This is a genomic window from Streptomyces sp. NPDC093984 (assembly GCF_044764595.1).
Lineage (GTDB): Bacteria > Actinomycetota > Actinomycetes > Streptomycetales > Streptomycetaceae > Streptomyces > Streptomyces cynarae.
This window is the reverse complement of record NZ_JBIWIM010000002.1, coordinates 111,797-167,480: the sequence shown is the minus strand read 5'-3', so window position 1 is coordinate 167,480 and position 55,684 is coordinate 111,797. Positions and strand designations below refer to the sequence as shown.

Genomic DNA, 55,684 nt, shown 5'->3' with positions numbered 1-55,684 from the left:
GGCCGGCAGTTCGGTGCCGACCTCGACGGTGTCGTACGCGATCTTGGCGGTCATCCGGGTCACTCCCCCTCTTCCGGCGCCCTGGCCACGAGCTTGGTCCAGGCGGTCACCACGTGCTCGCCGACCTCGTCGTGGACCTCGCCGCGGATGTCCAGGACGTCGTTGCCGGCCAGGCTCTTGATCGACTCGATGGTCGAGGTGACGCTGAGCAGGTCACCGGCGCGGACCGGGCGTGTGTAGACGAACCTCTGGTCGCCGTGCACCACCCTGCTGTAGTCCAGGCCGAGCTGCGGGTCCTCGACGACCTGGCCCGCGGCCTTGAACGTGATCGCGAACACGAACGTCGGCGGGGCGATCACATCGGGGTGACCGAGCGCTTTGGCGGCCTCCGGGTCCGTATAGGCCGGGTTGGCGTCTCCGATCGCCTCCGCGAACTCACGGATCTTCTCCCGGCCGACCTCATAGGGGTCGGTGGGCGGGTAGGACCGCCCCACGAAGGACTGGTCGAGCGCCATGGGCTCGGCACCTCCTGGTGTGTGCTGTGGTTGACCGCGCTGGACGAGCCGCCCGGTCCGTGGACGGTCCGGGCCGGCGGACCGCCCACATCGTCGCATCCGACAGCGAACGTGCGCGGCACGGACCGAAACGACACGAGGCCGCCCCCTGTTGTAGGGGACGGCCTCGCTGGTGAGTCTGGATCAGCGCGTCTCGCGGTGCGCGGTGTGCGCGTTGCAACGCGGGCAGTGCTTCTTCATTTCAAGACGATCCGGGTTGTTGCGCCGGTTCTTCTTGGTGATGTAGTTCCGCTCCTTGCACTCCACGCAGGCCAGCGTGATCTTCGGGCGGACGTCGGTGGCAGCCACGTGAGTGCTCCTTGACGAACAGGTAGACGAAATTAACGCAAGAAAGAGTAGCCGATCGAAGGACCGACCCCGCAATCGGCTACTGTGAGTAGCGGTGACCGGACTTGAACCGGTGACACAGCGATTATGAGCCGCTTGCTCTACCGACTGAGCTACACCGCTGCGATGCGATCGGGCCCCGCCTCGCGGCGGGAACCTCTCCCATCAGAGCCCCAATACGGAATCGAACCGTAGACCTTCTCCTTACCATGGAGACGCTCTGCCGACTGAGCTATTGGGGCGAGCGATGAAGACATTACACGGTCGCCTGCCGTTCGCCCAAATCCGTTTCGAGGCGCCCCGTCCGTCCTGTTCCCCGTGCCCCCACGCACCACACCCCCGGTACGACTATTGCGCTCCTCCCCGGCCCGGCCGGGTCGCAACTCTAGGCTCGACTCACCCTGCGTGATCTTGCCTTGGTGCCGTGAACCACAGGAGCGCGATGCCCGACAGCCGACCGCAGCCGCCCCGTTTCCCGCCCTCGCCGTCGGTACCCGCCGACTCGGCCACCCTGCTGCTGTGCGGGGCCCGGCTCACCGACGGCCGGACGGTGGACGTACGGCTCGGTGGCGGTCGTATCGAGGCCGTCGGCACGCCCGGCAGCCTGGCGACCGGGGCCGTCGGCGCCCGCGTCGACCTGCGCGGCTATCTGCTCCTGCCGGCCCCCGTCGAACCGCACGCCCACTGCGACACGGCCCTGTCCGCCGACGGCACGGGCGACACGCGGGGTTCGGGCGGCGACGGACCGGAGCCGCCCCATCCGGAGGAGGTCCATCCGGAGGAGGTCCAGCGCCGCGCCACCGAGGCCGCGCTGCTGCAACTCGGTCACGGCGCGACGGCCCTGCGCTCCCACGTCCGCATCGGTGACGGACCGGGGCTGGACGCACTGGCCGCCGTGCTGCGGGCGCGGCGCTCGCTGCGCGGGCTCGCCGAGCTGACGGCGGTGGCGATGCCGGGGAGGCTGACCGGGGGCGCCGGTGCGGACGGGCTCGCGATGCTGCGGGACGCGGTGAAGATGGGCGCGACCGTGGTGGGCGGCTGCCCGGACGCGGACCCCGATCCCACCGGGTACGTGGAGGCGGTCCTGCAGATCGCCTCGGAGTTCGGCTGCCCGGTCGACCTGCACACGGACGCCCGCGATCCGGTGCGGCTGTCCCGGCTCGCGGCGATGGCGGGCGGTCTGCGGCCCGGGGTGACCCTCGGACCGTGCGGCGGCCTCGGGCGCCTCCCGGCGGGGACGGCCGCCCGCCTCGCAGACCGGCTCGCCGCCGCCCAGGTCACCGTGGTGTGCCTGCCGCAGGGTGGCTGCGGCGGCGTCGGCCGGCGCGGCACGGCTCCGGTGCGCCTGCTGCGGTCGGCCGGGGTGCGGGTCGCGGCGGGCAGCGGGGCACTGAGGGACCCGGCGAACCCGGTGGGGCGCGGAGACCCGCTGGAGGCGGCCTACCTGCTGGCGTCGCGGTACGGACTGCCCGCCGAGGACGCGTACGACATGGTGAGCGCGGCGGCGCGGGCGGCGCTCGGGCTGCCGGAGGTGCGCGTGGAGGCGGGTTTCCCGGCGGAACTACTCGCGGTGCGCGCCGACGGGCTGGCCGGCGCGCTGTCGCTGGCCTACAGCCGGGTGGTGATCCACCGGGGGCGCCTGGTGGCTCGTACGAGCGCGGTGCGGGAGTACTGCGACTCGGCCGCGGTGGCGCTGGAGCTGCCGCGGCAGGGCCGGGCGGAGCCGTCGTGACGGCCGGGGGGACAACTCGGCCCTGACGTGCGGTCGTTGTGCGTGGCGGGAAGGCGCGCTCCGCTGTGCGTGAAGTCGTGGGAGTCGTGGGGCAAAAGGCCCTGTCGGGGCGTACGGTCGGAAACATGCGCATTGTCATCGCTGGAGGTCATGGTCAGATCGCGCTGCGGCTGGAGCGGCTGCTCGCCGCGCGCGGTGACGAGGTCGCGGGGGTCATCCGCCGGGCGGAACAGGCCGACGATCTGCGGGAGGCGGGCGCCGAGCCGATCGTGTGCGACCTGGAGTCGGCGTCGGCGGAGGAGGTCGCCGCACACCTGCGGGGAGCCGACGCGGCCGTCTTCGCGGCGGGTGCCGGCCCGGGCAGCGGCGCGCACCGCAAGCACACGGTGGACCGGGACGCGGCGATCCTGTTCGCGGACGCGGCGGAACGGGCGGGCGTGCGCCGGTTCGTCGTCGTGTCGTCGATGGGCGCCGACCCCGAACACCCGGGCGACGAGGTCTTCGACGTGTACCTGCGCGCCAAGGGTGAGGCCGACGCCTACGTACGCGCCCACAAGTCCCTGGACTGGACGATCCTGCGCCCCGGCTCCCTGACGGACGACGCCGGCAAGGGCCTGGTCCGTCTGGAGGCGCACACGGGACGCGGCGCGATCCCGCGCGACGACGTCGCGGCGGTCCTGGCGGAACTCGTCGACACCCCGGCGACGGCCGGTCTGACGCTCGAGTTGATCAGCGGATCGACCCCGGTGTCCGTCGCGGTGAAGTCGGTGGCCGGAAACTGAGCGGGCCGGGGATGCCGGAGGGGATTGCGCCGTCGCGGGCGGCGTTGCTGACTCGGATGTACGAGGTGTTCGCCACCGACGAACGGGACGCGTTGGTCCCGCACTGTCTGTCCCCGGACGTCGACTGGCCGAACGTCCTGGACGGCGTACGACTGCACGGCCACGAGGAGGTACGCGCGTACTGGGCACGCCAGTTCGCCTCCGGCCACCCGCTGGTACGCCTGGAGGGCCTGCGCCCGGACGACGACGGCGAGGCGGTCGTCGCCACGGTCCGGCCCGGTAGACGCACGGAGACGGGCGACGAGTGGGCGGCGGACACGGTCGAGCATGTGTACCGCTTCGACGCGGAGGGCCTGGTGAGCCGGATGGACGTCCGGCAGCCCTGACGGAACGTCGGTCGGCAGACGGGTACGGAAGGCGGGCCCGGAGACCGGCCTCAGAAAAGCGGAAGCTGACCGGGGAACTCCGGCACGGCGTACCCGTCGAGGGTGGGCTGCGCGGCGTCGGCCTGCGCGAGCCGACGGGACCCGGGACACGAGACGAGCGCGCCGCTGCCGCGCGCCCCCGGCGGATCGTGGCGCGCGTACCGCCCCGCGACTACGGCGATGTCCCGACGGCACTCGGGGCAGGTCCTGCGGGGCGACGACATGGATTCAGCGTACGAGAGCCGGCTCGGCGGGAAGGCGAAACGACGGGTGTCCGTCAGGGACACGACCTGTGGCGTCGACACCGTGGACCCCACCACGGCCGCTGTGAACGACCGACGGCCGGCTGACGACCGACGGCCGACCGACGGCCGACCGCCGACCGCCGACCGCCGACTGATCGCGGGACACTTGATCGCGGGGCACATGACAAAGGGCCCGTGGCCTGCTTTCTCGCAGGTCACGGGCCCTTTGCTCCGTGTGGCGGCGCCAGGATTCGAACCTGGGAAGGCTGAGCCGGCAGATTTACAGTCTGCTCCCTTTGGCCGCTCGGGCACACCGCCGGGATTGCCGCCCTGGAGGCCGCCTTTTCGGCGGTGCTCCCTGGCAACGACGTAAACGATACCTGATGCGGAGGGGTGCTTCGCCACCCGATAGATCGGCGACCTCGAGGGGAGGGGGTGGCTAGGCTTATGCGGATGCGGCCCGGTCGACACCGGGCCGGGCGGCCGCGCTCCCGCACGCCGATACGCAGCCCGTTCCATCCCGATACAAGGAGCCACAGGACATGGCCGACTCCAGTTTCGACATCGTCTCGAAGGTCGAGCGGCAGGAGGTCGACAACGCCCTCAACCAGGCCGCCAAGGAGATCTCCCAGCGCTACGACTTCAAGAACGTCGGCGCCTCGATCGCCTGGTCCGGCGACAAGATCCTGATGCAGGCCAACTCCGAGGACCGGGTGAAGGCCGTCCTCGACGTCTTCGAGACCAAGCTGGTCAAGCGCGGCATCTCGCTGAAGTCGCTGGAGGCCGGTGAGCCGCAGCTCTCCGGCAAGGAGTACAAGATCTTCGCGTCGATCCAGGAGGGCATCACCCAGGAGAACGCGAAGAAGGTGGCGAAGATCATCCGCGATGAGGGTCCCAAGGGCGTCAAGGCCCAGGTGCAGGGCGACGAACTGCGCGTCACCTCCAAGAGCCGGGACGACCTCCAGGCCGTGATCGCGCTGCTCAAGGGCAAGGACTTCGACTTCGCCCTGCAGTTCGTGAACTACCGGTAGGGCCCCTTCCACGACGCAGGGTGGGCACCCCGGAGCGCGGGGTGCCCACCCTTCTGTGCTGCTGGCTGCGGCTTCGGTGGCGCGTTCAGCGACGGGAGTCGCCGAACAGGACGCGGTAGATGATCAGCAGCACGAGCGAGCCGCCGATCGCGGCCGCCCAGGTGGCGCCGTCGTAGAACTGCTTGGTGATCGGGTGGTGCAGCCAGCGGGCGGAGATCCAGCCGCCGATGAAGGCACCCGCGATGCCGATGAGGGTCGTGCCGATGAAGCCACCGGGGTCCTTGCCCGGCAGCAGGAACTTGGCGATGGCGCCTGCCAACAGCCCCAGAATGATCCAGCTGACAATGCCCATGCCGTGAACCTGCCCTTCCGCGCTGTGCCTGTGCTGTGTTCCTGCTCCGGCCAGGCTGTGTCATGCGTCGACGGTGTGTGATTCTGCTGGTCACGCGCTCGTTCTCGAGTTCGTGGCGCGTCGTTGTCGGGGAGGACGCCTCCGCGGCGGCCGCCGGTTGCACGGCTCAGTAGGGTTCGGTTCATGACACAGTCCAGGGCACAGACGTCCGGCGCCACGGGGCTGCGACGGACCCTCGGGGTCGGGGACGCCGTCGTCATCGGGCTCGGATCGATGGTGGGGGCGGGGATCTTCGCAGCCCTGGCCCCCGCGGCGCGTGCCGCCGGATCGGGGCTGCTGGTGGGGCTGGCGGTCGCCGCCGTGGTCGCCTACTGCAACGCGACCTCCTCGGCACGGCTGGCCGCCCTGTATCCCGCCTCGGGCGGCACGTACGTGTACGGGCGCGAGCGGCTCGGGGCGTTCTGGGGCTATCTGGCGGGCTGGTCGTTCGTCGTCGGCAAGACGGCTTCCTGCGCGGCGATGGCCCTGACCGTGGGCGCGTACGTCTGGCCGGGGCAGGCGCACGCGGTGGCGGTGGCGGCCGTGGTGGCACTGACCGCCGTGAACTACGGCGGCATGCAGAAGTCGGCCCTGCTGACGCGCCTGATCGTGGCGGTGGTGCTGGCCGTCCTCACATCCGTGGTCGTCGTCTGTCTCGGATCCGGTGCGGCCGACGCCTCACGACTGGACGCGGGCGGATTCGGCGGGGCCGGCGGGGTGCTGCAGGCGGCGGGGCTGCTGTTCTTCGCGTTCGCGGGGTACGCGCGGATCGCGACCCTCGGCGAGGAGGTGCGGGACCCGGCTCGCACCATCCCGCGCGCGATCCCGCTGGCGCTGGGCATCACGCTGGTGGTGTACGCGGCGGTGGCTGTCGCTGCGCTTTCCGTGCTGGGTGCCGACGGGCTGGGGCGCACCGCGGCGCCGCTGACCGAGGCGGTGCGGGCGGCGGGCGTGCCCGGTCTCGTGCCGGTGGTGCGGGTGGGTGCGGCGGTGGCCGCACTGGGCTCGCTGCTGGCGCTCATCCTGGGCGTCTCCCGGACCACGCTGGCCATGGCCCGCGACCGGCATCTGCCGGGCGTCCTGGCCGCCGTGCACCCGCGGTTCCAGGTGCCGCACCGGGCCGAGCTGGCCGTGGGTGCCGTGGTGGCCGCGCTCGCCGCGACGGTGGACGTGCGGGGCGCGATCGGATTCTCCTCCTTCGGGGTGCTGGCCTACTACGGGATCGCCAACGCGTCCGCGTGGAACCTGAGTTCGGCGCCGGCTTCGCGCGTCGTACCGGCGGTCGGGCTCCTCGGCTGCGTCACGCTGGCCTTCGCGCTGCCCGGGGTGTCCGTGGGCGTGGGTGCGGGTGTCCTGGGCCTGGGCGTGGTGGCGTACGCCGTACGGCGGTGGGTGGCCGGGCGGTAGCCACTGGCCCGGGCTGCGGTGGGTGCCCGGGCGGTAGTCACCGGCCCGGGCTGCGGGCGGTGGCCGGGCGGTAGTCACCGGACCGGGCTGCGGGCGGCCGGGCGGTGGTAGCCACCGGCCTGGGCCGCAGGCGGGCGATCCGGAGTCGGCCCTGCTGCCCGCGCGTCCGTCAGCGGGTCGCGAAAGGCTGGTCCGTCGGCACGATTTCGCGGCCCAGTGGCAGCAGCGAAACCGGGATCAGCTTGAAGTTCGCGATGCCGAACGGGATGCCGATGATCGTCACGCACAGGGCGATGCCCGTGACGATGTGGGCGAGGGCCAGCCACCAGCCGGCCAGGACCAGCCACAGGACGTTGCCGACGCAGGACGGCGCGCCCGCGTCCCGGCGCTCGATCGTCGTATAGCCGAAGGGCCACAGCGCGTAGAGGCCGATACGGAAGGCAGCGATACCGAAGGGGATGCCGATGATCGTCACGCAGAGCAGCGCGCCCGCGAACAGGTAGCCGAGGAACAGCCAGAAGCCGCTCAGCACGAGCCAGATGACGTTCAGGATTGTCTTCACCGGTGGCGACCTGCCATCTGCTCGAGCCGGGCGATGCGCTCCGCCATCGGCGGGTGGGTGGAGAACATCTTGGACAGCCCCTGGCCGGGACGGAAGGGGTTGGCGATCATCATGTGGCTCGCCGTCTCGATCCGCGGCTCGGACGGGAGCGGCAACTGCTTTGTGCCCGTCTCCAGCTTGCGCAGGGCGCTCGCGAGGGCCAGGGGGTCGCCGGTGAGCTGGGCGCCGGACGCGTCCGCCTCGTACTCACGGGAGCGGCTGATGGCGAGTTGGATGAGGGATGCGGCGAGCGGGCCCAGGAGCATGATCAGCAGGAAGCCGAGCAGGCCCGGGCCGTCGTCGTCGTCCGAGCGGCCGACCGGGATCAGCCAGGCGAAGTTCACCAGGAACATGATCACCGAGGCGAGGGCGCCGGCGACCGAGGAGATGAGGATGTCGCGGTTGTATACGTGGCTGAGTTCGTGTCCGATGACGCCCCGCAGCTCGCGCTCGTCGAGGAGCCGGAGGATGCCCTCGGTGCAGCACACGGCCGCGTTGCGGGGGTTGCGGCCGGTCGCGAAGGCGTTCGGCGCTTCCGTCGGCGAGATGTAGAGGCGGGGCATGGGCTGGCGGGCCTGGTTGGACAGCTCGCGGACCATGCGGTACAGCGCGGGGGCCTCGAACTCGCTCACCGGGCGGGCGCGCATCGCGCGCAGAGCCAGTTTGTCGCTGTTCCAGTACGCGTACGCGTTCGTGCCGATGGCGACGAGGAGTGCGACGATCAGGCCCGTACGCCCGAAGAAGCTGCCGATGGCGATGATGAGTGCGGACAGTCCCCCGAGGAGTACTGCGGTCCTGAGCCCGTTGTGCCGGCGGTGCACGGTACGCCCTCCAAGTGGTGCGGCAGGGGAACCCTTTGTCTGCGAACTGCTTGTCGACTCCACTTCTCAGTGGACATTCCCGCTCTGGTCAACGCCAGGCGGGCGGCGCGAGTTCCCTGGGTGCGGGCTCCGGAGTCCGTGGGCCGTACGGGTGAGGCGGCGGCATCCGGTACGCGCGTGTGCCGGATGCCGGGTGCCCGCGCGCGTGCGTGCGCGGGTCGGAACAGCGCGGGTCAGAAGAGCGCGGTGGCCGAGAAGCGGAGCACCAACTGGGGGGCTCCCGACAGGGCGACGCCCAGCACGGCCGTCAGGGTGAGGGCGGCCGTGAGCGGGGCCGGGACACGGTGCTTCTCCGGCTCCCCCTCGGGGGCGCGGAAGAGCAGGGCCGTCCACTGGAGGTAGTAGAAGAGCGCGATCACCACGTTGACCGCCATGACCACGGCGAGCCAGCCGAGCCCGGCGTCGACGGCCGCGGAGAAGACGGTGACCTTCGCGAAGAGGCCGATGATGCCGGGCGGCAGGCCTGCCAGGCACAGCAGGAAGAACGCCAGGAGCAGCGCGGCGAGGGGGTTCGAGGCGTGGAGGCCGCGGTAGTCGGTGATGCGGTTCAGGGCCCTGGTACGGCCCACGAGGGCGGCCACGGCGAAGGCGCCGAGGTTCACCGCGGCGTACATGAGGGCGTACGCCACGGTGGAGCCGATCGCTTTCTGGGCGTCCTTGGAGTAGGCGGCTGCCGCGATCGGTACCAGGAGGTAGCCGGCCTGGCCGACGGAGGACCAGGCGAGCAGGCGTACCGCGCTGTACGCGCGCGGTGCCTGCTGCCGCAGGGCGCCGACGTTGCCGACGGTCATGGTGAGGGCGGCCAGCGCGGCCAGTGCCGGGCCCCAGGCGTCGGAGTAGGACGGGAGGGCTACGACGGTGACGAGGATCAGGCCGGAGAAGCCGACCGCCTTGCCGACGACGGACAGGTAGGCGGCGACCGGGAGGGGCGCGCCCACATAGGTGTCGGGCACCCAGAAGTGGAACGGAACGGCGGCCGTCTTGAAGGCGAAGCCGACGAGGGTGAGGACGACGCCTGTCTGGGTGAGCGTGTGGAGTTGTCCGTTCACGTGCTGGATCCGGTCGGCGACCTGGGTGAGGTACAGGGTGCCGGTGGAGGCGTACACGAAGCTGACGCCCATGAGGCTGACCGCGGTCGCGGTGACGGACGACAGGAAGAACTTCAGGGCGGCTTCGGAGGATTTCCTGTCGCCGTGCCGGATGCCTACGAGGGCGAACGCGGGCAGGGAGGCGACCTCCAGGGCGACGATGAGGGTGGCCAGGTCGCGGGAGGCGGGCAGCAGGGCGGCACCGGCGGCGGAGGACAGCAGCAGGAACCAGAACTCGCCTTCGGGGACGTCCTTCCTGGCGTCCTTCAGCGCGGTGACCGACAGCAGGGCCGCGAGGAGGGCGCCGCCGAGGACGAGGAACTGGATGACGAGGGTGAAACGGTCCGCCGTGTAACTGCACACCTGCGGGCTGCCGGTCAGGCAGAAGGTGGCGCGGTCGCCGTCCAGGAGGGGCAGCAGCATGACGATCGCGGCGGCCAGTCCGGCGATGGACGCCCAGCCGAGGAGGGCCTTGCGCCGCTCGTCGAGGAAGAGGTCGGCGACGAGGACGAGGAGTCCGACGGCCGCCGCGATGGTGGGCGGTGCGATCGCCAGCCAGTCGACGGACTGGACGAGGGAGCTCATCGGGTGCCTCCTGCGAGGAGCTGCTGCACGGCCGGGTCGGTCAGGCCGAGGAGTGCCCTCGGCCACAGGCCGGCGAGGACGGTGAGGACGACGAGCGGCGTCCAGGCCGCGAATTCGTACGTGTGGACGTCGGCGAGCTTGGGCGTCTCCTGGGGCACGGCTCCCATGCACACGCGCCGTACCACGATGAGCATGTACGCGGCGGTGAGCAGCGTGCCGAACGCGGCGATCGCCATGAAGGTGAGGAAGGCGGGGCGGCTGAGGCCGGCGGCGGGCTTGAACGCGCCGAACATCGCGAGCATCTCGCCCCAGAACCCGGCGAGGCCCGGCAGGCCCAGCGAGGCGACGGCGCCGAAGGCCAGCAGGCCGCCGAGGCGGGGTGCCTTGCCGTAGAGGGCGGCGCCCGTTTCCTCGGCGAGGGTGTCCAGGTCGGTGGTGCCGGTGCGGTCCTTCAGCGCGCCGACGAGGAAGAACAGCAGGCCGGTGATGAGGCCGTGGGCGATGTTGGCGAACAGCGCGCCGTTGACGCCGGTCGGGGTGGTCGTCGCGATGCCGAGCAGTACGAAACCCATGTGGCCGACGGAGGAGTAGGCGATGAGCCGCTTGAGGTCGCCCTTCGCGCCTCGTCTGGCGAGGGCGAGGCAGGCGAGGGATCCGTAGATGATCCCGACGACGGCGAAGGCGGCGAGGTACGGCGCGAAGGTGTGGAAGCCGTGGGGCGCCACCGGCAGGAGGATGCGTACGAACCCGTACGTGCCCATCTTCAGCAGGACGCCGGCCAGCAGGACCGAGCCGACGGTCGGCGCCGCGGTGTGGGCGTCGGGCAGCCAGCTGTGCAGCGGCCACATCGGTGCCTTGACCGCGAGCCCGATCCCGACCGCCAGAACGGCGATGACCTGCACGGATGTGGTGAGCGACCGGCCGTTGTCAGTGGCGAGTGCCACCATGTCGAACGTGCCCGCCTTGAGTCCGATCAGGAGCAGGCCGAGCAGCATGACGACGGAGCCGAGCAGCGTGAAGAGGATGAACCGCCACGCGGCCCGGGTCCGGCCCTCGCCGCCCCAGCGGGCGATGAGGAAGTACATCGGGATGAGGACCATCTCGAACGCGAGGAAGAACAGCAGCAGGTCGAGGACGGCGAAGGTAGCGAGGGTGCCGGACTCGAGGACGAGCAGCAGGGCGACGAAGGCCTTCGGGGACGGGCCCGAAGGCATCTTGAAGTACGAGTAGAGCGCGCAGAGGAAGGTCAGCAGCGCGGTCAGCACCAGAAGGGGGAGGGAGATGCCGTCGATGCCGAGGTGGATCCGCACGTCGAGTGCGGGGATCCAGCTGATGTCGGTGCTGGCCTGCATCGTCGAGGGGTGGTCGTGGTCGAAGCCGAGCGCGAGGGCGATCGCGGCGATGAGCACGGCACCGGTGACGGTCACGCCGTGCCGCAGCACGGCCTGCCCGGGCGACTTCCCCTTCAGTCCGGGCGGGGCCGGGAGGAGGGCGGCGAGCGCGCCGAGGAGCGGCGCGACGACGACGAATGCCAGAAGGAACTGCATCACGGACTCGCTGATATCGATCACGCCGGCTCACGCTCCCGTGGCGACGAGGAGGGCGGCCACCGCCAGGACGACGGTGCCGGCGAGCAGCGCGCTCACATAGGTCTGCACGTTGCCGGTCTGGGCGCGCCGCACGGCGGCCCCGAGCAGGCGGGGCACGGCGCCCGCGCCGCGTACGTAGGTCTCGACGACCTCCCGGTCCAGGAACTGCACGAGGCTCGCTCCGGCCCTGACCGGGCGGACGAAGAGCCAGTCGTACACGGCGTCCAGGTGGAAGCCCTCGGCCGCGTGGCGGTGCAGCGGGCCGAGCAGGAGGCGTCCCGGGTCCGCCGGGTCGGGCGCGTAGGCGATGTCGCCGTAGGCGGGCACGTGGCTTGCGATCGCCTCGGCCTCGACCAGGCCGGCGTCCGCCTCGGGGTGAGCCGCGACGGCACCCAGCGGGACGCGGGCCGCGAGTGCGGTGGTGTGCCGCCAGGCGCCGTAGGTCACGAGTGCGCCGACCAGGGCGAGGCCCGTGCCGAGGACGGAGGTGGTGAGCGTCGGCGTCAGGGAGCGTCCGTCGAACCAGTCGGGCAGGACACGGTAGGTGAGGCCGAACGCGATCGACGGGGCGGCGAGCACCCACAGCACGGCGTTCATGACCAGCGGCTGCTTTCCGTGGTCGGGGGCCTTGGCTCCGTGACCGCGGAAGGCGAGCAGCCACAGCCGGGTCGCGTACGCGGCGGTGAGGAGGGCCGTGACCAGGCCGGTGACGAGGACGATCCAGCCTGCGGCGCCGGGGGCGTGGTCGGTGTGGCCGGTGGCGACGTGCTCGGCGGCGCCCAGGACGGACTCCTTGGAGAAGAAGCCGGAGAACGGGGGGATCGCGGCGAGCGCGAGGAGCGCCACGGTCATCGTCCAGAAGGCGTCGGGGATGCGGTCGCGCAGGTCCCTCATGCGCGACATGGCGGCCAGCGAGTTGGTTCCGGCGGCGTGGATGATCACGCCGGCGGCGAGGAACAGCAGCGCCTTGAAGGCACCGTGGGACAGGAGGTGGAAGACGGCGGCACCGCGGTCGCCGACGGCGAGGGCGCCGGTCATGTAGCCGAGCTGGCCGATCGTCGAGTAGGCGAGGACCCGCTTGATGTCGTCCTGGGCGAGCGCGGCGAGCGCCGAGCCGGCCATGGTGACGGCGGCCGTCACGGCGAGGACGACCATGGCGGCCGAGGAGGCCTGGAAGACCGGGAGGAGGCGGGCGACGAAGTAGACACCGGCGGCGACCATCGTCGCCGCGTGGATCAGCGCGGAGACGGGCGTCGGGCCCGCCATCGCGTCGGGGAGCCAGGTGTGCAGCGGGAACTGCGCCGACTTGCCCGCCACGCCGGCCAGGAGCAGCAGGGCGACCACGGTCGGGTGGTGCAGTCCGCCGCTCGCGACGGCGCCGAGGACGTGGGTGATGCGGAAGGAGCCGGCATCGGTGCCGAGCGCGAACAGGCCGATCAGGAAGGGGACGTCGCCGAGCTTGGTGACCAGGAACGCCTTGAGGGAGGCGGCGCGGGCCTCCGGGGTCTCCCAGTAGTGGCCGACGAGGAAGTAGGAGCAGATGCCCATGACTTCCCAGCCGACCAGCAGCACGATCAGGTCGCCCGAGTAGACGACGAGGAACATCGCGGAGGTGAACAGGGAGACGAGAGCGGCGTAGGAGGGGTAGCGCGGGTCGTCGCGCAGGTAGCCCGTCGAGTAGAGCTGCACGCAGGTGGCGACGGTGCCGACCAGGACGGCGACGAGGGCGGCGAAGCCGTCGATGTGCAGGGCGAGTTCGATCGGGACCGAGCCGGTGGGGGTGAGCTCGGTGGCGGCATCGAGGGCCCGGCCTCCGCCTTGGCGGGCGGCCACCAGCACGGCGAGGACGAGCGAGGCGAGGGTCGGCAGGACGGCGAGCGGGCGGACGAATCCGGGGACCGTGCGGCCGAGGAGCAGGCCTGCCGCGGCGCCGAGGAACGGAAGGAGGGGTACGAGGACGGCGAGGGTGGTCGTGGTCACGCGGTGGCCTCAGCCTTCTCAGCCGCAGGGGTCTCGCCGTCGTGGCCCTCGGCGGTGTCGCGGAGCCGGTCGATGTCCGAGGTGCCGCGGTTGCGGTACACGGCGAGGACGATCGCGAGGCCGATGCCGATCTCGGCGGCGGCGATGGCGATGGTGAACAGGGTCAGGGCCTGTCCGGAGTGCAGGGTCTCGCGGGCGGCACGGCTCAGCCAGACGTCGAAGGCGACGAGGTTGAGGTTGACGGCGTTGAGCATCAGCTCGACCGACATCAGGACGAGGATCGCGTTGCGGCGGGCGAGGACGCCGTACAGGCCCGTGCAGAACAGGAGGGCGGAGAGCACGGCGGGATAGGCGAGGTGCATCAGCGGACGCCTTCCTTCTCGCTCCGGGTGTCCGGGGTGGCGGGGGCGTTCGCGGTGGTGGCCGCGTCCGCCTTCGCCTTGCGGGACAGGACGATCGCGCCGACCAGTGCGGCGAGGAGGAGGACGGAGAGGGCCTCGAAGGGGAGGACCCAGTTCTGGAAGAGGCTCGCGCCGGTGACCTTGGTGGAGCCGGAGGCGGCGCCCCCGAGGTCGATCCAGGTCGTGCGGAAGGCGTCGACGACCACCCACACCAGGGCGGCCGCGGCGGCGACGGCCACGGTGAGGGCGGCCCAGCGGTTGCCGGAGTCGGCGTCCGGGGAGCGGCCGATGGGCGCCTTGGTGAGCATCAGACCGAAAAGAAGGAGGACGACGACGGAACCGACGTAGATGAGGACCTGCACCCAGGCGATGAACTCGGCGGTGAGCAGGAGGTACTCGACGGCGAGCCCCCCGAGGGTGACCACGAGCCACAGGGCGGCGTGCACCAGCTGCCGGGTGGTGACGGTGACCAGGGCGGCGCCGAAGGTGACCAGACCGACGAGGAGGAAGGCGATCTCGACGCCGGTCGGGGACAGGAAGCCGTGCGAGGCCGCGGCGGCGGTGGTCAACGCGGCGGAGGGGGTGTTCACGACTCTCCTCCCTGTGGCTCGGCGGGCTCTGCGTGGTCTGCGGGCTCGGCCTGCGCGGCGGCCAGCTTCTCGGCGGTCTTGCGGGCTGCTGCGATCTCCTTCGGCTCCTCGGCGCCCGGGTCGAGGGCGGGCGGGGCCGGCACGGTCCACATCCACTCGCGGAGCTTGTCGCGCTCGTGGGTGAGGTCGCGGATGTCGGTCTCGGCGTACTCGAACTCCGGGGACCAGAACAGTGCGTCGAAGGGGCAGACCTCGATGCAGATACCGCAGTACATGCAGAGGGAGAAGTCGATGGCGAAGCGGTCCAGGACGTTACGGCTGCGTTCACGGCCGCCGGGGGCGGCGGGCGGGACCGTCTCCTTGTGGGAGTCGATGTAGATGCACCAGTCCGGGCACTCGCGGGCGCACAGCATGCAGACCGTGCAGTTCTCCTCGAACAGGCCGATGACGCCGCGGCTGCGGGGCGGGAGCGCGGGCTGGGCGTCGGGGTACTGCTCGGTGACGGACTTCTTCGTCATCGTGCGGAGGGTGACGGCCAGGCCCTTGGCGAGGCCGGAGCCAGGGATCGTCAGGCGGGGCCGCCCGGAGGGCGTCGTTGAGTGGTGGTGGTCGGGCGACGGGCGGGACATGGTTAGGAGATCACCACCTTGACGATGCCGGTAAGGGCGATCTGGGCGAGGGAGAGGGGGATGAGGAGGGTCCAGGAGAGCTTCTGGAGCTGGTCCTCACGCAGCCGGGGGTAGGTGACGCGCAGCCAGATGACGACGAAGGCGAGGATCGCGGTCTTCAGCAGCGTCCAGAGCCAGCCGAGGCCGTCGGCGCCCCACGGGCCGTGCCAGCCGCCCAGGAAGAGGACGGTGGTCAGTCCGCACAGGACGATGATCCCGGCGTACTCGGCGAGCAGGAACAGGGCGAAACGGAGGCCGGTGTACTCGGTGTACGCACCGAAGATGATCTCCGAGTCGGCGACGGGCATGTCGAAGGGCGGGCGTTGCAGCTCGGCGAGGCCGGCGACGAAGAAGACGATCGCGCCGACGATCTGCCAGGGCAGCCACCACCAGTGGAAGGCGTCGAGGATGCCGGGGAGCGAGACGGTGCCCGCCGCCATGGCCACCGAGGCGGCCGCGAGCAGCATGGGCAGTTCGTAGGCGAGGAGCTGGGCGGCGGTGCGGAGGCCGCCGAGGAGGGAGAACTTGTTGGCGGAGGCCCACCCCGCCATGAGGGAGCCGAGGACGCCGACGCCCATGACCGCGAGGACGAAGAAGATGCCCGCGTCGACGACCTGGCCGACGGCGCCCTCGCTCGGGCCGATCGGGATGGCGAGGAGGACGAGGAGGTACGGCAGCAGGGCCACGGCGGGGGCCAGCTGGAAGATACGGCGGTCCGCGCCCGCCGGGACGACGTCCTCCTTCTGCGCGAACTTCACGCCGTCGGCGACGAGCTGGGCCCAGCCGTGGAAGCCGCCCGCGTACATGGGGCCGAGGCGGCCCTGCATATGGGCCATGACCTTGTGTTCGGTCTGGCCGACGATCAGGGGGAAAGTGAGGAAGACGGCGAACACGACGAGGAGTCGCAGGCCGACGTCGAGAGCGCCGTTCACTGCGTGCCTCCTGGGGGGTCGTCGGGGTTCGGGGACTTGTTCGGGGAGTTCGGGGTCTGCTGCGCGCCGTCGGGCCGGGCGTCACCGGGGCGGGTTTCGCCACGGCGGGCTTCGCCGCCGGTCGCGTCGGGCTCCGCGGCGGGAGCGGTGTCGGCTTCCGCGGCTTGGGGCGCGGGGCCCGCGGTCGCTGGTTCGGTCGCGGGTTTCGCCGGTTCGCCGCTTGCTGGCTTCGCCGGTTCGGTCGCGGGTCCCGCCGGTTCGGTCGCGGGTTTCGCCGGACCTTCTGGGGTGGTGGGCTCGGGCTCGTCGAAGGCCGGGCGGGCGTGGTGCCAGGGGGCGTCAGAGCTGCGGGGGGCGGGGGCGGGCCTGCGGGGCGTGCCCTCGGCTGCCGGGGCCTCGGCACGCTGGGAGGCCGAACCCTCGGAAGCACTCCGCGCACGGCGCGGCCCAGCGGGAGGAGCCGCCGGCTCGGCACCGCGCTCGGGCCGTTGCGAGGCCGAACCCTCCGAAGCACTCCGCGCACGCCGCGGACCGGCCGGAGCCGTCGGCGCCGTGTCCTCAGCGGCACGCTGGGAAGCCGAACCCTCCGAAGCACTCCGGGCACGCCGCGAACCGGCCGGAGCCGTCGGCGCCGTGTCCTCAGCGGCACGCTGCGAAGCCGAACCCTCCGACGTGCTGCGGGCACGCCGCGGCGGTGCCGTCTCCGTGGGCTCGCCCGCGGCGGGGGCCTGGCTCGCGGAGCCCTCCGCCGCCGTGCGGGTGCGGCGTACGGGGCGTTCGCCCGCCGCTCGGCCTGCGGCCCGGGCCGGGCGGGCGGGGGCCGGGGGGAGCTGGCCCTTGAGGGGGCCCCACTCGTTCGGGTCGGGGACGCCCGGGGGCAGCATCTGGCGGCGCTTGGGGCCACCGTGGTCGGACTCGCCCGGTTCCTTCGCGCCGGGCCACGCCTTGGCGACCCGGGCCGCCAGGACGAAGTCCTTGCGCAGCGGGTGGCCCTCGAAGCCCTCGGGCAGGAGCAGGTGGTCCAGCGCGGGGTGGCCCTCGAAGGTGATGCCGAACATCTCGTGGGTCTCGCGTTCGTGCCAGGCGGCGCCCGCGTAGACGTCCACGGCGGAGGGCAGGACCGGGGCCTCGTGCGGGACGGTCGTACGGACGAGGAGGCGGCGGACCGGGGACAGGGCCACCACATGGGCCGAGACACGCAGGCCCGTGCCCGGTTCGTCGACCGCGCTCAGCCAGTCGAAGTACGTGCAGCCCAGCTCGTCACGCGCGACCCGGAGCGCCTCGGTCCAGCCCGTCGGGGTCACGTCGACGGTCAGGACCTCGTACGACTCCTCGGCCGTGGCCTCGGGGCCGAAGAGTTCCTCGGCGGACGCGGGCAGCCAGCCGACGGCGGTCATCGCCCCTCCCGCTGATCAGGTTCCGTGGCCGGCGGCGGCTGGACCAGGCCGCTCTGCAGGGCCGCGGTGGACGGCCGCGAGGATCCGTACCGCTCCCCCAGCGACTCGCGCGCGATCTTCTCCTGGAGCTTGAGGATGCCCTGGAGCAGTGCCTCGGGACGCGGCGGGCAGCCGGGGACGTACACGTCCACCGGGATGATCTGGTCGACGCCCTTGGTGACGGAGTAGGAGTCCCAGTACGGGCCGCCGCAGTTGGAGCACGCGCCGAAGGAGATGACGTACTTCGGCTCGGGCATCTGCTCGTACAGGCGTTTGATGGCCGGGGCCATCTTGTCCGTGACCGTGCCGGACACCACCATCAGGTCGGCCTGGCGCGGGCCCGGCGCGAACGGGATGACCCCCAGGCGGATGAAGTCGTGGCGGGCCATGGAGGCGGCGATGAACTCGATCGCGCAGCAGGCGAGGCCGAAGTTGAAGACCCAGAGCGAGTAGCGGCGTCCCCAGTTCAGGATCACCTTCATCGGCTCGGGGGCGAGGCGGGCCAGTGCGCCCAGCCTCTTGGGCTCCGGAAGCAGTACAGGGCCGGTGGCCTCGGTGGCCGAGGGGTTCACGTCCATGTCAGGACCCCCTTCTTGTACGCGTAGAGCAGTCCCACGGCCAGGAAGCCGAGGAAGACGAACATCTCCACCAGGGTGGTGGCTCCGTACCGCGGATCGGCGAAGACCGTGGCCCACGGGAAGAGGAAGATCGAGTCGACCGCGAAGATCACGTACAGGAACGCGTAGACGTAGTAGCGGACCTGCGTGTGGGCCCAGCCCTCGCCGACGGGGTCGACGCCGCACTCGTACGTCAGCAGCTTCTCCGGCGTGGGCACGACGGGGCGCAGCAGTCGGCCCGCGCCGAAGGCGACGGCGACGAAGAGCACGCCGACGACGGCGAGCAGCCCGACTACGGAGTAGGACTGGAAGTAGTCCGCCGCCACGACAGCGACGGCGGTCGGATCCGGCACGTCAGCCCCTCGCTCCCTGACCTCGTGACCCTGGTGAATGCTGTGATTCGACGATCTGTACGCACGGGAGTCTAGGCCCTGCTAAAGAGAGGGTAAGCAGCCCGTCGCACCTCGCGATGCCCTGGTACACGTCCCACTCGTCGTACGGCTCGCATCACGTACCCCTGGCACGGCCCGGATCACCTCCCGCGCCGGCCGGATCGGCGGAGGGTGGGGACAACCCGAGGAAGCCATGGCGGTCGCCCTCATGGTGCGGCGGCGCGGGGCGCGGCAGGCTGGCGGACATCACCGCACGAGGCTGGAGATGTGACCGGACGGGGACGGGGTCGGGGGATATGACCGAACAGGGTCGCGGGTCCGTGCCCGAACGGGGTCGCCAGGTCCGTGCCCGAACGGGGTCGGGGGGCCATAAATGAATGGGGTCGGGGGCATGACCGAACGCAGTACGAGCCAGGGCCCGCTGGACGGCGAGCGTCCGCCGCCCGTGCGGCTGGCCCTGGACGGGCACACCTGGCGGGAGATCGCGCATCTTCTGGCGAACCTGCCGATGTCGCTGATCGGGTTCATCTACGTGGTCACGGTGCTGTCCACGGGTGGGGCGCTGACGGTGACCGTGATCGGTGTCCCGCTGCTCGCGGCCGGGCTGCTGGGCGCGCGGCAGCTGGGCAAGCTGGAGCGGGCGCGGGCCAGGGCGCTGCTCGGGGTGCGGGTGGAGGAGCCGACTCCGCTGCCGTTGCGCAAGAGCGGCGGGATGGTGCAGTGGCTGTCGATGATGCTGAAGGACCCGGTGGGCTGGCGGACTCTCCTGTACGACTTCATCCGGCTGCCCTGGGGGATCCTGAGCTTCACGGTGACGTTCATGTCGCTGTTCGTGCTGTGGCCGGTTCTGCCGTTGCTCGCGCGCGGGCTCAGCAATGTGGACCGGGCGATGGTGCGCGGCCTGCTGTCGCCCTCCGACGAGCTGGAGCGGCGTATCGCCGAACTGGAGTCCGACCGTGGGGTGGTCGTGGACACGGCGGCGGCCGATCTGCGGCGCATCGAGCGCGACCTCCACGACGGGGCGCAGGCGCGCCTGGTGAACCTGGCGATGGGGCTCGGCCTCGCCAAGGAGAAGCTGCTCGAGGACCCGGACTCGGCGGCGGAGATGGTCGAGGAGGCGCACGGCGAGGTGAAGCTGGCGCTGCAGGAGCTGCGGGACCTCGCCCGCGGCATCCATCCGGCGGTCCTCACCGACCGCGGCCTCGACGCCGCGTTGTCGTCGGTCGCCACGCGCTGCACGGTGCCGGTGAAGGTCACCGTGGACCTCGACGCGAGACCGGCCGCGGCGATCGAGGGCATCGCCTACTTCACGGTCTCCGAGCTGTTGCAGAACGTCAGCAAGCACAGCCGCGCCAGGTCCGCCTCCGTGGAGGTGTGGCGGACGGACGAACGGCTGCTCATCCAGGTGTGGGACGACGGCCGCGGGGGCGCGCGCCTCGACGGCGGTACGGGCATGGCGGGGCTCGCGGAGCGGCTGGACGCGGTCGACGGCCTGTTCGTCGTCGACTCGCCGGTGGGCGGCCCGACGACGATCACGGCGGAGCTGCCGTGGAGGGACCGCGGGGACGAGGGACGGCGGCGGAGGTAGCGGAGGTAGCGGAGAGACGGTTCCGGGGCGACGTTCCCGGGGCGACGGTCCTGGGGCGTGTCGGGGGTGGGGAAAACCCCCGGTTGAAGACGCCGACGCGCTCCATGGCCGGGCGGGCGCGGGCACAGCAGGGTGGAGACACGAACCGGGGTGGACGACTAGCAGAACGGACGAGCCGATGGCCACGCAGTACGGGCAGGGGTACGGAGAGTGGGGCGGCCCTGGGTCCCAGGGCGCCGGGGGGCGGCCGCACCGGCTTCCGGTGGCGCTGCGAGCGCCCATCGAGGCACGCACCTGGGGCGAGTTCTGCTACGTGTTGCTGAGCCTGCCGATCGGGATCGCGATGTTCACCTACGGCGTCACGATGTTGTCGATCGGGGCCGGGCTGCTGGTGACGTTCCTGGGCATCCCGGTGCTCGCGGCGGCGCTCGCCGGGTGCCGTGGGTTCGGGGCGCTGGAGCGGGCCCGGGCGCGGGGGCTGCTGGGGCTGGAGGTGGCCGCTCCGGAGCCGCTGCGGACGAACGGGCGCGGGGCGATGGCGTGGATGGGGGCGATGCTCAAGAGCGGGACGTCCTGGCGGCACATGCTGTACACGGTGCTGCAGTTCCCGTGGGCGGTGTTCTCGTTCTCGGTGGGGGTGAGTTTCTGGGCGTGCGGGTGGGCGCTGCTGACGTATCCGCTGTGGTTTTGGGTGTTCCCGGTGTACGCCGGTCAGGACGGGGTCCAGCTGTATGGCGACGAGACGCACCATGTGTACCTCGACAACCCGTTCGAGATCACGGTGACCGCGCTGGTGGGGCTGCTGATCACACTGGCCACGCCCTGGATCGTCCGGGGGCTGACGACCGTGGACCGGCTGCTGGTGCACGGGCTGCTCGGGCCGTCGCGGTTGGCGACCCGGGTGGTGGAACTGGAGTCGGACCGCGGGGCGGTGGTGGACACAGCGGCGGCGGATCTGCGGCGCATCGAGCGGGACCTGCACGACGGGGCGCAGGCCCGGCTGGTGGCGTTGGCCATGGATCTGGGGCTGGCGAAGGAGAAGCTGACGGAGGATCCGCAGGCGGCGGCGCGGATGGTGGAGGACGCGCACGGCGAGGTGAAGACGGCGCTGCAGGAGCTGCGGGACCTGGCCCGTGGGATCCATCCGGCGGTCCTCACCGACCGCGGCCTCGATGCCGCGCTGTCGGCGGCGGCCTCGCGGTGCGCCGTGCCGGTGGAGGTGGAGGTGGACCTGCCGTCGCGGCCGGCGCCGGCGATCGAGGGGATCGCCTACTTCACGGTGTCGGAGCTGCTGCAGAACGTCAGCAAGCATGCGCGGGCGTCGCGGGCGACGGTGGATGTGTGGCGGGCGGAGGACCGGCTGCTGCTGCAGGTGTCCGACGACGGGGTCGGGGGTGCCGACGCCTCCGGCGGGTCGGGGCTGGCCGGGCTGGCGGGGCGGCTCGATGCGGTGGATGGCGTGCTGGTGGTGGATTCGCCGGTCGGGGGGCCTACGCGGATCACCGCGGAGTTGCCCTGGCGCGCGTAGGGCCCCCGGCGGTGCGGCACCGGGCGGTTCCGCCCCCGCCGCCCTTACCCGTCCCCTCCCCGGAGGCTCCGCCCCCGGGTCCCCCCGCCGGGGACTCCGTCCCCCGGACCCCCTCCGGGGACTGCGCCCCGGAACCCGCCCATCGGCTCGGCTCCCGCGTCCACAGACTCCTGCCCAGCAGCTACCGCCCGCACCCCAGCCATCCCCGACCCCTGCCCGCGGACTTGCGCAGCCCCCACCCACCGGCCCAGCACCGCACCCCCACACCCCTGTCCAGCAGCTACCGCCCCCGCGCGGCACCCAGCCCGCGGCCGTCCAGCCCGCCGCCCCCAGCCCCCTGCCCGCGGACTTGCGCAGACCCCGCCCACCGGCCCAACACCGCACCCCCCGAAGCACGGCTCGAGGGCCGAGCCCCGCCCCAACCCGCCCATCCGACTGACACACCCCTCTTTCGCCCGGCAGCCACCCCGCACACGCCCCGATCCTGGAATGCTGGAGCCTGTCGTGCGGGTCGGAGACAGGTTGTGGGGGCCGGGGGATCGTGGAGGACAGGGTGCGGGTCGTCATCGCCGAGGATTCTGTGCTGCTCAGGGAGGGACTGACCCGGCTGCTGACCGACCGTGGGCATGACGTCGTCGCCGGTGTCGGGGATGCGGAGGCGCTGATCAAGACCATCACCGAGCTGGCGGACCAGGGCGAGTTGCCCGATGTCGTCGTCGCCGACGTGCGGATGCCGCCGACCCACACGGACGAAGGTGTCCGGGCCGCGGTCCAGCTGCGCAGGGAGTATCCCGGACTCGGTGTGCTCGTGCTGTCGCAGTACGTGGAGGAGCGGTACGCGACCGAACTGCTGGCCGGTTCCAGTCGCGGCGTCGGCTATCTGCTCAAGGACCGGGTCGCCGAGGTGCGCGAGTTCGTGGACGCCGTCGTGCGGGTCGCCGAGGGAGGCACCGCACTGGACCCCGAGGTGGTCGCACAGCTGCTCGGGCGCAGCCGTAAGCAGGACGTGCTGGCGGCGCTCACCCCGCGGGAGCGGGAGGTCCTCGGGCTGATGGCCGAGGGGCGGACGAACTCCGCGATCGCCCGGCAGCTCGTCGTGAGCGACGGAGCCGTCGAGAAGCACGTCAGCAACATCTTCCTCAAGCTCGGTCTGTCCCCGAGTGACGGGGATCACCGGCGTGTTCTGGCCGTGCTCACCTATCTCAACTCCTGAACAGCTGAGACTGTGTCAGACGGCGCTGCCGGATCCGGACACCACCGGGCTCCGGTGCCGGCGCCGCGTCCAGTGCCGGCCGAAGGATGAGCAGGGAGCCTTTTCAGGAGCAGCACCCGGGGGGCGAGCGAACAAATGATGACAAGTCGGGGCGCCGGACCGTCTCACGATGGTGTCCATCATGCGAACGGCCGAGGGAAGGCGACCCTTACCGACGTAGGGTTGATCCTGGGAGGGCCGTTGGGACGGCCGCTCCCGGACAGCCGCCTCGAGGGAGGTCCAGTTCAGTGACCAGCCAGGTCAGCAGTCCAGCGGGACAGGCGGACGGAGCCGTCGTAGGAGAACAGCGCAAACCGGCGGGCACGAAGGACGTGCGCCGGCTGGACCGGGTGATCATCCGGTTCGCGGGGGACTCCGGTGACGGTATGCAGCTCACCGGCGACCGTTTCACCTCGGAGACGGCGTCCTTCGGCAACGACCTGTCCACACTGCCGAACTTCCCCGCCGAGATCCGCGCCCCTGCCGGGACGCTGCCGGGTGTGTCGTCGTTCCAGCTGCACTTCGCCGATCACGACATCCTCACCCCGGGCGACGCCCCGAACGTGCTGGTGGCGATGAACCCGGCCGCCCTGAAGGCCAACGTGGGCGACCTGCCGCGCGGCGCGGAGATCATCGTCAACACCGACGAGTTCACCAAGCGCGCGATGCAGAAGGTCGGCTACGCCGCCTCTCCCCTGGAGGACGGGTCGCTCGACGGCTACAACGTCCACCCGGTGCCGCTGACCACCCTCACCGTCGAGGCGCTGAAGGACTTCGACCTCACCCGCAAGGAGGCCGAGCGCAGCAAGAACATGTTCGCGCTCGGCCTGCTGAGCTGGATGTACCACCGGCCCACCGAGGGCACCGAGACGTTCCTGAGGACGAAGTTCGCGAAGAAGCCGGACATCGCGGCCGCGAACATCGCCGCCTTCCGGGCGGGGTGGAACTTCGGGGAGACGACGGAGGACTTCGCGGTCTCCTACGAGGTCGCCCCGGCCGTCAAGGCGTTCCCGGTGGGCACCTACCGCAACATCTCCGGGAACCTGGCCCTGGCGTACGGCCTGATCGCCGCCTCCCGCCAGGCGGACCTGCCGCTGTTCCTGGGCTCCTACCCGATCACTCCGGCCTCGGACATCCTGCACGAGCTGTCCAAGCACAAGAACTTCGGTGTGCGCACCTTCCAGGCCGAGGACGAGATCGCCGGCATCGGCGCCGCCCTCGGTGCCGCCTTCGGCGGGTCGCTGGCCGTGACCACCACCTCCGGGCCGGGCATCGCGCTCAAGAGCGAGACGATCGGCCTCGCGGTCTCCCTGGAGCTGCCGCTGCTGATCGTCGACATCCAACGCGGCGGCCCGTCCACCGGTCTGCCCACCAAGACCGAGCAGGCGGACCTGCTGCAGGCGATGTACGGCCGCAACGGCGAGGCTCCGGTCCCGGTGATCGCCCCGCGCACCCCGGCCGACTGCTTCGACGCGGCCCTGGAGGCGGCCCGGATCGCGCTGACCTACCGCACCCCGGTCTTCCTGCTCTCCGACGGCTACCTGGCCAACGGCTCGGAGCCGTGGCGCATCCCCGAGCTGGACGAGCTGCCCGACCTCAGGGTGCAGTTCGCCCAGGGCCCGAACCACACCCTGGACGACGGCACCGAGGTGTTCTGGCCGTACAAGCGCGATGCGCAGACCCTGGCCCGCCCGTGGGCGGTCCCGGGCACGCCCGGCCTGGAGCACCGCATCGGCGGCATCGAGAAGCAGGACGGCAGCGGCAACATCTCCTACGACCCCGCCAACCACGACTTCATGGTCCGCACCCGCCAGGCGAAGGTCGACGGGATCGTGGTACCCGATGTGGAGGTGGACGACCCGCACGGCGCGAGCACCCTGGTGCTCGGCTGGGGCTCGACGTACGGGCCGATCACCGCGGCCGTACGCCGGCTGCGTGCGGCCGGGGAGTCGATCGCGCAGGCCCATCTGCGGCACGTCAACCCGTTCCCGCGGAATCTCGGCGCGGTGCTGGGACGTTACGAGAAGGTGGTGATCCCCGAGATGAACCTCGGCCAGCTCGCCACGCTGATCCGGGCGAAGTACCTGGTCGACGCCCACTCCTACAACCAGGTCAACGGCATGCCGTTCAAGGCGGAGCAGCTCGCCGCGGCGCTCAAGGAGGCCATCGATGGCTGAGACGACCACGGAAGGCACGGGCACGATCGAGGCGCTTTCGCTCGTCCCCAAGGCCGTGGCCAGGCAGTCCATGAAGGACTTCAAGTCCGATCAGGAAGTGCGCTGGTGCCCCGGCTGCGGTGACTACGCGATCCTCGCCGCCGTCCAGGGCTTCATGCCGGAGCTGGGCCTCGCGCGGGAGAACATCGTCTTCGTCTCCGGGATCGGCTGCTCGTCCCGCTTCCCGTACTACATGAACACGTACGGCATGCACTCCATCCACGGCCGGGCGCCCGCGATCGCGACCGGTCTCGCGGCCTCGCGGCGCGATCTGAGCGTGTGGGTGGTCACCGGTGACGGCGACGCGCTGTCCATCGGCGGCAACCACCTCATCCACGCGCTGCGCCGCAACGTGAACCTGAAGATCCTGCTGTTCAACAACCGGATCTACGGCCTGACCAAGGGCCAGTACTCCCCCACCTCCGAGGTCGGCAAGATCACCAAGTCGACCCCGATGGGCTCCCTCGACGCGCCGTTCAACCCGGTCTCGCTGGCCCTCGGCGCGGAGGCGTCCTTCGTGGCCCGCACGATCGACTCCGACCGCAAGCACCTCACCGAGGTGCTGCGCCAGGCCGCCGCCCACCCGGGCACGGCGCTGATCGAGATCTACCAGAACTGCAACATCTTCAACGACGGCGCCTTCGACGCGCTCAAGGACAAGCAGAGCGCAGAGGAGGCCCTGATCCGGCTGGAGCACGGGCAGCCGATCCGCTTCGGGGCGGACGGCGCGCGCGGTGTCGTTCGGGACAGGCAGACCGGCGACCTGAAGGTCGTCACCGTCACCCCGGAGAACGAGGCGGACATCCTGGTCCACGACGCGCACGCCGCCTCCTCCACCACGGCCTTCGCGCTCTCCCGCCTCGCCGACCCGGACACCCTGCACCACACCCCGATCGGCGTGTTCCGGTCCGTGGAGCGGCCCGTCTACGACACGGCGATGGCCGACCAGCTCGATGCCGCCATCGAGCAGAACGGCAAGGGCGACCTGGCCGCCCTGCTCGCCGGCGGGGACACCTGGACCGTCGTCGGCTGAGCGGTGCCGCTGTTCACGAGGCCCGGGCGGACAGCGCCCGGGCCTCGTCGTATGCCCGGCGGGCCTTCTCCACGTCCGCCATGCGGTCATGGGTCCACAGCGCCAGCGCCCGCACCTGCTCGGCGGCCTCGCGGCCCAGGTCGGTGAGGGAGTAGTCGACGCGCGGCGGGATCACGGGCTTGGCGTCCCGGTGCACCAGACCGTCGCGTTCCAGGGTCTGCAGGGTCTGGGTGAGCATCTTCTCGCTGACGCGGGCGGTCCGCCCGATCGCCCGGCGCAACTCGCTGAAGCGGTGCGGGCGGTCGAGGAGCTCGATCAGGACGAGCACACCCCAGCGACTGGTGACGTGCTCCAGGACGAGGCGGTACGGGCACAGCGCCTCGGCGGCTTGGCGTCTGTCGGCGGCCCCACCACTTACTGTCATGCCAGTACCTTACTTCAAAGTGGGTACTTTCGTTTGGTTAGCGCACCTCCTAGGGTGAGTGTCAGAAAGCACCCCACAAGGAGATCCAAGTCATGAGCATCGTCGTCACCGGAGCCACCGGACACCTCGGCCGTCATGTGGTGGAGCAACTGCTGGAGAAGGTTCCGGCCGAACAGATCACCGCGGTCGTCCGCACCCCGGAGAAGGCCGCCGACTTCGCGGAGCGCGGCGTGCGGATCGCCGCCGCCGACTACAACGCTCCGGAGACCTTCGACGGCCTGTTCTCGGCCGGCGACAAGGTGCTGCTGATCTCCGGCAACGAGTTCGACAAGGGCCGCGTCCAGCAGCACCAGGTGGTCCTCGACGCCGCCAAGGCCGCCGGAGTCGCCCTCTTCGCCTACACCAGCGCACCCAGCAGCCTGAAGGCCGCCCTCGCCGACGACCACCGGGCCACCGAGCAGGCCATCCTGGCCTCGGGCGTGCCGTATGTGCTGCTGCGCAACGGCTGGTACCACGAGAACTACACCGAGAACCTCGCCCCCGTCCTCGAGCACGGCGCCGTCGTCCAGGCGGCCGGCGAGGGCCGCGTCTCCTCCGCCTCGCGCGCCGACTACGCGGCCGCCGCGGTCGCCGTGCTGACCGGCGAGGGCCACGAGAACAAGGCGTACGAGCTGGGTGGCGACGAGGCGTGGGGCTTCGCCGAGTACGCCGCCGAGCTGAGCAAGCAGACCGGCAAGGAGATCACGTACAACGCCGTCTCCGTCGAGGCGTACGAGGGGATCCTGAAGGGCGCCGGGCTGCCCGGGCCGCTCGCCGCGGTCTTCTCCGGCGTGGACGCGTCCATCGAGAAGGGCGAGCTGGAGGTCACTACCGGCGACCTCTCCCGACTGGCCGGCCGCCCGACCACCCCGCTCGCCGAGGCGATCACCGCCGCGCTCAAGGGCTGAACTGCCCCTTCGGGCCCTTGAGCTTCCCGGCCCCCGCATGTCATGACCGTATGCCGATACGGGCATGACAGGCGGGGGCCGTCGCGCTACCTTCGTGGAGGCTGCACCGGGCAGCCGCGAGCGTGAGGGAGGGCCCGTGGCCGGGGACCCGAAGGGTGAGCGACGGACAGGTCTGCTGAACGGCTTCGCCGCGTACGGGATGTGGGGGCTCGTCCCGCTGTTCTGGCCCCTGCTGAAGCCCGCCGGGGCGATGGAGATCCTCGCCCACCGGATGACGTGGTCCCTCGTCCTGGTCGCCCTCGTACTGCTGGTGATGCGCCGCTGGGCCTGGGCGGGCGAACTGCTCCGGCAGCCTCGCCGGCTCGCGCTGATCACGGTCGCGGCGGCCGTCATCACCGTCAACTGGGGCGTCTACATCTGGGCGGTGAACAGCGGCCACGTGGTGGAGGCCTCGCTCGGCTACTTCATCAACCCGCTCGTCACCATCGCCATGGGCGTGCTGCTCCTGAAGGAACGGCTGCGGCCGGCGCAGTGGGCGGCGGTCGGGGTCGGCTTCGCCGCCGTGCTCGTCCTCACGATCGGCTACGGCCGTCCGCCGTGGATCTCCCTGTGCCTGGCGTTCTCCTTCGCCACCTACGGGCTGGTGAAGAAGAAGGTCAGCCTCGGCGGCATCGAGTCGCTGGCCGCGGAGACCGCCGTGCAGTTCGTGCCCGCGCTGGCGTATCTGCTGTGGCTGTCGGGACACGGAGAGTCCACGTTCACGTCCCACGGGGCGGGGCACGCTGCGCTGCTCGCGGCCACCGGGGTGGTCACCGCTCTGCCGCTCGTCTGCTTCGGCGCCGCGGCGATACGGGTCCCCCTGTCGACGCTGGGGCTGCTGCAGTACCTGGCACCCGTCTTCCAGTTCCTGCTGGGCATCCTCTACTTCCACGAGGCGATGCCGCCCGAGCGCTGGGCGGGCTTCGCGCTGGTCTGGCTGGCGCTGTCGCTGCTGACGGCGGACGCGTTGCGCACCGCGCGGCGGGCCGCGCGGACGCTCGGCGGGGCGATCCCCGGTCCACGCGCCGCCACCGCGACGGTGAGCGGCGCCGCCGACGCGGACCCGGTGGACGCCACACCGTAGCCGCCGTAGCGCCTACTGGGCGGCAGGCCGCTCGCCGGACGCCTTGCGGGCGCGCTCGGCCAAGCGGCCCATGCGGCTGCGGGCCTTCTCGAGCTGGTCGAGGTCATCTGCGGCGGGGCCGTCCTGGGCCGCGAGTTCGCTCCATACGGCGATGAGGTCGCGGCCGAGATCCAGCCCCTGGACCGGTTCGCGTACGGCACGCCAGGCGGCGGCCGCGCTCTGCACGTTGCCGTAGGCCCCGCGCCGGTCGCCGAGGCGGTGCCGGATGCGGGCCAGGTCCAGCGACAGACGGAAGGAGCGCAGGGGGTCTGTCGCCAGGTAGGCGATGTAGGCGGTGAGTTCGCGCAGGTGCAGGACGTCGGGGTGCTCGTCGCCGAGGGTCGCGGCCGACTCGGCGACGGCCTCCTCGGCCAGCCCGGACGCCTCCTCGAGACGGCCCTGCTTCACGGCCGCGCTGATCCGGGCCATGGGCTCGGCGACAGGCCCGTCCGCGCCGCCGGCCGGCGCATCCCCGAGCACGGCTTCCGCCACGGAGTCGAACTCCCGCACGGGCGGCTCCTTGACCTCGTCGTCCTGGTCGGCGGGGACGGTAACGGTCTCGAGGGCGGGGGCGGGGCCGGGGGCGGGCTTCCAGTCGGAGGCGGAGCGGGCGTCAGGGGTGCGGGTGGGGTCCGCTTCCGTGGTGGGAGGCCCGGTGACGTCGGGGCTCTTGGCGAAGGAGAAGGCGGGCGTGGGCCGGGTGGTGGGCTCGAAGGCCGCGGCAGCGGCGGAAGTGGCGGACGGTGCGGCCGGCATGACCGGCGGTGGGCCGAACGTTCCCGTCGGCGGCGAGACGGTGCCGGGGGCCGGCGGTGCGGGCGAGGGCGGGGTGCCGCCGTGGTCCGGGGCACCGGGCAGGGCCTGGGCCGGCCCGGACGTGGCGGTGATGAAGACGACCTGCTCAGGCACGGCCTGCAAAGCGAACGGGGCGACGCTGCGGCCGGGGGACGCGGGGGCGACTGCGGCGGAGGATTCGGCGGGCCGCGGGCGATGAGTGGGAGAGGCGGATTCGGCGGGCCGCGGGCGCTGAGTGGGAGAGGGAGCGGACGCCGCGGCATCCGGGCGCGGTGTGAGCGCGGCTGCGGGAGCGGACTCGGCGGGCTCCGGCAGGGCGCGCAGTACGCGGGTGTCGGGCTCGATGTCGTCCGGTGGCGTGCTCGGCGGGGCCACCGGGGACTGCGACGGTGCGTACGGGTCGTGCACCGCCCCCCGGGGGGCCGTCGGAGCCGTGGTGCCCGGGGTCGGCTGCCGGGTGCCCACCGCGCCCAGGACGTGCGTGGCCTCGGCGCGGGGCCCGGCCTCCACGGGTGCCACCTGAGCCGTACCGCCGTGCGCGGCGGCCGCGGGCGCCGCTCCCCTCCGTACCGGCTCCCCCGCGAACTCGCTGGAGCCGTCGACGTGCACCCGGATCGGTACGACGTAGCCGATCCGTTCGTCGTGCACCGAGGCGAGGACCGGGTGGCCCGTGGCGCGGGCCAGGCGGTGAAGGTGGTCCAGGACTGCCTGCTGGACCGGCTCCCCGGGTCCCGCGGCCACCGGCACCCCGCCCACCGTCGCCCCCGGGCCCGGCGCCCCGTCGCGTGCCGCCGGCACCCGGACCTCGATCGGCGTCACCCCGGACCCCGCACCCCCGTCGGATGCGGCCCCCGCGAAGGAGCGGCCCCGCTTCTGTCCGCGGCTGAGTCGAGACATCGTTCCCTCACTCGGGTCGTCGGTCGGGGAAAGGCGCCGATGTCTTCCGCCTCCATTCGGCGTCGGCTCCCCTCGTCTGCGTCCCCGGCCCTGGGTGCGGGGACGTACGGCACACCCCTTGGAGTCTCCCGCCCCCGTGCTCGTCCGCGCGTCACCGCCGCGTCACAGCCTCGTCCCAGGAACCGGAGCCCGGTACCGAACCCGCGGCACCGCAGGTGAAGATCAAGGGCGAGGAGCGACCGAGGAGAGGCGATGCAGGGGATCGCGCGGCAGGGGCCCGGTGGGCCGGAGATCTGGGTCCGCGGGCCGGCGGCCGACGGCGCACGGCCGCCGTCCTACGGCAGCGCGAGCCCACACCGGTTCGCCTGGGTGGCCACCCACGGCGGCGCCGGCACCTCGACGCTCGCCACCGTCTTCGGCGGCTTCGACGCGGGCCGCGGCTGGCCCCGCCCCGAGCACGGCGAACCCTCCTCGGTGCTGCTGGTCGCCCGCACCCACGCGACCGGCCTGGGGTCCGTCCTCCAGTGCCTCGACGCCTTCCGGCGCGGCGCGGCCCCGCCCGGCCTCGCCCTGGACGGCGTCGTGCTGGTCGCGGACGCACCGGGCCGCCTGCCGCGCCCGCTCGCCCAGCGCGTCAAGGCGATCGAGTCGATGATCGGCGTCCACCGCGTGCCCTGGGTACCGGCCTGGCGCACCGGCGACCTGGGCGGCCGGCCACCCCGCGAGTGTGACCGGCTGGCCCGCCTGGTCGGCCCGTCCACGCCCTCGGGCGGCGGATCGGGGGTGCGCTGAGCATGCGCTGGACCGTGCACGGCGAGCGGGCGCTGTACGAGACACCCTGGGTGCGGCTGCGGGCGCTCGACGTCGAACAGCCCGACGGGGCACGCTGTGAGTACCACGTGGTCCGGCTGCGGGACGTCGCCGTCGCCGCGGCCGTCGACCGCGAGCAGCGCGTGCTCATGATGTGGCGGCACCGCTTCGTCACCGACACATGGGCCTGGGAGCTGCCCATGGGTCTCGTCGAGGACGGTGAGGAGCCCGCCGCGGCGGCAGGGCGCGAACTCGAGGAGGAGACCGGATGGCGCGCGGGCTCGCTGCGTCCGCTGGTGTGCGCCCAGCCCGCGGCCGGCGTCACCGACTCCCGGCACTTCGTGTTCCGCACGGACGACGCCACGCGCGTGGGCGAGCCGACCGAGCGCAACGAGTCCGACCGCCTGGAGTGGATCCCGCTGCCGGAGGTGCGGGCGATGATCGAACGCGGTGAGATCGTCAGCAGCGCCACGCTGGTGGGCGTGATGGCCCTGCTGCTCGACCTCGGGCCCGGCCCGGGCGGCTGACCCCGGGGTGGCGGGGACGGTGGACCGTGATGGCGCGGGCGGCCCCTGCCGGCCCGCACCTACGCCGTGATGTCCTTCGCCGTGAACCGCGCCCAGGCCGCCGAGCCGAAGACCGCCGCGTACAGGGCCTGCAGGCCCAGGTTGCGTATCAGGTCGTCCCAGTAGACCGGGTCGCGCATCAGGTCCGCGAAGGACAGCCAGTAGTGCGAGAAGAAGTACGGCTGGAGCGCGTGCAACTGCGGAATCTGGTCCATGATCTGGACCGTGATGAGCAGCCCCACCGTCGTCGCCATCGCCGCGATGCCGCTGCCCGTGAGCGTGGAGATGAACAGTCCGAGGGCCGCAACGCCGATCAGGGACGCGGCGACGACCAGGGCGATCAGCAGGGCCCGGCCAAGGCCCTCGGCGAAGCTGATGCGCGTACCGGAGATCGTCGTCAGGTCGCCCAGCGGGAAGAGCAGGGCGCCCACCGCGAGCGCCGAGACGGCGACGACGAGGGTGGCGATCAGGCAGAAGGCGATCGTCGTTGCGTACTTGGTGAGCAGCAGGCGGGTACGGCCCGCGGGGGCGACCAGCAGGTAGCGCAGGGTGCCGGAGCTCGCCTCGCCCGCGATCGCGTCGCCCGCGACGACACCGATCGCCATCGGCAAGAAGAACGGGAGCGTCGCGGCGAGCGCGGTGAACACCAGGAACAGGCCGTTGTTGGTGATCTGCGTGATGAACGCCGGGCCGCCGCCCCCGCCCCGACCGCCGGACCCGTCGCTCGTCTCGAGCTTCACGGCGATCCCGACCAGGATCGGCACGGCGGCGAGCACGGCCAGCAGGGCGAGCGTGCGCCAGCGCCGGAACGTGGTCACCAGCTCGCTGCGCAGCAGCCCGAAGGTCCACAGCGGGCTCGTCCGGCGCGGCACGACGGCCGCCTCAGCCTGCGACATCGAACCCCTCCCCGGTCAGCGCCACGAACGCGTCCTCCAGGGAGGCACGTTCGACGCCGAAGCCGCGTACGCGGACTCCCGCCGCGACCAACGCGGCGTTCACATCGGAAAGTTCCCGGTCCTCAGGCTCGGCCGTCACCCGGTTCTCCTCCACCACCACATCGGCCACACCCTGTTCCTTCAGGACGCGTGCCGCGTCGGTGACGTCCGGGGTGGTCACGACGAGGCGTCCGCGCGCCCCGGCCACCAGGTCTCCCACCGGGCCCTGCGCGATCAGCCGGCCCTGCGCCATCACCGCCGCGTGCGTGCAGACCTGCTCGATCTCGTCGAGCAGGTGGGAGGAGAGGAAGACGGTCGTGCCGTCGGAGGCCAGTTCCCTGACCAGGGCACGGATCTCCCGCATGCCCTGCGGGTCGAGGCCGTTGGTCGGCTCGTCCAGGACGAGGAGCCTGCGGGGCTGGAGCAGGGCGGCCGCGAGACCGAGGCGCTGCTTCATCCCCAGGGAGTACGCCTTCGCCTTCTTGCCCGCGGCCGCCGTGAGGCCGACCCGGTCGAGGGCGGCCGCGACGCGGGTCCGCCGGGTGCGCGGGTCGGCGGTGGGGTCGGCGGCGTCGTAGCGCAGGAGGTTGTCCCGGCCGGAGAGGAAGCCGTAGAGCGCCGGGCCCTCGATGAGGGCGCCGACGTGCGGGAGCACGGCGCGCGTGGCCCGGGGCATGGGCTGCCCCAGCACGCGTGCCGAGCCCGAGGTGGGCTCGATCAGGCCCATCAGCATGCGGATGGTGGTGGTCTTGCCGGAGCCGTTCGGCCCGAGGAAGCCGAAGACGCTGCCCGCCGGGACGGTCAGATCGAGCCCGTCCACGGCGAGCTGCCCGCCGCGGTAGCGCTTGGTGAGGGCGCGGGTGGCGATGACCGGGGCATCCAGGTCACTCGCCGCCCTCGCCGCCGAGTCCTTCGACTGCGCTTCCGCGGCGGGCAGTTCCTCCATGGGCTCTTCTGCTCCCCTTCGTCCGTACGCCGTACGGTGGGTCACTTCCCCGCGTTCGCCGCCTTCAGCAGCGCGTCCTTGGTGACCGCGCCCGCGTACACCTTGCCGTCGTCCGTGATCAGGGCGTTGACCAGGCGGGTGGAGAAGACCGTGCCCGAGCCGAACTTGCCGGTGACGTGGTCGCCGAGCGAGTTCAGGAAGCCGGAGGCCGCGCCGTCCTCGGACGGCGATCCGGACGGCACCCCGCCCTTGCTGCCGGTGTCGAACACGTAGATGGCGTTCCAGCCCTCGCCGAGGGTCTTCGACGCGCCGCCCCAGGGCGTTGTGCCCGTGTCCTCACGCTGTGCCTCGCGCCCGGCCTTCCCGACCTCGCCTGCCTTCCCGGCCTCTCCGGCCTCGCCCGCCTTCCCGGCCTTCAGGTCGTCACCCTGGGTGACCTTCGTGCCCCTGGGCGGCGTGAAGTCGAACGTCGACGCGGCCGGCTTGGCGAAGGAGACCTGGGTGAAGCCCACGTCCAGCACCGCCGCGCCGCCCTTCGCCGGGGTCAGCGTGAACTTCAGCGGCAGCCCGGTCTTCGCGTCCACCGCGATGCTGATCGCGCCGACCGTCGTGCCCGACTGCTTCGGCCGGACGAGCAGCTTGTAGGCGTCCCGGCCCGCGACCTGGGCTGTGCCGTCTACCGTCACGGAGGTCGTCTTGTCGGCCGCCTTCAGTGCATGATCGGCGAAGTCCCTGGGCGTGGCGGGCACGTCCTTCGGCGCTGCCTCGCCGCTCTTGTGCTCGCCCGCGCCGGTCGCGTGGTACGCCTGGTTGGATGCGCTGTCGTACGCCCACACCTGGTCGCCGTTGCGGATGACGCTGTACTCGGCGGCCTTCTCGATCAGCGAGAGCTTCTGCTTGTCCTGGCCGTCGGCGGCGACCCGCACGGTGTGGGTGCCGGAGGCCAGCTCCAGCAGCTTGGAGCTAGGGTCGGCGGCCGAGTCGCCCTTGCCCTGCCCGCCCCCCTGGGAGAGCGCGCCCGAGGCCAGGCTGTCCTCGAGGCCGCCCAGGTTGGGCAGGCCCAGGTCCGTGCTGATCGTCACCGTGCCGGACATCTGCTGGACGTCCGACTTGGCGATCTTCTCGATGAGCTGCTGCGCGCTGATCTTCGGCAGGTCGGGATCCCCGGAACCGGCGAACGCCGGGACGAGCCCGATCGTCGCCGCCGCCACGCCCACGACCGTGACCGGGACGACGTACCGCGCGGCCCTGCGCCGCCCGTCGCGTACGTCCTCGACCTCCCCGGCGGGTGTGCTGTCGTCGGATTCGTACGGTGCCATGTGTGCCTTACCTCCGTAGTCGGCGGCGGCCTGCTGTCCGTGCACTCGTCCACCCCTGCGCCGCCATTCTCCCCCGGACTCCTGTGAGGTGGTCCTCTCCATATGACCAAATCACCGGGAGGGAAGCGTCAGACCGCGGGGCCAACTCCGCGTACTTCTGGGGTATGACATGACGGGCGGGACACGGCGCCCCACCCGTAGGGGTCGGCAGGGCGCGCCGAAGGACGTGTGACGTGGCACACGCCGGGCGCGGGGCTCAGGGGGACGCCTGGCGCGTCACCCCGCCCGGTGCACCACCGCGTCGCACATGTCCGTCAGGGCCGCCTTCGCGCCGCAGTCCGGCAGCGGGGCCAGAGCCGAACGGGCGTCCTCCGCGTAGCGGACCGCGTCGCGTCGGGCCTGCTCGAGGGCCGGGTGGACCCGGAGGCGGGCGAGGGCGTCGGCGTGGCGGGCGTCGTCCGTGAGGTCGGATTCCAGCAGCTCGCACAGGGCGACGTCCTCCGGCAGCCCGTGCCGCTGGGCCCGCTCGCGCAGGCGCAGGACCGGGAGGGTCGCGATGCCCTCGCGCAGGTCCGTCCCCGGTGTCTTGCCGGACTCGTGGGAGTCGGAGGCGATGTCCAGGACGTCGTCGGCCAGCTGGAACGCCACGCCGAGACGCTCGCCGTACTGCGTCAGCACGTCCACGACCGTCTCGTCGGCGCCCGACATCATCGCGCCGAAGCGGCACGCCACCGCCACCAGGGAGCCCGTCTTGCCGGCGAGGACGTCGAGGTAGTGCTCCACCGGGTCACGGCCGTCCCGCGGGCCCGCCGTCTCCAGGATCTGGCCGGTGACGAGCCGCTCGAACGCCTCCGCCTGGATGCGGACCGCCTCCGGGCCGAGGTCGGCCAGGATGTGGGACGCGCGGGCGAACAGGAAGTCGCCGGTGAGGACCGCCACCGAGTTGCCCCAGCGGCTGTTCGCGCTGGCCACCCCGCGCCGCACATCGGCCTCGTCCATCACGTCGTCGTGGTACAGCGTGGCGAGGTGGGTGAGCTCCACGACCACGGCCGAGGGGACGACCCCCGGCGCGTACGGGTCACCGAACTGCGCCGCGAGCATGACGAGCAGCGGCCGGAACCGCTTCCCGCCCGCGCGTACGAGATGCTGCGCGGCCTCGGTGATGAAGGGCACCTCGCTCTTCGTGGCGTCGAGCAGCCCTTCCTCGACAGCGGCCAATCCGGCCTGGACATCGGCTTCCAGAGCCTGGTCCCGCACGCTCAGCCCGAACGGCCCGACGACGGTCACGTGAGGTCTCCTGTCTGCTGACGTCTGCTGACGATCACACGGTCGGTATCGAGGTCGGTCACTTGATCGATGGCGTCGCCTGGACGACTCGGCTCACCGAGTTTGTCGATCTGTCGCCGCCATCACTCAAGTCAGCGTATCCGGTCGGGTTTCGATCACCACGAGTGCCCGCTGTTCCAGGCCGGGCCGTATCGGATCACGAGAGGCATGTTCTTGATCAGGTGATACGAGCGGGTTTGGAGCGACATAGCGGAAAGCTGCCCCTCCCGGTGGCCGGCGACGCGCACCGGTCCCCTGAAACGCCCCCTCGCATCCCGCCTCCGGAGCAGCCCGGCACCCCCAAGGCCTCCGCAGGGTCACGCGGCCCCCGGCCGCCCCGCCCGGCACCATCACCCGGCCGGGCGCACACCCGGTCCTGACGGGGGCGCGCGGAACCCGAGGCACGCGCGCGTACAGATCCGCAGGGCGTGACGAGATGGCATGACGAGTGACGTCGGTCACGCCTTCGGATCCGGAGATGGAGAGTTCCCGTAGACCCGAACGATGTCCGAATTGCCGCAATTCGCCCCCATAAATACCGCCATCGAAGACGGACGCCGAACCTTTTGTCCGAATTGCCGCCCCAGGGCCCTGAATTACGGGTGGCGATCAAGGAAAGCGCGAGTGAGTTAGCTCACGCCGCCGGAAGGCGGTGCGGAGCATGCGGAATCTCAACTTCCCCTTTGCTTATGCCAAGTTGAACTCTGTTCAACAAAATGGATCACATCCCTTATTCCCGCATTTCATGGTCATTTACCTCGCAGTGTGACTTCCAGGCTTGTTCCCGACATGTGCTCTCGCATACCTTCCCAATCGATCCGAGCGGAACGCCGAATCCTGCCGCCGCCCGCGATCCATTGACCACCACGGCAGGAGCGGGGGACCCAGGTAAGTCGCCGGACCGGACACAGCGCCGGAACGGCTTGGGGTGAAGCCGATGCCTCGACACCGAGGACACGGCCGGGCACCTCCCAGCCCGAACCCGACAGCTCACCTCGCAGGCGCCGGAGAGGACTACGACATGCCCGCTTTCGCCCTGCCCGCACGCCGTCGGGACCGCCGCTCCAAGGCCGCGCGCCTCACCCGTGCCCTCGCTGTCGCGGGGACGGGTGCCGCCGTTCTGGCCCTTCCGGTCCTGGGAGCGACCAGCGCTTCCGCCGCGACCCCCACCTCCGCGACGACCACGACCGCCGCCGCCAAGACCGTGACGACGCGCGCCGGAAACCTCGACAGCTGGATCCGTCAGTCGCTGGTCGTCATGCGGCAGCACAGGATCCCCGGCTCCTACTACGGCATCTACCGCAACGTGATGCGCGAGTCGTCGGGCAACCCGTCCGCCATCAACCTCTGGGACTCCAACGCCCGGATGGGCATCCCGTCCAAGGGCCTCCTCCAGGTCATCGACCCGACCTTCCGCGCGTACCACGTGCCGGGCACGTCCTGGAACATCTACGACCCGGTGGCGAACATCACGGCCGCGTGCAACTACGCCGCCCACCGGTACGGCTCCATCGACAACGTCCACGGCGCGTACTGACGCTGTGCGCCGCGCGTACCGGGGCTGAGGCTGAAGCCGAGGTCTAGCGGCCCCTGAAGAGTCGTTCGAGGACGACGGCGATGCCGTCGTCCTCGTTCGATTTCGTGATCTCGTCGGCGACCGCCTTGAGTTCGGGGTGTGCGTTCGCCATGGCGACGCCGTGCGCGGCCCAGTCGAACATCGGGATGTCGTTCGGCATGTCACCGAACGCGATGGTCCGGGACGGCCCGAGGCCCAGATACTCGGCGGCGAGCGCGAGCCCCGTCGCCTTGGTGATGCCGCACGGCTGGAGTTCGACCGTGCCGGGCCCGGACATGGTGACCGTCGCCAGCGAACCGACCGCGCTGCGCGCCGCCGTCGCCAACTCGTCGTCGGTCAGGGTGTGATGGCGCAGCAGCACCTTGCTGATGGGCGCGCACCACAGGTCGTCGCGCCGCTGGACCCGCACCGCGGGCAGCGTGGGGTGCGGCATCCGGTAGCCGGGTTCGATGAGCGTGAGCCCGTCCACGCCGTCCTGGTCGACGGCCGCGTACACCTGCCCCACCTCGGCCTCGATCTTGCCGAGCGCGGTCTCGGCCAACTCCCGGTCCAGGGTGACGGAGAACAGCAGCCGGTCCGCGCCGGCGTCGTACACCTGCGCGCCCTGTCCGCACACCGCGAGCCCCCTGCCGCCCAGGTCGTCGAGCAGCGGCCGCACCCTGGGGGCCGGACGCCCCGTCACCACGAGGTGCTGCACGCCGGCCGCGGCGGCCCGCGCCAGCGCGTCCCTGGACCGGTCGGAGAGCGTGTCGTCACCGCGCAGCAGCGTCCCGTCCAGGTCAGTGGCGATGAGTGAATATGCGAGGGGTGCGGCCATGATCAGAGAATACGGATGGAACACCCCCGCCATTCACCGCGAACCAACTGACGTCCGGCCACCAGTCGTGAACCGGCCGACCCACGGCTGACCCACGACTGACCCACGGCCGGCCTCCGGGCCCCCTGCCGATAACCGGCCGACCTCCGGGCGTCTGTCGACCGCCGGCCGATCTCCGGCCCTCCTGCCGAGAACCGGTCGGCATCCGACTCCACAACCGTGACCCTTCCGAGGGGAAGGGCCACGGGGTGCTCCGGTGGCCGGCCGGTGTCAGCCGTGAGCCGTCGCCAGGTGCTTCGCCAGGCGCGGCGACGCGAACTCCGTGCCGCAGACGAATCGCATCACCGGCCCGTACGAGGCCGCCGCCGGCAGGCCCGTGAAGTACAGGCCCGGGACCGAGGACACATAGCCCGCGCCGAGCTTCGGGGCGCCCCGGCTCACCGCCAGCCGTGTGCGCAGTTCGTGGCCCAGGAAGTCCATCGCGGAGATGTCCACGCGGTAGCCGGTCGCGGCGATGACGTGGTCCGCGGTCATCTTCTCCGTGCGGCCCGTGTGGGTCCGGACCGTCAGGGCCGGGCTGCCGTCCGCCACGGACGCACGGATGATCCCTTCGACCTCACGCACCTGCACGTTCTCCTGGAAGCGGTCGCGCAGCCACCACGCGCCGAGCGGGCCGAGGACGCGACGCACCAGGTAGTGGCGGGTCTGGGTGGGCAGGAAGCGGTACGGGTGGGGGTAGTAGCTGAGCGCCCACAGGGACCAGGCACGGCCGAAGGGCGACTCGGGGCGCAGCTTCGGCTGGTCCCACGGGGGAGCGCCGAAGGCGACCTTGCCGCTCCCGCGCGCCACCACGCGCACCCGTGCGCCCGCCTCGGCCGCCAGCGCCGCCGTCTCCAGCGCGGACTGGCCGGCGCCGACGACCAGCAGCTCCTTGCCGGAGAACCTGCTGAGGTCATGGTGCTGGGAGCTGTGCGAGACCGGGCCGGTGGGCGTGGGGCCGTCGGCTGCCGCGGCGGCCAGCTCCGGCGGGAGGTGGGCGAGGCCCGACAGGCCGGTCGCCACCACGACCGCCCGAGCGGTGAACAACTCGCCCGAGTCCAGCTTGAGATCGAAGCCACCGCCCTTGCGGCGGTCCACGGAGACCACCCGGACCCGCTCCAGTTCGGGCACCAGCTTCTGCTGGAACCACTCCCCGTACGCGATGAACGTCTCGACCGGGATGATGTCCTCGTCCGTCACCAGCCGGCGGACGCCCGCCGCGTCGCAGTAGTCGGCCAGGGTGTGGCCGCGCTGGGGCGCGTCGATGCTCGAGGCGACCGGGGTGGACTTCAGGAGCATGCCCGCGGGCATGTTGTCGCGCCAGCTGACCATGGGTTCGCCGAAGACGCGGACCGGGATGCCGCGCCCCCGCAGATGGGCGGCGGTGGACAGGCCGAACGGCCCGGCGCCGATGACTGCTACCGGTTGAATCACGAAGTCCCTCCCCAGGACGCTACGTGCCTACTTCGTGGTGGAGCGTGTACGCGTGCGGCGTACCGGTCGTACGCCTCCACGTACCGGCCGTACGCCTACGACGTACGGGTCGTGCCGCCGCGGCGGTTGGTCCGCCACAGCTGATACAGGTGCTTCGCGCCCGGCCGCACGAAGCGCGCGAGCATCGTGACGAACGGCAGCGGGTCGTCCCCCGCGAACCAGGCCAGTTCCGTGCCGCTCGCACGGGCCGGTGCGTGCGGTGTCGTGTAGCCGCTGCGGCGGTAGGCGAGCAGGGCGGGCAGGTCGATGTTCTCCACGATGTACCGGTGGCCGGCGCGCTGTTCCCCCTCCGGTACGGCGCGGCCGGTCAGGTCCAGGTGCATGGCGCGGACGACGTCCACGCCCGACTCGCTCTCGAAGAGCCGGAACTGGGCGCCCATGCGCGGGTTGAAGTCGAGCAGTTTGTACTGTCCGTCGCGCCGGTCGAAGCGCAGGTCGAGGTCGATGACGCCGGTGAAGCCGATCTGTTTGATGAAGCGTGCGGCGAGATCGGCGAGTTCCGGGTTGTCGACGACGTACGCGTTCGCCGTCATGCCCGCGTGGGGCGGCCAGGAGCGCACCTTGACGCCGGTGAACAGGGCGAGCGGGGTGGCGTCCTGGTCGCAGTAGGCGTGCACGATCCAGTCCTCGGCCTGCTCCCGGGGCAGGTACTCCTGGAGGATCACGCCCGGCTTCTCGCCCCACTCGCGGGCGAGCCTGAGCAGCCCCTCACGGGTGGCGATCTTCGTCGTGCCGCCCACCGCGGGCCGTTCGCGGCGCACGAACGCCTCGCGGTTCTTCGCCACGAGCGGGAAGCGGGCCCTGTCGGCGAAGCGCAGGATGTCGTCGTACGACTGCGGGAAGGCGGCCTGCGGGCTCGGGATGCCGTGTTCCACGCACAGTTCGTGCAGTCCCTGCTTGCTGGCGAGGCGGCGCGGGAGCCCCGCGTCCACCTTCGGGAACAGGAAGGGTCCGGTCAGGGCGTCCTGGTGCTCGGCGATCAGGACCGCTGCCTCCTCGTCGGTGGGGACGAGGACCGTCGGCCGGCCGATACGGCGCCCGATGCGCAGCAGGCCCTCCACGAGCCGCTCCGGCTTCTCGGTCCCGGTGGTCGGCCACACGAAGGCGCGCCGCAGATAGCGGGAGGCCGCGGCCGGTGTGTAGCGGTCCTCCGTGATCGCATACATCGGTATGCCGAGCCGGCCGAGGCTGCGGATCGCGCCGACCCCGCCGTGGTGCAGCGGGTAGTCGCCGAACTTCACGATGAGCCCCGGCACGTCGCGGTCCGCGTCGAACGGCACACCACCGGTGCTCCTGGCCACGGGTCCCCCCACGTGTCCCCCCTACGGACCGGACCCACCCCGTCCGTGTCCCCCAAAGGACGCTAAGCCGGAATTGCCCGCTCCGACAAGGCCAATACGGACATTGCAAACTCTTTAGACACTGCCCAAGACAGATGACTCACCCGTAACGTGTGCGGCGACCACATGGACCGCACTTGAACGCACCCCCATGCACGGCACACCCGAAGTGCACGAAAGCGAGGCAGCATCCCATGCCCCCCTTCGACGTCCCCGAGGGCGACCCCTTCGGCCCGCACAACCTCCCCTACGGCGTCTTCTCCCCCGCCGGCTCCGACGAGCGGCGCGTCGGCGTCCGCCTGGGCGACCACGTGCTCGACGCGGGCGCGGCGGCCGCGGCGCTCGGCTCCCCGTACGCCTCCCTGCTGGCGCGTCCGTCCCTGAACCCCCTGCTGGCCGCGGGCCGCACCACCTGGTCGGATGTGCGGCGGGCGCTGACGGCGTGGGTGACGGTGCCCGCGCACCGGGAGACCGTGGAGCCGCTGCTGCACCCGCTCTCCGAGGTGACGCTGCACCTGCCCTTCGAGGTCGCGGACTACGTCGACTTCTACGCCTCCGAGAACCACGCCCGCAACGTCGGGCAGATCTTCCGCCCGGACGCGGCGGACTCCCTGACCCCCAACTGGAAGCACCTGCCCATCGGCTACCACGGCCGGTCCGGCACGGTGGTGGTGTCGGGCACGGATGTCGTGCGGCCGTCGGGACAGCGCAAGGCTCCCGCCGACCCGGCGCCGGTCTTCGGGCCCTCCGTCCGTCTGGACATCGAGGCGGAGGTGGGCTTCGTGGTGGGCGTGCCGTCGCGGCTGGGGCGACCGGTGCCGCTCACGGCCTTCCGCGACCATGTGTTCGGGCTCTGCCTGCTCAACGACTGGTCGGCGCGGGACATCCAGGCCTGGGAGTACGTGCCGCTCGGGCCGTTCCTCGGCAAGTCGTTCGCCACGTCGGTCTCGGCGTGGATCACCCCACTGGACGCGCTGGAGGAGGCGCGGGTGGCCCCGCCCGGGCGCACGCATCCGCTGCTGCCGTACCTGGACGACTCACAGGAGGAACCGGGGGGCTACGACCTGCGCATCTCCGTCGCGATCAACGGCCATGTCGTCTCCGAGCCGCCGTTCTCCACCATGTACTGGACGGCGGCCCAGCAACTGGCGCACATGACGGTGAACGGCGCGTCCCTGCGCACGGGCGACCTCTACGGCTCCGGCACGGTGAGCGGCCCGACGGAGCACGAACGCGGCTCACTGCTGGAACTGACGTGGAACGGGCGGGACCCTCTCGAACTTCCGGACGGGAAACGGACGTTCCTGGAGGACGGGGACGTGGTGACACTGACGGCGTGGGCGCCGGGCCCGGGTGGGACGCGGGTGGGTCTCGGGGAGGTGACGGGGCGGGTGGCGCCGGCCGGCCTGTCGTAGCTGCGGGCGGTCGTGCCGCCGGGGCGGCCCGGGGTGGGCGCAGCGACACCTCACACCGCCGAGTTGCGGAACCTCCCCCCGGGCGCCCCGGCCACCTGCGCGCCCGCTCACCCGGCAGTGGCAGATCTTGCCCCACCGCCCCACGAAACCCCAGCTCATCGCCGTACATGACGCCCCGGCACATGGCGCAACAATCCGGCAACACAGCTTTCCCTACCGCCTCGGTATGGTTCGAGACATGCCACCCACCGACCGCATCCGGGACCACGCCGGTGCGGTGGGCGCCGCGACCACCGTCGCCGCCCACCGCACGCGTCGCCGGCTGCGTGCGGACCAGGCCAGGCAGCTTGCCGATCTCCTCCGCCACCAGATCCTCACCGGCGGCTTCCCGGACGGCACGCTCCCGCACGAAACCACCCTCGGCACCGACTACGGCGCCTCCCGCAACACCGTCCGCCAGGCCCTCGACCTCCTCCGCGCCGAGGGCCTGGTGGACCGGCTGCCGGGAGTCGGCACGATCGTCGCCGCCCGCAAGTACCCCCATGGACTGGACCGGCTGATGGGCCTGGCGGAAACCCTGCACGAACACGGCCGCGTCACCAACGAGGTCCGCACCCTGGGCCCCGCCCCCGCACCCGCCCCCGTGGCGGAGCGCCTCCACGTCCCACCCGGCGCCGACGTCCTCTACATCGAACGCCTGCGCAGACTGAACGGCCTCCCCCTGTCCCTGGACCTCACCTACATCCCCCTCGACATCGGCACCGCCCTCCTCGACGCCGACCTGGAGAACACCGACGTCTTCCGCCTCCTGGAAGGCATCACCGGCCAACGCCTCGGCCACGCCGAGATCACCCTGGAAGCGGTGAACGCGGACGCGCACTCCTCCGCCGTGCTCCAGGCCCCCCGCGGCGCCGCCGTACTGATGCTGGAACGCCTCACCCACCTCGCCGACGGCCGGCCCGTCGACCTGGAGTTCATCCGCTTCCGCGGCGACCGCATCACCATGAGCGGTCTTCTGCACCGGTCTCTGTAACCCCTGTTCGCCCCCCTTTCGCCCTGTCCGGGCACCTTCCTGGAGACAGCCATGCCCTTGGCGCCCCAGCGGGCCGACGTGCCCGTGACCATCGACGAGTCGAAGTGCATCGACGGCTGCACCCTGTGCGTGGACATGTGCCCGCTGGACTCCCTCGCCATCGACGAGAGCACCGGCAAGGCGTACATGCACGTCGACGAGTGCTGGTACTGCGGACCGTGCGCGGCCCGCTGTCCCACCGGAGCGGTCACGGTCAACATGCCCTACCTGCTCCGCTGAGAGGCCCGAACTCCCATGAAACGCACGGCAGTCCCCCTCGCCACGGCCGCCCTCCTCCTCCCGCTCGCCGCCTGCGGCACGAGCGCACAGGCGGGCACCGGCTCCACGATCACCGTCACCGTCGGCTACCAGTCCAAGACCATCAACACCGTCACCGCGGGAACCCTCCTGCGCTCCCTGGGCTACTTCGAGCAGCAGCTGGGCGCCCTGCACGACGGCCACACCTACAAGGTCGTCTGGCAGGACTACGCGACCGGAGCCCCCATCACCGCCCAGATGACCGCCGGAAAGATCGACATCGGCTCGATGGGCGACTTCCCGCTCCTCATCAACGCCGCCCGCGGAAAGCAGCTCGGCCGCCCCACCCACCTGGTCTCCGTCACCGGCTACAACCTGCGCGGCGGCCTCAACACCATCGTCACCGCACCGGATTCGAAGCTCGCCTCCCTGCAGGACCTGAAGGGCAGGAAGGTCTCCACGAGCGTCGGTTCCGCCGCGGACGGCACCCTCGTACGAGCCCTGCAGCGCGCCGGCATCGACCCGGACAAGGGCATCGAGAAGCTCAACCAGCAGCCCGCGGTGGGCGCGTCGGCGCTCGATGCCGGCAGTGCGGACGCGCTGAGCCAGTTCGTGGCCTGGCCGGGCCTGCTCGCCTACCAGGGCAAGGCGAAGGCGCTGTACGACGGTGCGCAGCTCGACCTTCCGACGTTCCACGGCGTCACCGCGCGCGAGGACTTCGCGAAGCAGCGTCCGGCCGTCCTGGAAGCCTTCCTGAAGGCGCAGGCGCAGGCGACCGACTACCTGAACGCCCATCCCGTGGCCGCGGCCGAGAAGGTCGCGAAGGCCACCGGCCTGCCCGCCGAGGTCGTCTACCTCTACAACGGCGCCCACGGCATCTCCACCTTCGACCCGGCCGTCAAGCCGCAGCTGGTGTCCGCGCTGAAGCAGGACGTGTCGGTCCTGAAGTCCGAGAAGCTGACGGGTGACATCGACGTGGACTCCTTCGTCGACGACCAGTACGCGAAGAAGGCACTCGGCTCGGCGTACACGAAGGATCTCGCCGCGACGCCTCCCCCGGCCGCGAGCGAGGTGTGGCCCAAGGGCGCGGAGACCACGCGGACCTTCGACTCCCCCGATGAGCTGCTGAAGTACGTGGCGCAGCACCGCTCGGACGTCCGTGCCGCGTACGTGCCCGACGCCACCACCGGCACCCTGTGGTTCGCCGCCAGTGCGGTGTGGGTGCTGGACGGCAGCCGGCTGCTCCCCTTCGTCGCGCCGGCCACCGCGCAGGCGTACGTGGCGGCGCACCCGGGGGCGCGCACGATCTCGTACGCCGACGCCCTGGGAAGGGCGTCATGACCCGGTACCGCCGGTATGCGCTGAGGGTGGCGTCCCTGGCCGCCGCCCTCGGTCTGTGGCAGCTGCTGACCAGCCTGAACGTCAACGTGTGGCTGCGCTTCTCGCAGTTCCCGACGGTCACCGAGGTGGCCCGCGCCTTCGCCGGCCGGCTCTCCGGCGGCGACTACTGGACGGACCTGGCCGACAGCCTGACCCGCATCCTCACAGGCTTCCTGCTGGCGGCGGTCCTCGGGGTGGCCACGGGCGTGCTCGTGGCACGCTCCCGCCTCGCCGAGGACCTGCTCGGCCCGCTGCTGGAGGTGGTGCGCCCGATCCCGGCGATCGCACTGGTTCCCGTCGCGATCCTGCTCTTCCCCAGCAACGAACAGGGCATCGTCTTCATCACCTGCACGGCCGCCTTCTTCCCCGTGCTGGTCTCGACCCGGCACGCGGTCCGCGCGCTGACCCCCGTGTGGGAGGAGGCGGTGCGGACCATGGGCGGCGGCCGGTGGCGGGTCCTCGGCTCGGTCGTCCTGCCGGGTGCGCTGCCCGGCATCTTCGGCGGCCTGTCCGTCGGCATCGGCGTGTCGTGGATCTGCGTGATCTCCGCCGAGATGATCTCCGGCCAGTACGGCGTCGGCTACCGCACCTGGCAGGACTACACGGTCGTCGACTACCCGGACGTCTTCGTCGGCATGGTGACGATCGGCGTGCTCGGCTGGGTGACGTCCACGGCGGTGGAGCTGCTCGGGCGCCGCCTGACCGGCTGGCTCCCGCGGACCTCCGACGCCACCGCGGACCGCGTTCCCCGGGAGCGCTCGGCCGCCTCCGCGCCGATGCCGAGCAGCACCGGAACCACCGTTGCGGAGGTCCCCGATGACCAGTTCGTCTGACCTCCTGTCGCCGTCCCGCACCGGTGCCGGCCTCACCCTGCGGGCAGCCACGCTCGGCCGCCCCGGCGCACCGGTCCTCGAGGGCGTCGACCTGGACATCGCCCCGGGCGAGATCCTCACCGTCGTCGGCCCCTCGGGCTGCGGCAAGTCGACCCTGCTGCGGACGCTGGCCGGGCTGCTGCCGACGCTCGCCGGGACGGTGCAGCAGGACGGCCGCCCCCTGAACGGTCCCGCCGCGGACCGGGCGCTGGTGTTCCAGGAGGACGCCCTGCTGCCCTGGCGCACCCTGCGCGCGAACGTCGAGCTTCCCCTCGCCATCAAGGGCGTTCCGCGCGCCCAGCGCCGCACCCAGGCCGACGCCTGGCTGGAGCGGGTGGGACTGGCCGACCGCGCACGGTACCTGCCGCACCGCGTGTCCGGCGGCCAGCGCCAGCGCGCACAACTGGCGCGCGCTCTCGCCGCCGGCCCGAGCACCGTCCTCATGGACGAGCCCTTCGGCGCCCTCGACGCACAGACCCGCGTCGGCATGCAGAACCTGCTGGTGGAGGTGCTGCACGGCACGGGCGCGACCGTCGTCTTCGTCACCCACGACGTGGACGAGGCCCTGTACCTCGGCGACCGGCTGGCGCTGCTCGGCACGGGCCGGCTCCTCGCCGTACGGGACGTGCCGCGTCCGCGCGACCGTACGGCGCACGACGACCCGACGCGGCTCGCCCTGCGCCGTGACGTCCTCTCCTCACTCGGTTCCTGAGCACGCGAAAGGCAGCCCTGGTGGACACCCCGATGGAGATCCCCGCCCTCACCGACGCCGAGGAACTCTCCTGTGACGTCCTCGTCATCGGCGGCGGCACGGCCGGCACCATGGCGGCACTGACGGCCGCCGAACACGGCGCGGACGTGCTCCTGCTGGAGAAGGCCCACGTCCGGCACTCCGGCGCCCTCGCCATGGGCATGGACGGCGTCAACAACGCGGTCGTCCCCGGGCGCGCCGAGCCCGACGACTACGTCGCCGAGATCACTCGCGCCAACGACGGCATCGTCGACCAGTCCACGGTCCGGCAGACCGCGACCCGCGGTTTCGCCATGGTGCAGCGGCTCGAGTCGTACGGGGTGAAGTTCGAGAAGGACGAGCACGGCGAGTACGCGGTCCGCCAGGTGCACCGGTCGGGCTCCTACGTGCTGCCGATGCCGGAGGGCAAGGACGTCAAGAAGGTCCTGTACCGGCAGCTGCGGCGGCGCGAGATGCGGGAGCGGATCCGGATCGAGAACCGCGTGATGCCGGTCAGGGTGCTGACGTCCGGGGGCCGGGCCGTGGGCGCGGCGGGCTTCCACACGCGCACCGGACGCTTCGTGACCGTCCGAGCGGGCGCGGTGATCCTCGCGACCGGCGCCTGCGGCCGCCTCGGCCTGCCCGCCTCCGGCTACCTCTACGGCACCTACGAGAACCCGACGAACGCCGGCGACGGCTACGCGATGGCCTACCACGCGGGCGCCGAGCTGACCGGTATCGAGTGCTTCCAGATCAACCCACTGATCAAGGACTACAACGGCCCGGCCTGCGCCTACGTGGCCAACCCCTTCGGCGGCTACCAGGTCAACCGGCACGGCGAACGCTTCGTCGACTCCGACTACTGGTCCGGGCAGATGATGGCGGAGTTCGCGGAGGAGGTGGCCTCGGACCGGGGCCCGGTGTACCTCAAGCTGAGCCATCTGCCGGAGGAGTCGATCTCGGCGCTGGAGTCGATCCTGCACTCGACGGAACGCCCGACGCGCGGCACCTTCCACGCGGGCCGCGGCCACGACTACCGCACCCACGACGTGGAGATGCACATCTCGGAGATCGGCCTGTGCGGCGGCCACTCGGCCTCGGGCGTCCGCGTCGACGACCACGCCCGGACGACGGTCCCCCGCCTGTACGCCGCCGGTGACCTGGCCTGTGTGCCGCACAACTACATGATCGGCGCGTTCGTGTTCGGGGAGCTGGCCGGTGAGGACGCCGCGCGGTACCAGGCCTACGAAGGCGAGTTGCCGCAGGACCAGCTCCGCGAGGCGCACGAGCTGGTCTACCGTCCGCTGCGCAACCCGGACGGCCCGCCGCAGCCCCAGGTCGAGTACAAGCTGCGCCGCTTCGTGAACGACTACGTGGCCCCGCCGAAGTCCGGCGCCCGGCTGTCCCTGGCGCTGGAGGCGTTCGACCGGATGCACGCCGACATCGCCTCGATGGGCGCTCGCAGCCCGCACGAGCTGATGCGCTGCGCGGAGGTCACCTTCATCCGCGACTGCGCGGAGATGGCGGCCCGCGCCTCCCTGGCCCGCACGGAGTCCCGCTGGGGCCTCTACCACGACCGCATCGACCATCCGGAACGCGACGACGCGTCCTGGTTCCACCATCTCGATCTGCACAAGTCCCCCTCTGGTGCGATGGAGTTCACGGCACGTCCCGTGGCTCCCTACCTGGTTCCGGTGGAGGGCTTCGCCCCCGCGGGCGGTCCCTCCCGTCGGCTCGGCGAGGTGCGTCCGGAGCAGGTGGCGACGGCCGGGGCACGGCAGGCGGCACCCACCGCGGTGCGGACGTCGCCCGCGGCGGGCGAGGCCGTCCGCCCCGTGGCCGGCCCCGACGCGCCGACGTCACCCCGCCTGCTCGACCTCCTCGCCCTGGCGGAGGAGCAGCCCGAACTGACCGCCCTGCGGACCTACTTGGCCGACCCCGACCCCTCCGTGCGGCGAACCGCCGTCGCGGTCCTGACCGAGACGGTGCCACCGGGCACCGGACCGGCCCTCGCCGGCCTGCTCTCCGACGCCGACGCCGACGTGCGCGCCGCCGCGGCGGCCTCACTGCGCGAACTCGTGGAGACGCTGCCACCCGAGCCGGCCCTGCGCGACCGCCTCGCCACTGCCGTCTGTGAGCCCGACCCCGTCGTCCGCGCAGCAGCGTTGGACGTCCTGCGGGCGCTGCGGCTCGGCGACGCCGACCTGTTCACCGAGGCTCTCGCCGACTCCGACACGACAGTCCGTATCGAGGCCGTGCGCGCCCTCGTCTCGGTCGACGCGGTCGCGCCGCTGGTGCGTGCCGCGACCACCGATCCGTCGCGCGAGGTCCGCGTCACGCTCGCCAAGGCCCTCGGCACGGTGGACGCGGCAGGACCCGGTGGCGGAGGGTCAACGGGAGCGGACGGTGTCCTGTCCGCTCTCGCCGCCCTCACCGGCGACCCCGACGCGCTGGTCCGTGCGGCCGCCTACGGCGCACTGGCCGCTGTCGGCTGCCCGCCACCGCTCGCCGACCGTGCCACGGCCGCCCTGTCCGACTCCGCCTGGCAGGTCCGCGCCGGTGCCGCCGCCGCGCTCACCGCCGCCGACCCCGAGGTGGCCGTCCCCGCCCTCGCCAAGGCTCTCGCCGACCCCGACGCGGACGTCCGGAAGGCGGCCGTCCTGGCGCTGACCCGGCACACCCGCACGGACGGCGCCCGCGCGGCGCTCGCCACGGCCACGACGGACTCGGACGCGGACGTCAGGGCATACGCGGCACGTGCGCTGTGAGCCCTGCCGGGCGGCTCATGGCCGGACGGCTCATATCCACTCGTCCGGCTCCGGCTCGTCGTCCGCGGCGGGCCAGTCGTCCGGCTCCGGCTCGTCGCGCGTCGTCGCGGCCTGAGGCGCCTTCGTTGCTCCACCGAGCGAGGCGAGGACGCCGAGCACGCCCTCCCCGTAGGTGGCCAGCTTCTTCTCGCCGATCCCGCTGATTCCGCCGAGCTGGGTCATGGACGTGGGCCAGGCGGTGGCGATCTCGCGCAGCGTGGCGTCGTGGAAGATGACGTACGCCGGGACGCCCTGCTCCCGGGCCTGTTCGGCACGCCAGGCGCGCAGCGCCTCGAAGGCGGGGGCCAGCTCCGGGGGCAGCTCGGCGGCGGCCGCCTTCGGCTTGCGGTCGGACCGGGCCGAGGGCGCCGACGACCGGGGAACCGCCGCCGGCTTCTTCGGCTCCTTGCGCAGCGGCACCTCGCGCTCCCGCCGCAGTACCGCCCCACTGGCCTCGGTCAGCACCAGCGTCCCGTACTCGCCCTCGACCGCGAGCAGCCCCTGCGCGAGCAACTGCCGGATGACGCCGCGCCATTCGCCTTCGGTCAGCTCCTCGCCGATACCGAACACGGACAGCTGGTCGTGGTCGAACTGGATGACCCTGGCCGTGCGCCGGCCCAGCAGGATGTCGACGATCTGCACCGCGCCGAACTTCTGCCGCCGCTCCCGGTGCAGCCGCCAGACCGTGGAGAGCACCTTCTGCGCCGCGATCGTCCCGTCCCAGGTCTCCGGCGGCTCCAGGCAGGTGTCGCAGTTGCCGCAGCCGCCCGGCTGCGGGTCCTGGCCGAAGTAGGCGAGCAGCTGGCCGCGGCGGCACTGCGCGGTCTCGCACAGCGCCAGCATCGCGTCCAGGTGCGCCTGGGCCCGGCGGCGGAACGCCTCGTCGCCCTCACCGGACTGGATGAGCTTGCGCTGCTGTATGACGTCGTTGAGCCCGTACGCCATCCAGGCCGTGGACGGCAGTCCGTCGCGCCCCGCACGGCCCGTCTCCTGGTAGTAGCCCTCGACCGACTTCGGCAGGTCCAGGTGGGCGACGAACCGCACGTCCGGCTTGTCGATACCCATCCCGAAGGCGATCGTCGCGACCACCACCAGGCCCTCCTCGCGCAGGAACCGGGACTGGTGCGCCGCACGGGTGCCCGCGTCCAGGCCCGCGTGGTACGGCACCGCCTCGATGCCGTTGCGGGTGAGGAACTCGGCCGTCTTCTCGACCGAGTTCCGCGAGAGGCAGTAGACGATGCCGGCGTCGCCCGCGTGCTCCTCGCGCAGGAAGGACAGCAGCTGCTTCTTGGGGTCGGCCTTCGGCACGATCCGGTACTGGATGTTGGGCCGGTCGAAGCTGGCCACGAAATGGCGGGCCCGCGGCATGTTCAGCCGCTGGGTGATCTCCTGGTGCGTCGCCCGGGTGGCGGTCGCCGTGAGCGCGATCCGGGGCACGTCCGGCCAGCGCTCGCCGAGCAGGGACAGCGCCAGATAGTCGGGGCGGAAGTCGTGGCCCCACTGGGACACGCAGTGCGCCTCGTCGATGGCGAAGACCGAGATCTTGCCCCGGGAGAGGAGGTCCAGCGTGGACTCCAGGCGCAACCGCTCCGGCGCCAGGTAGAGCAGGTCCAGCTCACCGGCCAGGAACTGCGCCTCCATGACGCGCCGCTCGTCGAAGTCCTGCGTGGAGTTGACGAACCCGGCGCGCACGCCGAGCGCCCGCAGGGCGTCCACCTGGTCCTGCATGAGGGCGATGAGCGGGGAGACCACGACTCCCGTACCGGGTCTGACCAGGGCCGGGATCTGGTAGCAGAGCGACTTGCCGCCACCGGTCGGCATGAGCACGACGGCGTCGCCGCCGGCCACCACATGCTCGATGACCGCTTCCTGCTCGCCGCGGAAGGCGTCGTACCCGAAGACCCGGTGCAGCGCGGCCAGCGCCTCGCTCCCACCGTCCACCACCGGCGCGCCCACCTCGGTCATCACAGCCGTCCCGTCCATCGCCCGTCCCCCGTCAGTCGTCCTTCGACCACTGCGTCCACGATAGGGGGCCGCGCGGACAGGCCCGGAGTTATCCACAGGCCCTGTCCACCCGGTCAAGGACACGGCCATCGTTCACACGTGCGTGGGAGACCTGCCCGTTTCCGGTCGATAGTCTGAAAGGACCGGCGAGACCCCGTCCCATGGGAGCACTGATGAGCGTCGCACCGAGGGCGTCCACCCCGACCTGGCCGATCCCGCCGGAGGGCGGCTGGACCGCCGACGACCTGGACCGGCTTCCGAATCTGCCTCCGCACACGGAATTGATCGACGGGAGCCTGGTCTTCGTGAGTCCTCAGACCGCCTTTCACGAGCGCGCTGTCGACTTCTTCAAGTGGCAGTTGCGGTCACTGGCCCCAGCGGACTTCGAGGTCTTCCGCGAATTCACCATCGACATCGACCAGCAGAACCGGCCGGAGCCGGACGTGATCGTGCTCCACAGGGAAGCATGGAAGGAATCCGGGCAGACCCGGTTCCCAGCCGAAGCGGTCGTGCTCGCTGTCGAGGTCGTTTCCGCGGACTCCGTTGCCCGCGACCGCGAGACCAAGCCCGTGAAGTACGCTCGCGCCAAGATCCCCCACTACTGGCGGGTCGAGGACGAAAAGGGCCGCGCGGCTGTGCACGCCTTCGAGCTGGAGCCCACCACCGGCGCCTACACCAGCGTGGGCATCTTTCGTGAGCGGATGAAGGTGAGTGTGCCCTTCCCGGTCGACCTGGACCTCGCCGAGATCAAGGCGCGCCCAGAGGACGTGCAGTAACTCTGAGCACTGCGACGGCCCGGCACCCCCCGAGCGGGTGCCGGGCCGTCGCGTAATCGGGCGCGGGCGCCTCAGCGCACGAACACCCCCGCCTGGTTCGCCAGGTCGAGGAAGTACTGCGGTGCCACACCCAGCGCCACGGTGACCGCCACGCCGAGCCCGATCGCCGTCATCGTCAGCGGTGAGGGGACCGCCACCGTCGGGCCCTCGGGGCGCGGTTCGCTGAAGAACATCAGGACGATCACGCGGATGTAGAAGAACGCCGCCACGGCGGACGAGATCACACCGATCACGACCAGCGGGATCGCCCCGCCTTCCGCCGCCGCCTTGAACACCGCGAACTTCCCGGCGAAGCCCGAGGTCAGCGGGATGCCCGCGAAGGCCAGCAGGAACACCGCGAACACGGCCGCCACCAGCGGGGACCTGCGGCCGAGCCCGGCCCACTTGGACAGGTGGGTGGCCTCGCCGCCCGCGTCGCGGACGAGGGTGACGACCGCGAAGGCGCCGATCGTCACGAACGAGTACGCGGCCAGGTAGAAGAGGACCGAGGACACGCCGCTCCGCGTGGTCGCGATCACACCCGCGAGGATGAATCCCGCGTGCGCGATCGACGAGTACGCCAGCATCCGCTTGATGTCGGTCTGCGTGATCGCCACGATCGCACCGCCCAGCATGGTGACGATCGCGATCGCCCACATCACCGGCCGCCAGTCCCAGCGCATGCCCGGCAGGACCACGTACAGCAGCCGCAGCAGCGCGCCGAACGCCGCCACCTTGGTCGCCGCCGCCATGAAGCCGGTCACCGGTGTCGGCGCGCCCTGGTACACGTCCGGCGTCCACATGTGGAACGGCACCGCTCCCACCTTGAACAGCAGGCCCATCACGACCATCGCGGCGCCGACGAGCAGCAGCGCGTCATTGCCCATGGTGTTGGCGAGCGCCGGGTCGACGTTCGTGACCGTGCCGTCGACGACCTGGGCGATCCGCGCGTACGACACCGAGCCCGCGTAGCCGTACAGCAGGGCGATGCCGAAGAGCGTGAAGGCGGAGGCGAAGGCGCCGAGCAGGAAGTACTTGACCGCGGCCTCCTGCGACATGAGCCGCTTGCGGCGGGCGAGCGCGCACAGCAGGTACAGCGGCAGCGAGAAGACCTCCAGGGCGACGAAGAGGGTCAGCAGGTCGTTCGCCGAGGGGAAGACCAGCATGCCGCCGACCGCGAACAGCAGCAGCGGGAACGCCTCCGTCGTAGTGAAGCCCGCCTTTACGGCGGCCTTCTCGCTCTCGCTGCCCGGCACGGACGCGGCCTGCGCGGCGAACGAGTCCACGCGGTTGCCGTGCGCCGCCGGGTCGAGTCGCCGCTCGGCGAAGGTGAACACGCCGAGCAGGCCCGCCAGCAGGATCGTTCCCTGCAGGAACAGGGACGGTCCGTCGACCGCCAGCGCGCCCATCGCCGCGATGTGGGCCTTGGTGGTGCCGTATCCGTCGGCGGCGAGCGCCACCACCGCGGCGAACGCGGCGGCGAGCGCGACGACGGACACGAACGCTTGTGCGTAGTAACGGGACTTGCGCGGCACGAACGCCTCGATCAGCACCCCGACGAGCGCGGCACCGATGACGATCAGGGTCGGCGACAACTGCCCGTACTCGATCTTCGGCGCCTGGATCTTCGCGATCGGGTCGGCCGCGGTTGTCCACAGGCTGTGGACGGCTGTTGCGCTCACTTGGCCGCCTCCACTGCGGGCTTGGGATCGGTCTGGTGTACGTCGGACATGGTGTGCTGGACCGCCGGGTTGACCAGGTCGGTGACCGGCTTCGGGTAGACGCCCAGGAAGATCAGCAGAGCGATCAGCGGGACGACCACCACGAGTTCGCGGACCCGCAGGTCCGGCATCGCCGCGACCTCCGCCTTCACCGGGCCCGTCATCGTCCGCTGGTACAGGACGAGGGTGTAGAGCGCGGCGAGGACGATGCCGAAGGTGGCGATGATGCCGATCACCGGATGGCGCGTGAACGTGCCGACCAGCACCAGGAACTCACTGACGAACGGCGCGAGCCCCGGCAGGGACAGCGTCGCCAGGCCGCCGATCAGGAACGTGCCGGCGAGCACCGGCGCGACCTTCTGCACGCCCCCGTACCCCGCGATCAGACGCGAGCCGCGGCGCGAGATCAGGAAGCCCGCCACCAGCATCCAGGCGGCCGTCGAGATGCCGTGGTTGACCATGTACAGCGTCGCCCCGGACTGGCCCTGGCTGGTCATCGCGAAGATGCCCATGATGATGAAGCCGAAGTGCGAGATCGACGCGTAGGCCACCAGCCGCTTGATGTCCCGCTGGCCGACCGCCAGCAGCGCCCCGTACAGGATGCTGATCAGGGCCAGGACGAGGATGACCGGTGTCGCCCACTTGCTCGCCTCCGGGAACAGCTGGAGGCAGAAGCGCAGCATCGCGAACGTGCCCACCTTGTCGACGACCGCCGTGATCAGCACGGCGACGGGGGCGGTGGCCTCGCCCATGGCGTTGGGCAGCCAGGTGTGCAGCGGCCACAGCGGCGCCTTGACCGCGAAGGCGAAGAAGAAGCCGAGGAACAGCCAGCGTTCGGTGCTGGTCGCCATGTGCAGCGAGCCGTTCGCCCGCGCCTCCACGATGTCCGGGAGGGAGAAATTGCCCGCCTGCACATACAGGCCGA

The 55,684-nt window shown here is 71.7% G+C and carries 52 protein-coding genes, 3 tRNA genes and 1 riboswitch (2 of these 56 cut by a window edge); of the genes, 23 read left to right on the top strand and 32 right to left on the bottom strand.

Translation table 11 applies throughout. The features are described from left to right. From ACIRC0_RS08585 to ACIRC0_RS08565, 5 genes are all read right to left on the bottom strand, one after another. Positions 1-54: the 5' portion of a MaoC family dehydratase gene (locus tag ACIRC0_RS08585; protein ID WP_403613152.1), read on the bottom strand. 375 nt of this gene lie to the left of the window's left edge; only the first 54 of its 429 coding nucleotides appear in the window; the start codon lies at positions 52-54; the stop codon falls past the left edge of the window. Between the two features lie 5 nt (positions 55-59). Next, positions 60-515, bottom strand: a complete 456-nt coding sequence (locus tag ACIRC0_RS08580; protein ID WP_403613149.1) for a MaoC family dehydratase N-terminal domain-containing protein — start codon at positions 513-515, stop codon at positions 60-62. Between the two features lie 183 nt (positions 516-698). Further along, positions 699-863, bottom strand: coding sequence for a 50S ribosomal protein L33 (rpmG, locus tag ACIRC0_RS08575; RefSeq protein WP_003948671.1), 165 nt, complete (start codon positions 861-863; stop codon positions 699-701). An 89-nt stretch (positions 864-952) separates the two neighbouring features. After that, a tRNA-Met gene (locus tag ACIRC0_RS08570) sits at positions 953-1,025 on the bottom strand. Positions 1,026-1,071: 46 nt separating this feature from the next. Then, positions 1,072-1,144: transfer RNA gene (locus ACIRC0_RS08565), tRNA-Thr, on the bottom strand. Positions 1,145-1,344: 200 nt separating this feature from the next. On the opposite strand from ACIRC0_RS08565, the gene ACIRC0_RS08560 reads away from it, so the two are divergent. From ACIRC0_RS08560 to ACIRC0_RS08550, 3 genes are all read left to right on the top strand, one after another. Next, on the top strand, positions 1,345-2,634 hold the full coding sequence (locus ACIRC0_RS08560) for an amidohydrolase family protein (protein WP_403613147.1): 1,290 nt from the start codon (positions 1,345-1,347) through the stop codon (positions 2,632-2,634). Between the two features lie 125 nt (positions 2,635-2,759). Beyond that, positions 2,760-3,416, top strand: a complete 657-nt coding sequence (locus ACIRC0_RS08555) for an SDR family oxidoreductase (RefSeq protein ID WP_403613145.1) — start codon at positions 2,760-2,762, stop codon at positions 3,414-3,416. Between the two features lie 11 nt (positions 3,417-3,427). Then, positions 3,428-3,802: a nuclear transport factor 2 family protein gene (locus tag ACIRC0_RS08550; protein WP_403613142.1), complete on the top strand. Its 375-nt coding sequence runs from the start codon at positions 3,428-3,430 to the stop codon at positions 3,800-3,802. A 50-nt stretch (positions 3,803-3,852) separates the two neighbouring features. On the opposite strand, the gene ACIRC0_RS08545 is transcribed toward ACIRC0_RS08550, so the two are convergent. Together ACIRC0_RS08545 and ACIRC0_RS08540 are read right to left on the bottom strand one after the other, a co-directional pair. After that, positions 3,853-4,065, bottom strand: coding sequence for a hypothetical protein (locus tag ACIRC0_RS08545; RefSeq protein WP_403613139.1), 213 nt, complete (start codon positions 4,063-4,065; stop codon positions 3,853-3,855). Positions 4,066-4,322: 257 nt separating this feature from the next. Next, positions 4,323-4,404: transfer RNA gene (locus ACIRC0_RS08540), tRNA-Tyr, on the bottom strand. A 224-nt stretch (positions 4,405-4,628) separates the two neighbouring features. Between ACIRC0_RS08540 and ACIRC0_RS08535 the strand changes: the two genes are divergently transcribed. Beyond that, the gene (locus ACIRC0_RS08535) at positions 4,629-5,117 is read left to right on the top strand and encodes a YajQ family cyclic di-GMP-binding protein (protein ID WP_403613136.1); all 489 of its coding nucleotides are present in this window, start codon (positions 4,629-4,631) and stop codon (positions 5,115-5,117) included. A gap of 85 nt (positions 5,118-5,202) precedes the next feature. Here the strand turns inward: ACIRC0_RS08535 and ACIRC0_RS08530 are convergent, their stop codons facing one another. Beyond that, the gene (locus tag ACIRC0_RS08530) at positions 5,203-5,469 is read right to left on the bottom strand and encodes a GlsB/YeaQ/YmgE family stress response membrane protein (RefSeq protein ID WP_366024125.1); all 267 of its coding nucleotides are present in this window, start codon (positions 5,467-5,469) and stop codon (positions 5,203-5,205) included. 183 nt (positions 5,470-5,652) lie between these two features. On the opposite strand from ACIRC0_RS08530, the gene ACIRC0_RS08525 reads away from it, so the two are divergent. Next, positions 5,653-6,915 carry an APC family permease gene (locus tag ACIRC0_RS08525; protein ID WP_403613133.1) on the top strand — a complete coding sequence of 421 codons (1,263 nt, stop codon included), beginning with the start codon at positions 5,653-5,655 and terminating at the stop codon, positions 6,913-6,915. A gap of 169 nt (positions 6,916-7,084) precedes the next feature. Here ACIRC0_RS08525 and ACIRC0_RS08520 read toward each other — a convergent pair whose 3' ends face one another. The 12 genes from ACIRC0_RS08520 to ACIRC0_RS08465 form a co-directional block, all read right to left on the bottom strand. Next, positions 7,085-7,477: a YccF domain-containing protein gene (locus ACIRC0_RS08520; RefSeq protein ID WP_403613131.1), complete on the bottom strand. Its 393-nt coding sequence runs from the start codon at positions 7,475-7,477 to the stop codon at positions 7,085-7,087. Beyond that, on the bottom strand, positions 7,474-8,337 hold the full coding sequence (htpX, locus tag ACIRC0_RS08515; RefSeq protein ID WP_403613129.1) for a zinc metalloprotease HtpX: 864 nt from the start codon (positions 8,335-8,337) through the stop codon (positions 7,474-7,476). Before htpX ends, ACIRC0_RS08520 begins: the two co-directional genes overlap by 4 nt. Positions 8,338-8,570: 233 nt before the next feature. Further along, positions 8,571-10,070, bottom strand: a complete 1,500-nt coding sequence (locus tag ACIRC0_RS08510; protein WP_403613127.1) for an NADH-quinone oxidoreductase subunit N — start codon at positions 10,068-10,070, stop codon at positions 8,571-8,573. Beyond that, positions 10,067-11,641: an NADH-quinone oxidoreductase subunit M gene (locus ACIRC0_RS08505; protein ID WP_403613124.1), complete on the bottom strand. Its 1,575-nt coding sequence runs from the start codon at positions 11,639-11,641 to the stop codon at positions 10,067-10,069. The genes ACIRC0_RS08510 and ACIRC0_RS08505 overlap by 4 nt, the downstream gene beginning before the upstream one ends. Before the next feature lie 6 nt (positions 11,642-11,647). After that, complete coding sequence (locus tag ACIRC0_RS08500; RefSeq protein ID WP_403613121.1) at positions 11,648-13,639, bottom strand: NADH-quinone oxidoreductase subunit L; 1,992 nt, start codon at positions 13,637-13,639, stop codon at positions 11,648-11,650. Beyond that, positions 13,636-14,001 (bottom strand): NADH-quinone oxidoreductase subunit NuoK, encoded by a 366-nt coding sequence (nuoK, locus tag ACIRC0_RS08495; RefSeq protein ID WP_103841236.1) that lies wholly within the window; start codon positions 13,999-14,001, stop codon positions 13,636-13,638. The genes ACIRC0_RS08500 and nuoK overlap by 4 nt, the downstream gene beginning before the upstream one ends. After that, positions 14,001-14,630: an NADH-quinone oxidoreductase subunit J gene (locus tag ACIRC0_RS08490; RefSeq protein WP_403613119.1), complete on the bottom strand. Its 630-nt coding sequence runs from the start codon at positions 14,628-14,630 to the stop codon at positions 14,001-14,003. The genes nuoK and ACIRC0_RS08490 overlap by 1 nt, the downstream gene beginning before the upstream one ends. Continuing rightward, a complete protein-coding gene (locus ACIRC0_RS08485; RefSeq protein ID WP_366024255.1) occupies positions 14,627-15,148 on the bottom strand; it encodes a 4Fe-4S binding protein in 522 nt (173 codons plus the stop codon). The genes ACIRC0_RS08490 and ACIRC0_RS08485 overlap by 4 nt, the downstream gene beginning before the upstream one ends. A gap of 113 nt (positions 15,149-15,261) precedes the next feature. Next, entirely contained in the window at positions 15,262-16,230 is a 969-nt protein-coding gene (locus ACIRC0_RS08480) for an NADH-quinone oxidoreductase subunit H (RefSeq protein WP_403613116.1), read from the bottom strand. Further along, positions 16,227-17,627 carry an NADH-quinone oxidoreductase subunit C gene (locus tag ACIRC0_RS08475; RefSeq protein ID WP_403613113.1) on the bottom strand — a complete coding sequence of 467 codons (1,401 nt, stop codon included), beginning with the start codon at positions 17,625-17,627 and terminating at the stop codon, positions 16,227-16,229. Before ACIRC0_RS08475 ends, ACIRC0_RS08480 begins: the two co-directional genes overlap by 4 nt. Beyond that, on the bottom strand, positions 17,624-18,244 hold the full coding sequence (locus ACIRC0_RS08470; RefSeq protein ID WP_403613110.1) for an NADH-quinone oxidoreductase subunit B: 621 nt from the start codon (positions 18,242-18,244) through the stop codon (positions 17,624-17,626). Before ACIRC0_RS08470 ends, ACIRC0_RS08475 begins: the two co-directional genes overlap by 4 nt. Further along, positions 18,235-18,636, bottom strand: a complete 402-nt coding sequence (locus ACIRC0_RS08465; RefSeq protein ID WP_403613107.1) for an NADH-quinone oxidoreductase subunit A — start codon at positions 18,634-18,636, stop codon at positions 18,235-18,237. Before ACIRC0_RS08465 ends, ACIRC0_RS08470 begins: the two co-directional genes overlap by 10 nt. 430 nt (positions 18,637-19,066) lie before the next feature. Between ACIRC0_RS08465 and ACIRC0_RS08460 the strand changes: the two genes are divergently transcribed. The 5 genes from ACIRC0_RS08460 to ACIRC0_RS08440 all read left to right on the top strand — a co-directional run bounded on the left by ACIRC0_RS08460 (position 19,067) and on the right by ACIRC0_RS08440 (position 26,292). Beyond that, positions 19,067-20,263, top strand: a complete 1,197-nt coding sequence (locus tag ACIRC0_RS08460) for a sensor histidine kinase (RefSeq protein ID WP_403613105.1) — start codon at positions 19,067-19,069, stop codon at positions 20,261-20,263. Between the two features lie 178 nt (positions 20,264-20,441). Next, positions 20,442-21,791 carry a sensor histidine kinase gene (locus ACIRC0_RS08455; RefSeq protein WP_403613102.1) on the top strand — a complete coding sequence of 450 codons (1,350 nt, stop codon included), beginning with the start codon at positions 20,442-20,444 and terminating at the stop codon, positions 21,789-21,791. A 553-nt stretch (positions 21,792-22,344) separates the two neighbouring features. Then, complete coding sequence (locus ACIRC0_RS08450; RefSeq protein ID WP_403614662.1) at positions 22,345-23,004, top strand: LuxR C-terminal-related transcriptional regulator; 660 nt, start codon at positions 22,345-22,347, stop codon at positions 23,002-23,004. A gap of 287 nt (positions 23,005-23,291) precedes the next feature. Beyond that, a complete protein-coding gene (locus ACIRC0_RS08445; protein WP_403613100.1) occupies positions 23,292-25,220 on the top strand; it encodes a 2-oxoacid:acceptor oxidoreductase subunit alpha in 1,929 nt (642 codons plus the stop codon). Beyond that, positions 25,213-26,292, top strand: a complete 1,080-nt coding sequence (locus ACIRC0_RS08440; protein ID WP_403613098.1) for a 2-oxoacid:ferredoxin oxidoreductase subunit beta — start codon at positions 25,213-25,215, stop codon at positions 26,290-26,292. The genes ACIRC0_RS08445 and ACIRC0_RS08440 overlap by 8 nt, the downstream gene beginning before the upstream one ends. A gap of 13 nt (positions 26,293-26,305) precedes the next feature. Here the strand turns inward: ACIRC0_RS08440 and ACIRC0_RS08435 are convergent, their stop codons facing one another. Continuing rightward, on the bottom strand, positions 26,306-26,716 hold the full coding sequence (locus ACIRC0_RS08435) for a winged helix-turn-helix transcriptional regulator (RefSeq protein ID WP_403613094.1): 411 nt from the start codon (positions 26,714-26,716) through the stop codon (positions 26,306-26,308). Between the two features lie 92 nt (positions 26,717-26,808). On the opposite strand from ACIRC0_RS08435, the gene ACIRC0_RS08430 reads away from it, so the two are divergent. Together ACIRC0_RS08430 and rarD are read left to right on the top strand one after the other, a co-directional pair. Then, a complete protein-coding gene (locus ACIRC0_RS08430; RefSeq protein WP_403613092.1) occupies positions 26,809-27,663 on the top strand; it encodes an SDR family oxidoreductase in 855 nt (284 codons plus the stop codon). 136 nt (positions 27,664-27,799) lie between these two features. Then, positions 27,800-28,786 carry an EamA family transporter RarD gene (gene rarD, locus ACIRC0_RS08425; protein WP_403613089.1) on the top strand — a complete coding sequence of 329 codons (987 nt, stop codon included), beginning with the start codon at positions 27,800-27,802 and terminating at the stop codon, positions 28,784-28,786. Positions 28,787-28,798: 12 nt separating this feature from the next. Here the strand turns inward: rarD and ACIRC0_RS08420 are convergent, their stop codons facing one another. After that, a complete protein-coding gene (locus tag ACIRC0_RS08420; RefSeq protein ID WP_403613087.1) occupies positions 28,799-30,517 on the bottom strand; it encodes a hypothetical protein in 1,719 nt (572 codons plus the stop codon). 252 nt (positions 30,518-30,769) lie between these two features. On the opposite strand from ACIRC0_RS08420, the gene ACIRC0_RS08415 reads away from it, so the two are divergent. Beyond that, positions 30,770-31,309: a DUF6668 family protein gene (locus tag ACIRC0_RS08415; RefSeq protein WP_403613085.1), complete on the top strand. Its 540-nt coding sequence runs from the start codon at positions 30,770-30,772 to the stop codon at positions 31,307-31,309. A gap of 2 nt (positions 31,310-31,311) precedes the next feature. Continuing rightward, entirely contained in the window at positions 31,312-31,854 is a 543-nt protein-coding gene (locus ACIRC0_RS08410; RefSeq protein WP_403613083.1) for an NUDIX hydrolase, read from the top strand. A 59-nt stretch (positions 31,855-31,913) separates the two neighbouring features. Here ACIRC0_RS08410 and ACIRC0_RS08405 read toward each other — a convergent pair whose 3' ends face one another. From ACIRC0_RS08405 to ACIRC0_RS08390, 4 genes are all read right to left on the bottom strand, one after another. Continuing rightward, complete coding sequence (locus ACIRC0_RS08405; protein ID WP_403613080.1) at positions 31,914-32,789, bottom strand: ABC transporter permease; 876 nt, start codon at positions 32,787-32,789, stop codon at positions 31,914-31,916. Next, on the bottom strand, positions 32,776-33,774 hold the full coding sequence (locus tag ACIRC0_RS08400) for an ABC transporter ATP-binding protein (RefSeq protein WP_403613078.1): 999 nt from the start codon (positions 33,772-33,774) through the stop codon (positions 32,776-32,778). The genes ACIRC0_RS08405 and ACIRC0_RS08400 overlap by 14 nt, the downstream gene beginning before the upstream one ends. A 41-nt stretch (positions 33,775-33,815) precedes the next feature. Then, on the bottom strand, positions 33,816-35,093 hold the full coding sequence (locus ACIRC0_RS08395) for an outer membrane lipoprotein carrier protein LolA (RefSeq protein ID WP_403613076.1): 1,278 nt from the start codon (positions 35,091-35,093) through the stop codon (positions 33,816-33,818). Positions 35,094-35,369: 276 nt separating this feature from the next. Beyond that, the gene (locus tag ACIRC0_RS08390) at positions 35,370-36,380 is read right to left on the bottom strand and encodes a polyprenyl synthetase family protein (RefSeq protein ID WP_403613073.1); all 1,011 of its coding nucleotides are present in this window, start codon (positions 36,378-36,380) and stop codon (positions 35,370-35,372) included. Between the two features lie 891 nt (positions 36,381-37,271). Next, a riboswitch (cyclic di-AMP (ydaO/yuaA leader) is annotated at positions 37,272-37,436 on the top strand. Positions 37,437-37,440: 4 nt separating this feature from the next. On the opposite strand from ACIRC0_RS08390, the gene ACIRC0_RS08385 reads away from it, so the two are divergent. Then, on the top strand, positions 37,441-37,956 hold the full coding sequence (locus ACIRC0_RS08385; protein WP_403613071.1) for a transglycosylase SLT domain-containing protein: 516 nt from the start codon (positions 37,441-37,443) through the stop codon (positions 37,954-37,956). 43 nt (positions 37,957-37,999) lie between these two features. On the opposite strand, the gene ACIRC0_RS08380 is transcribed toward ACIRC0_RS08385, so the two are convergent. The 3 genes from ACIRC0_RS08380 to ACIRC0_RS08370 all read right to left on the bottom strand — a co-directional run bounded on the left by ACIRC0_RS08380 (position 38,000) and on the right by ACIRC0_RS08370 (position 41,625). Then, entirely contained in the window at positions 38,000-38,812 is an 813-nt protein-coding gene (locus ACIRC0_RS08380; RefSeq protein ID WP_403613068.1) for an HAD family hydrolase, read from the bottom strand. A gap of 270 nt (positions 38,813-39,082) precedes the next feature. Continuing rightward, a complete protein-coding gene (locus ACIRC0_RS08375; protein WP_403613065.1) occupies positions 39,083-40,285 on the bottom strand; it encodes an FAD-dependent oxidoreductase in 1,203 nt (400 codons plus the stop codon). 95 nt (positions 40,286-40,380) lie between these two features. Next, on the bottom strand, positions 40,381-41,625 hold the full coding sequence (locus tag ACIRC0_RS08370) for an ATP-grasp domain-containing protein (RefSeq protein ID WP_403614660.1): 1,245 nt from the start codon (positions 41,623-41,625) through the stop codon (positions 40,381-40,383). Between the two features lie 254 nt (positions 41,626-41,879). Between ACIRC0_RS08370 and fahA the strand changes: the two genes are divergently transcribed. From fahA to ACIRC0_RS08335, 7 genes are all read left to right on the top strand, one after another. Beyond that, the gene (gene fahA / locus ACIRC0_RS08365; RefSeq protein WP_403613063.1) at positions 41,880-43,100 is read left to right on the top strand and encodes a fumarylacetoacetase; all 1,221 of its coding nucleotides are present in this window, start codon (positions 41,880-41,882) and stop codon (positions 43,098-43,100) included. Between the two features lie 238 nt (positions 43,101-43,338). Continuing rightward, positions 43,339-44,133 (top strand): GntR family transcriptional regulator, encoded by a 795-nt coding sequence (locus ACIRC0_RS08360; RefSeq protein WP_403613061.1) that lies wholly within the window; start codon positions 43,339-43,341, stop codon positions 44,131-44,133. A 51-nt stretch (positions 44,134-44,184) separates the two neighbouring features. Continuing rightward, positions 44,185-44,412 (top strand): ferredoxin family protein, encoded by a 228-nt coding sequence (locus ACIRC0_RS08355; protein WP_103838192.1) that lies wholly within the window; start codon positions 44,185-44,187, stop codon positions 44,410-44,412. A 15-nt stretch (positions 44,413-44,427) separates the two neighbouring features. Beyond that, positions 44,428-45,771: an ABC transporter substrate-binding protein gene (locus tag ACIRC0_RS08350; RefSeq protein ID WP_403613058.1), complete on the top strand. Its 1,344-nt coding sequence runs from the start codon at positions 44,428-44,430 to the stop codon at positions 45,769-45,771. Beyond that, positions 45,768-46,643 carry an ABC transporter permease gene (locus ACIRC0_RS08345; RefSeq protein ID WP_403613056.1) on the top strand — a complete coding sequence of 292 codons (876 nt, stop codon included), beginning with the start codon at positions 45,768-45,770 and terminating at the stop codon, positions 46,641-46,643. Before ACIRC0_RS08350 ends, ACIRC0_RS08345 begins: the two co-directional genes overlap by 4 nt. Next, positions 46,627-47,394 carry an ABC transporter ATP-binding protein gene (locus ACIRC0_RS08340; RefSeq protein WP_403613053.1) on the top strand — a complete coding sequence of 256 codons (768 nt, stop codon included), beginning with the start codon at positions 46,627-46,629 and terminating at the stop codon, positions 47,392-47,394. The genes ACIRC0_RS08345 and ACIRC0_RS08340 overlap by 17 nt, the downstream gene beginning before the upstream one ends. A gap of 32 nt (positions 47,395-47,426) precedes the next feature. Beyond that, a complete protein-coding gene (locus tag ACIRC0_RS08335; RefSeq protein WP_403614657.1) occupies positions 47,427-50,180 on the top strand; it encodes a fumarate reductase/succinate dehydrogenase flavoprotein subunit in 2,754 nt (917 codons plus the stop codon). 30 nt (positions 50,181-50,210) lie between these two features. Here the strand turns inward: ACIRC0_RS08335 and recQ are convergent, their stop codons facing one another. Beyond that, the gene (recQ, locus tag ACIRC0_RS08330; RefSeq protein WP_403613051.1) at positions 50,211-52,202 is read right to left on the bottom strand and encodes a DNA helicase RecQ; all 1,992 of its coding nucleotides are present in this window, start codon (positions 52,200-52,202) and stop codon (positions 50,211-50,213) included. Positions 52,203-52,396: 194 nt separating this feature from the next. Between recQ and ACIRC0_RS08325 the strand changes: the two genes are divergently transcribed. Beyond that, a complete protein-coding gene (locus ACIRC0_RS08325; protein WP_403613049.1) occupies positions 52,397-52,999 on the top strand; it encodes a Uma2 family endonuclease in 603 nt (200 codons plus the stop codon). Positions 53,000-53,070: 71 nt separating this feature from the next. Here ACIRC0_RS08325 and nuoN read toward each other — a convergent pair whose 3' ends face one another. Together nuoN and ACIRC0_RS08315 are read right to left on the bottom strand one after the other, a co-directional pair. After that, positions 53,071-54,720, bottom strand: coding sequence for an NADH-quinone oxidoreductase subunit NuoN (gene nuoN, locus ACIRC0_RS08320; RefSeq protein ID WP_403613046.1), 1,650 nt, complete (start codon positions 54,718-54,720; stop codon positions 53,071-53,073). Continuing rightward, on the bottom strand, positions 54,717-55,684 hold the 3' portion of the coding sequence (locus ACIRC0_RS08315) for an NADH-quinone oxidoreductase subunit M (RefSeq protein ID WP_403613044.1). 604 nt of this gene lie beyond the right edge of the window; only the last 968 of its 1,572 coding nucleotides appear in the window; its start codon lies beyond the right edge, outside the window; the stop codon is at positions 54,717-54,719. The genes nuoN and ACIRC0_RS08315 overlap by 4 nt, the downstream gene beginning before the upstream one ends.

Bases quoted from the DNA above. Each gene is read 5' to 3' on its own strand.
- ACIRC0_RS08405 (WP_403613080.1), bottom strand. From the start codon at position 32,789: ATGTCGCAGGCTGAGGCGGCCGTCGTGCCGCGCCGGACGAGCCCGCTG.
- ACIRC0_RS08430 (WP_403613092.1), top strand. From the start codon at position 26,809: ATGAGCATCGTCGTCACCGGAGCCACCGGACACCTCGGCCGTCATGTG.
- ACIRC0_RS08545 (WP_403613139.1), bottom strand. From the start codon at position 4,065: ATGTCGTCGCCCCGCAGGACCTGCCCCGAGTGCCGTCGGGACATCGCC.
- ACIRC0_RS08455 (WP_403613102.1), top strand. From the start codon at position 20,442: ATGGCCACGCAGTACGGGCAGGGGTACGGAGAGTGGGGCGGCCCTGGG.
- ACIRC0_RS08580 (WP_403613149.1), bottom strand. From the start codon at position 515: ATGGCGCTCGACCAGTCCTTCGTGGGGCGGTCCTACCCGCCCACCGAC.
- ACIRC0_RS08525 (WP_403613133.1), top strand. From the start codon at position 5,653: ATGACACAGTCCAGGGCACAGACGTCCGGCGCCACGGGGCTGCGACGG.
- ACIRC0_RS08560 (WP_403613147.1), top strand. From the start codon at position 1,345: ATGCCCGACAGCCGACCGCAGCCGCCCCGTTTCCCGCCCTCGCCGTCG.
- ACIRC0_RS08550 (WP_403613142.1), top strand. From the start codon at position 3,428: ATGCCGGAGGGGATTGCGCCGTCGCGGGCGGCGTTGCTGACTCGGATG.
- ACIRC0_RS08395 (WP_403613076.1), bottom strand. From the start codon at position 35,093: ATGGCACCGTACGAATCCGACGACAGCACACCCGCCGGGGAGGTCGAG.
- ACIRC0_RS08555 (WP_403613145.1), top strand. From the start codon at position 2,760: ATGCGCATTGTCATCGCTGGAGGTCATGGTCAGATCGCGCTGCGGCTG.
- fahA (WP_403613063.1), top strand. From the start codon at position 41,880: ATGCCCCCCTTCGACGTCCCCGAGGGCGACCCCTTCGGCCCGCACAAC.
- ACIRC0_RS08380 (WP_403613068.1), bottom strand. From the start codon at position 38,812: ATGGCCGCACCCCTCGCATATTCACTCATCGCCACTGACCTGGACGGG.
- ACIRC0_RS08360 (WP_403613061.1), top strand. From the start codon at position 43,339: ATGCCACCCACCGACCGCATCCGGGACCACGCCGGTGCGGTGGGCGCC.
- ACIRC0_RS08510 (WP_403613127.1), bottom strand. From the start codon at position 10,070: ATGAGCTCCCTCGTCCAGTCCGTCGACTGGCTGGCGATCGCACCGCCC.
- ACIRC0_RS08385 (WP_403613071.1), top strand. From the start codon at position 37,441: ATGCCCGCTTTCGCCCTGCCCGCACGCCGTCGGGACCGCCGCTCCAAG.
- ACIRC0_RS08440 (WP_403613098.1), top strand. From the start codon at position 25,213: ATGGCTGAGACGACCACGGAAGGCACGGGCACGATCGAGGCGCTTTCG.
- ACIRC0_RS08485 (WP_366024255.1), bottom strand. From the start codon at position 15,148: ATGACGAAGAAGTCCGTCACCGAGCAGTACCCCGACGCCCAGCCCGCG.
- recQ (WP_403613051.1), bottom strand. From the start codon at position 52,202: ATGGACGGGACGGCTGTGATGACCGAGGTGGGCGCGCCGGTGGTGGAC.
- ACIRC0_RS08460 (WP_403613105.1), top strand. From the start codon at position 19,067: ATGACCGAACGCAGTACGAGCCAGGGCCCGCTGGACGGCGAGCGTCCG.
- ACIRC0_RS08350 (WP_403613058.1), top strand. From the start codon at position 44,428: ATGAAACGCACGGCAGTCCCCCTCGCCACGGCCGCCCTCCTCCTCCCG.
- ACIRC0_RS08530 (WP_366024125.1), bottom strand. From the start codon at position 5,469: ATGGGCATTGTCAGCTGGATCATTCTGGGGCTGTTGGCAGGCGCCATC.
- ACIRC0_RS08345 (WP_403613056.1), top strand. From the start codon at position 45,768: ATGACCCGGTACCGCCGGTATGCGCTGAGGGTGGCGTCCCTGGCCGCC.
- nuoK (WP_103841236.1), bottom strand. From the start codon at position 14,001: ATGCACCTCGCCTATCCCGCCGTGCTCTCCGCCCTCCTGTTCTGCACG.
- ACIRC0_RS08415 (WP_403613085.1), top strand. From the start codon at position 30,770: ATGCAGGGGATCGCGCGGCAGGGGCCCGGTGGGCCGGAGATCTGGGTC.
- ACIRC0_RS08325 (WP_403613049.1), top strand. From the start codon at position 52,397: ATGAGCGTCGCACCGAGGGCGTCCACCCCGACCTGGCCGATCCCGCCG.
- ACIRC0_RS08340 (WP_403613053.1), top strand. From the start codon at position 46,627: ATGACCAGTTCGTCTGACCTCCTGTCGCCGTCCCGCACCGGTGCCGGC.
- ACIRC0_RS08535 (WP_403613136.1), top strand. From the start codon at position 4,629: ATGGCCGACTCCAGTTTCGACATCGTCTCGAAGGTCGAGCGGCAGGAG.
- ACIRC0_RS08420 (WP_403613087.1), bottom strand. From the start codon at position 30,517: ATGTCTCGACTCAGCCGCGGACAGAAGCGGGGCCGCTCCTTCGCGGGG.
- ACIRC0_RS08475 (WP_403613113.1), bottom strand. From the start codon at position 17,627: ATGACCGCCGTCGGCTGGCTGCCCGCGTCCGCCGAGGAACTCTTCGGC.
- ACIRC0_RS08335 (WP_403614657.1), top strand. From the start codon at position 47,427: ATGGAGATCCCCGCCCTCACCGACGCCGAGGAACTCTCCTGTGACGTC.
- ACIRC0_RS08435 (WP_403613094.1), bottom strand. From the start codon at position 26,716: ATGACAGTAAGTGGTGGGGCCGCCGACAGACGCCAAGCCGCCGAGGCG.
- ACIRC0_RS08400 (WP_403613078.1), bottom strand. From the start codon at position 33,774: ATGGAGGAACTGCCCGCCGCGGAAGCGCAGTCGAAGGACTCGGCGGCG.
- ACIRC0_RS08470 (WP_403613110.1), bottom strand. From the start codon at position 18,244: ATGGACGTGAACCCCTCGGCCACCGAGGCCACCGGCCCTGTACTGCTT.
- ACIRC0_RS08355 (WP_103838192.1), top strand. From the start codon at position 44,185: ATGCCCTTGGCGCCCCAGCGGGCCGACGTGCCCGTGACCATCGACGAG.
- ACIRC0_RS08410 (WP_403613083.1), top strand. From the start codon at position 31,312: ATGCGCTGGACCGTGCACGGCGAGCGGGCGCTGTACGAGACACCCTGG.